Annotated in this window: 54 protein-coding genes and 1 riboswitch (1 of these 55 running past the window's edge); of the genes, 4 read left to right on the top strand and 50 right to left on the bottom strand. The window is 37.1% G+C overall.

Features of this window, described 5'->3' with window-relative positions:
- The 9 genes from OCV53_RS11145 to OCV53_RS11185 form a co-directional block, all read right to left on the bottom strand.
- Nucleotides 1-319 (bottom strand): hypothetical protein (locus OCV53_RS11145; RefSeq protein ID WP_331485947.1); only part of this gene is annotated, 319 nt, incomplete at its 3' end.
- Between the two features lie 65 nt (nucleotides 320-384).
- Entirely contained in the window at nucleotides 385-2,361 is a 1,977-nt protein-coding gene (locus OCV53_RS11150; RefSeq protein ID WP_055198327.1) for a SpaH/EbpB family LPXTG-anchored major pilin, read from the bottom strand.
- Between the two features lie 93 nt (nucleotides 2,362-2,454).
- Nucleotides 2,455-3,723, bottom strand: coding sequence for a C39 family peptidase (locus OCV53_RS11155; RefSeq protein ID WP_055198328.1), 1,269 nt, complete (start codon nucleotides 3,721-3,723; stop codon nucleotides 2,455-2,457).
- Nucleotides 3,724-3,782: 59 nt separating this feature from the next.
- Nucleotides 3,783-4,613 carry a Cof-type HAD-IIB family hydrolase gene (locus tag OCV53_RS11160; RefSeq protein WP_022375024.1) on the bottom strand — a complete coding sequence of 277 codons (831 nt, stop codon included), beginning with the start codon at nucleotides 4,611-4,613 and terminating at the stop codon, nucleotides 3,783-3,785.
- A 1-nt stretch (nucleotide 4,614) separates the two neighbouring features.
- Nucleotides 4,615-6,342: a single-stranded-DNA-specific exonuclease RecJ gene (recJ, locus tag OCV53_RS11165; RefSeq protein ID WP_055198330.1), complete on the bottom strand. Its 1,728-nt coding sequence runs from the start codon at nucleotides 6,340-6,342 to the stop codon at nucleotides 4,615-4,617.
- 63 nt (nucleotides 6,343-6,405) lie between these two features.
- Entirely contained in the window at nucleotides 6,406-8,700 is a 2,295-nt protein-coding gene (locus OCV53_RS11170; RefSeq protein ID WP_055198332.1) for a protein translocase subunit SecDF, read from the bottom strand.
- Entirely contained in the window at nucleotides 8,687-10,063 is a 1,377-nt protein-coding gene (gene scfB / locus OCV53_RS11175; RefSeq protein ID WP_022375021.1) for a thioether cross-link-forming SCIFF peptide maturase, read from the bottom strand. Before scfB ends, OCV53_RS11170 begins: the two co-directional genes overlap by 14 nt.
- 99 nt (nucleotides 10,064-10,162) lie before the next feature.
- Entirely contained in the window at nucleotides 10,163-10,306 is a 144-nt protein-coding gene (scfA, locus tag OCV53_RS11180) for a six-cysteine ranthipeptide SCIFF (RefSeq protein ID WP_009203580.1), read from the bottom strand.
- A 56-nt stretch (nucleotides 10,307-10,362) separates the two neighbouring features.
- Nucleotides 10,363-10,728, bottom strand: coding sequence for a TIGR04086 family membrane protein (locus OCV53_RS11185; protein WP_022375020.1), 366 nt, complete (start codon nucleotides 10,726-10,728; stop codon nucleotides 10,363-10,365).
- Nucleotides 10,729-10,826: 98 nt separating this feature from the next.
- On the opposite strand from OCV53_RS11185, the gene OCV53_RS11190 reads away from it, so the two are divergent.
- Complete coding sequence (locus tag OCV53_RS11190) at nucleotides 10,827-11,654, top strand: PHP domain-containing protein (protein ID WP_055198334.1); 828 nt, start codon at nucleotides 10,827-10,829, stop codon at nucleotides 11,652-11,654.
- A 69-nt stretch (nucleotides 11,655-11,723) separates the two neighbouring features.
- Here OCV53_RS11190 and yajC read toward each other — a convergent pair whose 3' ends face one another.
- From yajC to OCV53_RS11255, 13 genes are all read right to left on the bottom strand, one after another.
- Complete coding sequence (gene yajC / locus OCV53_RS11195; RefSeq protein WP_055198335.1) at nucleotides 11,724-12,017, bottom strand: preprotein translocase subunit YajC; 294 nt, start codon at nucleotides 12,015-12,017, stop codon at nucleotides 11,724-11,726.
- A gap of 26 nt (nucleotides 12,018-12,043) precedes the next feature.
- Nucleotides 12,044-13,171 (bottom strand): tRNA guanosine(34) transglycosylase Tgt, encoded by a 1,128-nt coding sequence (tgt, locus tag OCV53_RS11200; protein ID WP_055198337.1) that lies wholly within the window; start codon nucleotides 13,169-13,171, stop codon nucleotides 12,044-12,046.
- A gap of 2 nt (nucleotides 13,172-13,173) precedes the next feature.
- Nucleotides 13,174-14,274 carry a chorismate synthase gene (aroC, locus tag OCV53_RS11205; RefSeq protein WP_055198339.1) on the bottom strand — a complete coding sequence of 367 codons (1,101 nt, stop codon included), beginning with the start codon at nucleotides 14,272-14,274 and terminating at the stop codon, nucleotides 13,174-13,176.
- A 12-nt stretch (nucleotides 14,275-14,286) separates the two neighbouring features.
- Nucleotides 14,287-14,985 (bottom strand): S1 RNA-binding domain-containing protein, encoded by a 699-nt coding sequence (locus OCV53_RS11210; protein ID WP_022375016.1) that lies wholly within the window; start codon nucleotides 14,983-14,985, stop codon nucleotides 14,287-14,289.
- Between the two features lie 88 nt (nucleotides 14,986-15,073).
- Nucleotides 15,074-17,173, bottom strand: coding sequence for an Ig-like domain repeat protein (locus tag OCV53_RS11215; protein ID WP_055198343.1), 2,100 nt, complete (start codon nucleotides 17,171-17,173; stop codon nucleotides 15,074-15,076).
- Complete coding sequence (locus tag OCV53_RS11220; protein ID WP_081020119.1) at nucleotides 17,170-18,768, bottom strand: protein kinase domain-containing protein; 1,599 nt, start codon at nucleotides 18,766-18,768, stop codon at nucleotides 17,170-17,172. The genes OCV53_RS11215 and OCV53_RS11220 overlap by 4 nt, the downstream gene beginning before the upstream one ends.
- On the bottom strand, nucleotides 18,678-19,439 hold the full coding sequence (locus OCV53_RS11225) for a PP2C family protein-serine/threonine phosphatase (RefSeq protein ID WP_022375013.1): 762 nt from the start codon (nucleotides 19,437-19,439) through the stop codon (nucleotides 18,678-18,680). Before OCV53_RS11225 ends, OCV53_RS11220 begins: the two co-directional genes overlap by 91 nt.
- Nucleotides 19,440-19,526: 87 nt before the next feature.
- Nucleotides 19,527-19,838 (bottom strand): hypothetical protein, encoded by a 312-nt coding sequence (locus OCV53_RS11230; protein ID WP_022375012.1) that lies wholly within the window; start codon nucleotides 19,836-19,838, stop codon nucleotides 19,527-19,529.
- Between the two features lie 79 nt (nucleotides 19,839-19,917).
- The gene (locus tag OCV53_RS11235; protein ID WP_055198347.1) at nucleotides 19,918-23,604 is read right to left on the bottom strand and encodes an LPXTG cell wall anchor domain-containing protein; all 3,687 of its coding nucleotides are present in this window, start codon (nucleotides 23,602-23,604) and stop codon (nucleotides 19,918-19,920) included.
- 448 nt (nucleotides 23,605-24,052) lie between these two features.
- Nucleotides 24,053-25,543 carry a threonine synthase gene (gene thrC, locus OCV53_RS11240; RefSeq protein ID WP_055198349.1) on the bottom strand — a complete coding sequence of 497 codons (1,491 nt, stop codon included), beginning with the start codon at nucleotides 25,541-25,543 and terminating at the stop codon, nucleotides 24,053-24,055.
- 100 nt (nucleotides 25,544-25,643) lie between these two features.
- Nucleotides 25,644-26,780: a M20 metallopeptidase family protein gene (locus OCV53_RS11245; RefSeq protein ID WP_055198351.1), complete on the bottom strand. Its 1,137-nt coding sequence runs from the start codon at nucleotides 26,778-26,780 to the stop codon at nucleotides 25,644-25,646.
- A 21-nt stretch (nucleotides 26,781-26,801) separates the two neighbouring features.
- Nucleotides 26,802-27,257, bottom strand: coding sequence for a DUF1700 domain-containing protein (locus OCV53_RS11250; protein WP_055198418.1), 456 nt, complete (start codon nucleotides 27,255-27,257; stop codon nucleotides 26,802-26,804).
- Between the two features lie 4 nt (nucleotides 27,258-27,261).
- Nucleotides 27,262-27,882: a histidine phosphatase family protein gene (locus tag OCV53_RS11255; protein WP_022374161.1), complete on the bottom strand. Its 621-nt coding sequence runs from the start codon at nucleotides 27,880-27,882 to the stop codon at nucleotides 27,262-27,264.
- A gap of 167 nt (nucleotides 27,883-28,049) precedes the next feature.
- Here OCV53_RS11255 and OCV53_RS11260 point away from each other — a divergent pair, with 167 nt between their 5' ends.
- Nucleotides 28,050-28,442: a thioesterase family protein gene (locus tag OCV53_RS11260; protein WP_055198353.1), complete on the top strand. Its 393-nt coding sequence runs from the start codon at nucleotides 28,050-28,052 to the stop codon at nucleotides 28,440-28,442.
- Nucleotides 28,443-28,509: 67 nt separating this feature from the next.
- Here OCV53_RS11260 and OCV53_RS11265 read toward each other — a convergent pair whose 3' ends face one another.
- The gene (locus OCV53_RS11265; RefSeq protein WP_055198355.1) at nucleotides 28,510-29,127 is read right to left on the bottom strand and encodes an ECF transporter S component; all 618 of its coding nucleotides are present in this window, start codon (nucleotides 29,125-29,127) and stop codon (nucleotides 28,510-28,512) included.
- A gap of 173 nt (nucleotides 29,128-29,300) precedes the next feature.
- Nucleotides 29,301-29,444: riboswitch (FMN riboswitch) on the bottom strand.
- Between the two features lie 197 nt (nucleotides 29,445-29,641).
- Between OCV53_RS11265 and OCV53_RS11270 the strand changes: the two genes are divergently transcribed.
- Nucleotides 29,642-30,670: a 3-deoxy-7-phosphoheptulonate synthase gene (locus tag OCV53_RS11270; RefSeq protein ID WP_055198357.1), complete on the top strand. Its 1,029-nt coding sequence runs from the start codon at nucleotides 29,642-29,644 to the stop codon at nucleotides 30,668-30,670.
- A gap of 24 nt (nucleotides 30,671-30,694) precedes the next feature.
- Here OCV53_RS11270 and OCV53_RS11275 read toward each other — a convergent pair whose 3' ends face one another.
- The 13 genes from OCV53_RS11275 to ybaK form a co-directional block, all read right to left on the bottom strand.
- Entirely contained in the window at nucleotides 30,695-31,258 is a 564-nt protein-coding gene (locus OCV53_RS11275; RefSeq protein ID WP_055198359.1) for a hypothetical protein, read from the bottom strand.
- An 85-nt stretch (nucleotides 31,259-31,343) separates the two neighbouring features.
- Complete coding sequence (locus OCV53_RS11280; protein ID WP_055198361.1) at nucleotides 31,344-31,874, bottom strand: NUDIX hydrolase; 531 nt, start codon at nucleotides 31,872-31,874, stop codon at nucleotides 31,344-31,346.
- Between the two features lie 84 nt (nucleotides 31,875-31,958).
- Complete coding sequence (gene rny / locus OCV53_RS11285) at nucleotides 31,959-33,506, bottom strand: ribonuclease Y (protein ID WP_055198362.1); 1,548 nt, start codon at nucleotides 33,504-33,506, stop codon at nucleotides 31,959-31,961.
- Between the two features lie 69 nt (nucleotides 33,507-33,575).
- Nucleotides 33,576-34,892, bottom strand: a complete 1,317-nt coding sequence (locus tag OCV53_RS11290) for an alpha-amylase family glycosyl hydrolase (RefSeq protein ID WP_055198364.1) — start codon at nucleotides 34,890-34,892, stop codon at nucleotides 33,576-33,578.
- Between the two features lie 18 nt (nucleotides 34,893-34,910).
- The gene (locus OCV53_RS11295; RefSeq protein ID WP_055198366.1) at nucleotides 34,911-38,120 is read right to left on the bottom strand and encodes an ABC transporter permease; all 3,210 of its coding nucleotides are present in this window, start codon (nucleotides 38,118-38,120) and stop codon (nucleotides 34,911-34,913) included.
- Nucleotides 38,121-38,142: 22 nt separating this feature from the next.
- Complete coding sequence (locus tag OCV53_RS11300) at nucleotides 38,143-38,844, bottom strand: ABC transporter ATP-binding protein (RefSeq protein ID WP_022374144.1); 702 nt, start codon at nucleotides 38,842-38,844, stop codon at nucleotides 38,143-38,145.
- Nucleotides 38,845-38,902: 58 nt separating this feature from the next.
- Nucleotides 38,903-39,076 carry a DUF4250 domain-containing protein gene (locus OCV53_RS11305; protein WP_022374143.1) on the bottom strand — a complete coding sequence of 58 codons (174 nt, stop codon included), beginning with the start codon at nucleotides 39,074-39,076 and terminating at the stop codon, nucleotides 38,903-38,905.
- Nucleotides 39,077-39,087: 11 nt separating this feature from the next.
- On the bottom strand, nucleotides 39,088-39,960 hold the full coding sequence (locus tag OCV53_RS11310) for a hypothetical protein (RefSeq protein WP_242852163.1): 873 nt from the start codon (nucleotides 39,958-39,960) through the stop codon (nucleotides 39,088-39,090).
- A gap of 20 nt (nucleotides 39,961-39,980) precedes the next feature.
- Entirely contained in the window at nucleotides 39,981-41,222 is a 1,242-nt protein-coding gene (locus tag OCV53_RS11315) for a zinc-ribbon domain-containing protein (RefSeq protein ID WP_055198368.1), read from the bottom strand.
- Between the two features lie 24 nt (nucleotides 41,223-41,246).
- Nucleotides 41,247-41,813 carry a YARHG domain-containing protein gene (locus OCV53_RS11320; RefSeq protein WP_055198370.1) on the bottom strand — a complete coding sequence of 189 codons (567 nt, stop codon included), beginning with the start codon at nucleotides 41,811-41,813 and terminating at the stop codon, nucleotides 41,247-41,249.
- Nucleotides 41,800-42,666 carry an N-acetylmuramoyl-L-alanine amidase family protein gene (locus tag OCV53_RS11325; RefSeq protein WP_055198372.1) on the bottom strand — a complete coding sequence of 289 codons (867 nt, stop codon included), beginning with the start codon at nucleotides 42,664-42,666 and terminating at the stop codon, nucleotides 41,800-41,802. The genes OCV53_RS11320 and OCV53_RS11325 overlap by 14 nt, the downstream gene beginning before the upstream one ends.
- Before the next feature lie 23 nt (nucleotides 42,667-42,689).
- Nucleotides 42,690-43,235 (bottom strand): beta-class carbonic anhydrase, encoded by a 546-nt coding sequence (locus OCV53_RS11330; protein ID WP_055198374.1) that lies wholly within the window; start codon nucleotides 43,233-43,235, stop codon nucleotides 42,690-42,692.
- Between the two features lie 15 nt (nucleotides 43,236-43,250).
- Complete coding sequence (gene ybaK / locus OCV53_RS11335) at nucleotides 43,251-43,730, bottom strand: Cys-tRNA(Pro) deacylase (protein WP_022374137.1); 480 nt, start codon at nucleotides 43,728-43,730, stop codon at nucleotides 43,251-43,253.
- A gap of 131 nt (nucleotides 43,731-43,861) precedes the next feature.
- Here ybaK and OCV53_RS11340 point away from each other — a divergent pair, with 131 nt between their 5' ends.
- Nucleotides 43,862-45,124 (top strand): peptidoglycan-binding protein, encoded by a 1,263-nt coding sequence (locus tag OCV53_RS11340; RefSeq protein WP_055198375.1) that lies wholly within the window; start codon nucleotides 43,862-43,864, stop codon nucleotides 45,122-45,124.
- Between the two features lie 109 nt (nucleotides 45,125-45,233).
- On the opposite strand, the gene OCV53_RS12575 is transcribed toward OCV53_RS11340, so the two are convergent.
- The 14 genes from OCV53_RS12575 to OCV53_RS11405 all read right to left on the bottom strand — a co-directional run.
- Complete coding sequence (locus OCV53_RS12575; protein ID WP_055198377.1) at nucleotides 45,234-45,731, bottom strand: PD-(D/E)XK nuclease domain-containing protein; 498 nt, start codon at nucleotides 45,729-45,731, stop codon at nucleotides 45,234-45,236.
- Nucleotides 45,719-46,150 carry an AAA family ATPase gene (locus tag OCV53_RS12580; RefSeq protein WP_416781986.1) on the bottom strand — a complete coding sequence of 144 codons (432 nt, stop codon included), beginning with the start codon at nucleotides 46,148-46,150 and terminating at the stop codon, nucleotides 45,719-45,721. The genes OCV53_RS12575 and OCV53_RS12580 overlap by 13 nt, the downstream gene beginning before the upstream one ends.
- A 114-nt stretch (nucleotides 46,151-46,264) precedes the next feature.
- Nucleotides 46,265-46,966 (bottom strand): M15 family metallopeptidase, encoded by a 702-nt coding sequence (locus OCV53_RS11350; protein ID WP_055198381.1) that lies wholly within the window; start codon nucleotides 46,964-46,966, stop codon nucleotides 46,265-46,267.
- A 325-nt stretch (nucleotides 46,967-47,291) separates the two neighbouring features.
- Complete coding sequence (locus OCV53_RS11355) at nucleotides 47,292-47,777, bottom strand: dihydrofolate reductase (RefSeq protein WP_022374132.1); 486 nt, start codon at nucleotides 47,775-47,777, stop codon at nucleotides 47,292-47,294.
- A 14-nt stretch (nucleotides 47,778-47,791) separates the two neighbouring features.
- Nucleotides 47,792-48,640, bottom strand: coding sequence for a thymidylate synthase (gene thyA / locus OCV53_RS11360; RefSeq protein ID WP_022374131.1), 849 nt, complete (start codon nucleotides 48,638-48,640; stop codon nucleotides 47,792-47,794).
- A complete protein-coding gene (locus tag OCV53_RS11365; protein WP_055198383.1) occupies nucleotides 48,637-49,782 on the bottom strand; it encodes an AI-2E family transporter in 1,146 nt (381 codons plus the stop codon). The genes thyA and OCV53_RS11365 overlap by 4 nt, the downstream gene beginning before the upstream one ends.
- Nucleotides 49,783-49,871: 89 nt before the next feature.
- Nucleotides 49,872-50,753, bottom strand: coding sequence for a DUF5688 family protein (locus OCV53_RS11370; RefSeq protein WP_022374129.1), 882 nt, complete (start codon nucleotides 50,751-50,753; stop codon nucleotides 49,872-49,874).
- A gap of 190 nt (nucleotides 50,754-50,943) precedes the next feature.
- Nucleotides 50,944-51,996, bottom strand: a complete 1,053-nt coding sequence (gene hisC, locus OCV53_RS11375) for a histidinol-phosphate transaminase (protein ID WP_055198387.1) — start codon at nucleotides 51,994-51,996, stop codon at nucleotides 50,944-50,946.
- 25 nt (nucleotides 51,997-52,021) lie between these two features.
- Nucleotides 52,022-53,212: a pyridoxal phosphate-dependent aminotransferase gene (locus OCV53_RS11380; RefSeq protein WP_055198389.1), complete on the bottom strand. Its 1,191-nt coding sequence runs from the start codon at nucleotides 53,210-53,212 to the stop codon at nucleotides 52,022-52,024.
- Between the two features lie 113 nt (nucleotides 53,213-53,325).
- Complete coding sequence (trpA, locus tag OCV53_RS11385; protein ID WP_055198391.1) at nucleotides 53,326-54,114, bottom strand: tryptophan synthase subunit alpha; 789 nt, start codon at nucleotides 54,112-54,114, stop codon at nucleotides 53,326-53,328.
- A complete protein-coding gene (gene trpB, locus OCV53_RS11390) occupies nucleotides 54,104-55,294 on the bottom strand; it encodes a tryptophan synthase subunit beta (protein WP_055198393.1) in 1,191 nt (396 codons plus the stop codon). The genes trpA and trpB overlap by 11 nt, the downstream gene beginning before the upstream one ends.
- Nucleotides 55,287-55,916: a phosphoribosylanthranilate isomerase gene (locus OCV53_RS11395; protein WP_055198396.1), complete on the bottom strand. Its 630-nt coding sequence runs from the start codon at nucleotides 55,914-55,916 to the stop codon at nucleotides 55,287-55,289. Before OCV53_RS11395 ends, trpB begins: the two co-directional genes overlap by 8 nt.
- Entirely contained in the window at nucleotides 55,913-56,692 is a 780-nt protein-coding gene (gene trpC / locus OCV53_RS11400; protein ID WP_055198398.1) for an indole-3-glycerol phosphate synthase TrpC, read from the bottom strand. Before trpC ends, OCV53_RS11395 begins: the two co-directional genes overlap by 4 nt.
- Before the next feature lie 12 nt (nucleotides 56,693-56,704).
- Nucleotides 56,705-57,671, bottom strand: partial view of a bifunctional anthranilate synthase component II/anthranilate phosphoribosyltransferase gene (locus tag OCV53_RS11405; RefSeq protein ID WP_055198401.1) — the 3' portion only. Its footprint extends 677 nt past the window's final position; 967 of the gene's 1,644 nt are visible here — the last part of the coding sequence; its start codon lies beyond the right edge, outside the window — the gene reads right to left on this strand; it ends in the stop codon at nucleotides 56,705-56,707.

The raw sequence follows: 57,671 nt of genomic DNA on the forward strand, positions 1-57,671 counted from the left end.
AGGGAATTTCCAGATATCCCATCACTCCTGAATGATCGATATTTAAGATATTATTATAGATCAGTGTCTCTCCATTGCTTTTTTTGACTTTGAACGGGTCCATCAATTGTACCACTGACTTGATCAGGTCTTTGTTATATTCTTCCGCTTTCCGAAATGCCTGTTCTTTTTGCTTCTGATCATAGGTTTTTGCCTGTTTTTCATAGGACTTGATCGTTGAACCAGCACTTTTTTCAAACATGTAGTTACTGATGAACGGATAAGACAACAAGGCAAAACCAAACAATATGATCAGTATTGGAATGATTTTTTGTCTCATATTTTTAAGATCACCCTGCCAGTTGCCTGACAGGGTTTATCAAAACATTTTTAAGTTTCTAACTCTTACTGAACTTCTTTACGTTTCTGGTTCTTTTTAACGATCATAAATCCGCATCCGGCAATAACGACACCTGCGATGATCAGTGCATAGCTTCCTACACCACCTGTCATTGGCAGTAAGAACTGTTTCTGGTTTGTAACTTCCATATCAACAAATGCGTTTACGGATTCTCCATTTGCACTCATTGTTGCTTTTTTGCTGTCAACCGTTGCAGATGCACCTGTTGTCTGGACTGCTACATCATTAGCGAGTTCTGTACCATTTTTTACACCATCGTTTGCTGTGGAATCATTTTCGTTCTTAGACTGGATTCCTGTGATGTTTGCTTGTGTTGGTGTGATATCTGCTTTTGTTGAATTGATCTTTACGATGATCTCTTTTTTCAGTAATGTATATCCAGCATCGGAATGTGTTTCTGTAAATCCATACTCATCACCTTCGATACCATTGATGATCAGTTTTCCATCGGCTGCAGGGCTGAACTGTGTTGCACCCTCTTCTGTTGCAGATTTTCCAGTTACCTGATAAATTCCGTCACTGTCTGCTTTTGCTACTAAATAGTAATTGTCAGATTTGTTCTGGATCACGAATTTAACTTTTGTTGCATCTCCTTTGTTATCAGAGAATTTCTTTGTGAAGTTGTAACCAAAGCTGTATACGATACATTTATCTTTTAAGATATCCCAGTAATCTGTAGATGTTCTCTTCCATGTTAAGGACACATCGTTAGGGTTACCTTTGTCACCAAGAACGACTGTATCATCTGTGTTTACATCTGCTGTATAGTAAACAACGATATATTTGTCAGAGTATTTCTTATTGATCTCGTTTAATCCGGATTTTGTCATTTCTACTTTCATTGTAGAATCATCTCCAGATTTACCATATATTACTGCAAACTTAGGATCTGTATCAGATGATTTCCATACTGCGATCGCACCACTTTTGTCAACGTTGTTAACGTTTGTTGTATCTGCTGCATCTTTGTTGTCATAGATCGCGATCACTGCATTTTTGTTGTATGTCATACCTTTTGCCATCTTATCATCGAACGCGTATGTTGAAAGGTATGTTGTTCCTGATGTGATATGTGGTAATTTTGAGATAAACTGATAATCAAGCTTTTCTGCTTTGGATGCTGTAACTGTGCTCTGGTATTTGTATTCTTCTCTTGCATTTGTGAAATCTGCTAAAGCACTCTGTTCTGCTGTTGTTACATTATCCTGATCTGGATTGTTTCGAACTCTTTTATCAAGGGTTGGGATACCAGTTTCATTTTTTGGATAGCATACAACATCATAGAACCAGTCATCCCCTTCGGAATCAGTGGATGGTAACTGCACGAACCAAGGGTTTGTTGTATAAGTGACATCTTCTGGAACTTTTGTCTCTACAATCAGATAAAGACCAAGTGGCAGCTTGTCTTTCTTTGTCACACCCTGTGCATCTGTAAGATCCATGGCAGTTCCGTTGTTTGTCTTCATGTAATCTTCCAATTTGTCTTTGGATGCAGTGTTATCTTCTAATGCAGAAGCTAACTTGTCATTGATGATCTGGCTTGTAAAGTAATCTTTACTTCCTTCTGTCTTTGCCGCATCTGAATCTGCTAATCCTAAGATCTTCTGTAATGCATCTGGCAGTTCATAGATCATCTGAACTTTACCAGCTTCACTCTGCTGCTCTACATCACCGACACGCAGATAGCTGAATTCAACACCTTTGATCGGATACTTCTTTAAAGCTTCTTCTGCTTTTGCATCCTGTTTTCCAGTAGCAGTAAACTGACTTAAATCAACTCCGCCTTTCTGTGCTGCTGTCATGTCGTATTTGTGGATTGTTAAGGATGCTGTTCTTGATGTATCGATCACATCACTCTGTGCTGCATGTACTGAACTTATTGTCTGTCCAACAGTTGCTGCAAACATTAACATACATAATGCTCCCGCTGTAATTTTTGTTATCATTTTTTTAATATTCATAATGTTTTTCTCCTGAAATTTCCTATGAAGTAAAAAAGCACAGAAAACTTTTACATTCTCTGTGCTTCTTATCTCTTACTATGTAATTTAAAATTATTCTGTTACACTTGTTTTATTAGGTTCAATCGTTACTGTATTCCAAAAAGAACCTTTGACTGCATCTGTCTTAATCTCAGATACTACTTGCTGAAGATCAACATCTGTTGTAAGTTTCTTAGACACATCCATAACTGTAACTTTATCATTGATCGTTAAAGAGCTAACTGTGACAAACTGATCTTTATTGACCAAAGTTCCTTTCTTAAGCGGTACACTCAGATGATAGTTCTTCTGTAAGACTGCTTTGATCTCTGCATACATCTTAGATGTATCTTTAAATTCTTTCTTCGCCTGAATTGTCTTAGTCTTTGTATCGGTTGTCTTCTTTGCTTTCTTATCTTTAGAGTAAATCTCCCAGCAAGGTCCTCCTGCTGAAGCAGCTTTTGTCTGGGCTACTACATCTTTTAATAGATATTTATATTGTGTACGTTCTCTGCTTCCAACATCAGCTACTGTTACCTGATCATTGTTATCAATCGCTACAAGAACAATAAAATGTCCTTTCTTTGTAAAATAACCAGGTCCCATCAGTGCTACTACCGGATGTTTCTTCTTCAAGGCACTGCGTACTTTATTAATATCTGTTCCTAGTCCATTACATGAAAGTTTATACTGCTTTGCCAATGCCGGTACCATCTCATGACTTGCACCCGCACTTGTATAATATCCATGCTTATATGCCCAAACTGTCGTATCTACTGGTGTAACCCATTTACCAGTTAATGAACTGATGCAGACAGCCATTGCTGTTGGTCCGCATCCGCTGCTATGAATCTGGTAACCATTATCATTCCATGCTGCATCTGCCTGATTAAAATAAATAAATCCTTGAATAGATTCTTTCTTTCCTTTCATCTCAATGCTATGGTCATTATAGACTTTTGGAATGATCGCTTTCTTATCTTTTTTGTCTTTCTTTTTATCTTTCTTCTTGTCTTTGGTATCTTTCTTTTTCTTCTTATGTTTCTTTATTGTATTACGCTCTGTCTTATTAGTTGTTGCTTTCTTCTTATGACTTGTATTTGTCTTATCTTTCTTTTCTGTCGTTGGCTTAGCTTCTGTTTTCTTTTCTGTCGTTGCCTCAGTTGTCGAAGCTTCTGTCGTCTGGGCAGAATTATCTTTGCTAGTGTCAGTCTGCTCATTTGTCTGTTCTCTTGCAAATGTCTTATCATTTACCTGATCTGCACTTACTACAGACGCTGAACTAAGCATCAAAACCGCATACAGAGCCAATACAGCCGCTGTTTTTCGCGTTTTTCTCATTCTTATATTTCCCCCCTAACTATTTAAACATACTTATTATATCACTTCAAATAACATCGTCAAGAATTAAGAACTAATTTCTCAATCGCATATGCCACTCCGTCTTCATCATTTGTCTTTGTAACAAAATCAGCAATTGCTTTTAATTCTTCTCGTCCATTTCCCATAACAACACCTGTTCCTGCTGCCTTGATCATCATGGTGTCATTTCCAGCATCTCCACATGCCATAACTTCATCCATTGTTAAGCCAAGACATTTGGCAAGATGTTTTAATCCATCCCCTTTATCACAGCCAAACTGATTAAGCTCAATATTATTATCAAGTGCACTTGATACACTAGCAATATTTTTTTCAGTCAATTCTTTTATTGCTGCTGATCTTTCTTTCATATTATCAAAAAATGCATTGATCTTCTCAATTCCTAATGGATTTTCTTTGAGATGCTTTTTAAGATCATCCACTGGCAGCCTTGTATCATTTACCAGTTTCAGTAAATGTCCTGATACATTATATTCTGAAAGGTGATCCAAATAACGTTTTTCCATATATCCCTGTCCATTTTGATAAATATCATGTGTGGAATGATATTTTTCAAGTATTCTAAATAACTCCAATGTCACATCCACGGATAAATGATTCGTATAAATAATCTTTTCTTCATACTGATCATATACTGTTGCTCCATTACAACAAACTGCATAACGAACACCTTCAATATTTCTCAAAAACTCCGGAATCGCTTTGAAAATACGTCCTGTAGCAGGTACAATATAAACTCCCTGTCTGATCGCCTCTTTTAACACTTCTTTTGTATGTTCTGATATTTGTTTATTACTGTCTAATAATGTATTATCAAGATCCATTGCAACCAGTTTTATCTTACTCATGTTATCCCTCCGCAAAAAAATAATTTTGAATATTGATCTGAAGACTCTTATATCCCTGATATTCATTGATCACAGGATAATAAGTGCATGTAATATACTTGTTTGTCCCCATTTTTTCTCTAAATTCTGTTTCATCCTCAAAAATCATACCATCAATCCGTGTTCCCTGACTACTCTTTAATGCTAATTTAATTACATTTTTATTTTTTCCAAACACATTGACACGTTCAATCTTTAATTTACGGTGTGCAAATAGGGGCTTTTTATTTTCTTTCCCGAAAGGTTCCAGTACTGACAACTGATGAATCAGATCCATTGTGATATAATCAACCGGCATATCGATGTCGATCTGCACCTTCTTTGCGAAATCTTTTTCATCCAATGTACAATTTTCATTGATTTTTTTACGAAATGCTTTAAGGTCCTCCTTCTCAAGAGAACATCCCGCTGCCATCGGATGCCCGCCAAATTTAGTAAACACCTCTTTAACTTTCATCATCTCTTCAAACATGGAATATTCTTCGATAGAACGTCCTGATCCCTTAATTCCATCTTTTGCATCAGTAAGTACAAAGACTGGATGGTTTAGACGATCCTTAATTCTTCCAGCAATAATCCCAGCAATACTTTCATGACAATCTGGTAAATATAAAACAAGTACTTTATCGCCTTTTGCTTCATATTTCATTGCCTGATCTAATGCTGCTTTTACACCATTCTCTGTCATACTTTTTCTAAGATCATTCAGCTCTTTTAATTCTTTTGCTGTCTGCATTGCTTTCTTTTTATCTTCTTCCAGGAACAGATTCAATGCTTTTTCTGCAGATTCCAGCCGGCCACTTGCATTAATGCATGGTCCAATAATAAAGCCAAGAGCATAAGACTGTATCTGTTTCTCCATAAGATCATGAACATCCAATAATGCTCTAAGACCCACATTTCTTGTCTCTTTGATCCTCTTTAATCCTTCTTTCACAAAAATCCTGTTCTCTCCTGTAAGATCTACAACATCACATACAGTCGCAATCGCAAGCATAGATAACAGATCTTCCAGTTTGTTTTCATCCTCGCCCATAGATTTATACAATGCTCTCACAAACTGAAATGCAACTCCTGCTCCACAAAGAAGCGGATATGGATATTTACATTCTTTTTGTTTGGGATTAATGACAACATCAGCTGGTGGAAGAATTTCTTCTTTACTTCCATCTTCATTTAAAATAAATGGTACATCGTGGTGATCTGTAATGATCATTGTAAGACCATGTTCTTTTCCAAATCTGATTGCTTCACTAGCTGCAATTCCATTATCACATGTAAGGATCGTATCAATCTGATCCTCTACTGCCTTCTCAATGATATTTTCATTGATCCCGTAACCATCTTTCATACGGTCTGGAATCTGAAAATCAATCATTCCACCAAGATCATAGATTGCTTTCCATAAAATATAGTTAGAAACAACTCCGTCTACATCATAATCTGAGATAATGCGGATTGTTTTTCTGTCTCTGATCTTCTCTCTTATGATATCCACACCTTCTCTGACTCCCTTCATCAGAAATGGATCTGAAATATCCGAAAGATTTCCATATAAATATTTATGTATTTCTTCATCCCCGATCACATCTCTGTTTCTGATCAGTCTTGCGATCACGGGATCAATCTGAAATTTCTCACCAATCTTTGTAAAATCGGCTTTTTTCTTATACAGATACCACTGTTCCATCATGTTTCTCCATCTTCTAGAAAAAGAGCATTCAGTCTTTACTGAATACTCTTTTTACTTGTCTTATTTTCTTTTCTTTTTCTTCTTTTTCTTGCGGTTTGGATTCGCTGTGATCTTCTCTGGCTGTACAGATGTCTGTCCATTACTTTCTTTTATAGCATCAGAGCCCATACGAGTCTTCATCATATACCATAATGGTCCTGTCAAGAATACAGAAGAGAATGCTCCACCAATAACACCAACGATCAATGCCAGGGCAAATTCTCTTAAAGATGATACTCCGCAGATAAATAACGCCAATACCATAACAAATGTTGTTAAACTTGTATTGATCGTACGAACCAGTGTACTTGAAATACTCTGATTTACAAGTGCTTTGATATCATCTCTTGTACGGATCGTTTGAAGTTTCAGATTCTCACGGATACGGTCAAAGATAACGATCGTTGAGTTGATAGAGTATCCGATGATCGTTAGCATACATGCGATAAATGTTCCACCCACAGATAATCTTCCGATAGAATATGCCGCAAATACAACTAACACATCATTTAACAATGCGATGATCGCACTAGATCCAAACTTAACATCTTTAAATCGGATTGCAATATAGATCAACATACAGATTGCTGAAATGATAACTGAGATAAATGCATCTCTCTGCATTTCATTACTGATCGTTGAACTGATATTCTCTGTTGTAACTGATTTAACTTTATAATCTTTCTTTAATGTCTTTTCAATCTGTTTTCTCTGATTCAGGTTAAGTTCTACACTCTTAACAACCATCTGGTTATTCGCTTTTACTTTCTGACTCTGAACAGATGTTGATTTGCTGACTTTCTCATAGGCTTTCACAATCTGTTTTTCTAAAGAATCATTTACTTTCTGATCATCTTTAAATGTGATCGTAGATGCTGTTCCTCCTGAGAATTCAAGATCATAATTTAAGATCGTACCAATCTTACTTCTGTTCATAGGCAGTGCTGCAAGTCCGACTAAAATGATCACACCTGCGACTGCAACGTATTTCTTACCAGCACAGACAAAATCTCTTGTCTTGATCGTTCTTGGTTTTCCATACCATTTCTTATCACGAAGTCCAAAGTGATATGCTGCATATACAAGGAATCGGCTGATCACAAGTGCTGTAAACATGGAAATTAGTACACTCATTCCTAATGTCTGAGCAAATCCTTTGACCGTTCCAGATCCTTTAAACCACAGTACTAAAACTGCGATCAGTGTTGTAACATTACCATCAATAATAGCTGAAGCTGCTTTTCCAAATCCAGACTTGATCGCAGCTCCTGTACTCTTACCTGCTCCGATTTCTTCCTGAATTCTTGCATAAATGATTACATTGGCATCGACCGCCATACCGATACCGAGGATGATACCCGCAAGTCCCGGCAATGTCAACGTTGCATTAAATCCATTCAGTGCAAGTAACATCATTAGCATATAAATTGCAAGTGCTACACATGCAATGATACCTGGCACTGCATAAAATGCGATCATGATCAAGCATACCAAGGCAAATCCGATGATTCCAGCCTTAATCGTTGTCTGGATCGCATTAACTCCTAACTTAGCAGACACTACGTTAGAACGAAGTTCTTTTAATTTGACTGGTAAGGAACCAATTCGAATAGATGAAGCAAGATTCTCGGCTGCTTCATAACTTTCCATACCATCGATCGTACATTCACCTTTTGTGATCGCTTCCTGTACATTTGGTGCACTGATCACCTGGTTATCATAGATGATATAAATTGGTTTCCCGATGTTTGCTTTTGTAGCTTTGGCAAAAGCTTTTGTTCCTTTGGAGTCAAATTCAAGGGCAACTAAATATTCTTTCTTACCAGTTGTCTGATTCTGATTTGTGACAGCTTTTGCTTTCTTAACATTCTGTCCTGTTAAAATGGTATCTAAAGTAGTCTGTGTTGTTGTTTTTCCATTCTGCTTTACTTTTACCTGTTTCTGAACTGCAAAAGAAAGTGTTCCTGGTTTACCAAGTTCATCTAAGATCTTGTTTGCATCTGTTACTCCGGGGATTTCGATATTGATACGATCTTTTCCTTCCTGATAAACTTCTGCTTCTGTGCTGTAACCTTCCACACGTTTCTGAAGTTTGTATACGGTATCCTTCATATCACTGTCAGATACGTTCTTACCATCAACTTCATATGTGATACTGACTCCACCTGCAAGATCCAATCCAAGTTCAATGTTGCTTGCTCGTCCAATCTTGTTCTTTGTGATTCCTTTTGTTGTAATAAATACTCCAAATACACACAACGCAATCAGTAAAATAAGCCCTGCAATATACTTGCCGCTGCTATTACGCTTCTTCATTCTCCGTCTCCTCTTCTAACGCTAATGCTGCTTTTACCATAAGTGCACATTCAACTCTCTTGCGTTCTAATTTACATCCGATCTCATAAGTTCCATTGATCGTACCATTAAAGTTATAAGAGTTTGCGCTGCATCCACCGCTGCAATAGAATCTTGCAAAACATTTTTTACATTCTTCTTTGGAGTATACATTACATGCTTTGAATTCTTTGACGATCTCATCTTTCTTAATACCTTCGAAGACATTACCCATTAAGAAATCTTCTTCTCCTACAAACTGGTGACATGGATATAAATCTCCCCATGGTGTTACTGCAAGATATTCTGTTCCAGAACCGCATCCAGATAAACGTTTCGCTACACATGGTCCTCCTGTTAAGTCGATCATAAAGTGGAAGAATGTAAATCCTTTTCCTTCTTTCTCTCTCTTGATCATCTCTTTTGCCAGAAGATCATATTCTTCCATGATCTTTGGAAGATCTTCTTCTTTGATCGCATAATCTGCTGTATCTGGTGCCACAACAGGCTCTACGGAAATCTGTTCGAATCCTTCATCTGCTAAATGCATAACATCTTTCGAAAAATCCAGATTATGATGTGTAAAAGTTCCCCTTACATAATATTTCTGCTGATTTCTACTGTCTGCAAATTTCTTAAATTTATCAATAATAAAGTCATAACTTCCTTTTCCATTTCGAAATGGTCTCATAAAATCATGAACTTCTTTTCTACCATCAACACTTAATACAACGTTATCCATCTCTTTATTCGCGAATTCCATGATATCGTCGTTTAATAATACACCATTTGTTGTCAGTGTAAAACGGAACTTCTTATCATGAGTCTTCTCTAAATCACGTCCATAAGCAACGATCTCTTTGACAACATCAAAGTTCATTAAAGGCTCTCCACCAAAGAAATCTACTTCCAGATTTCTACGATTTCCAGAGTTCTCTACAAGAAAATCTAAAGCTTTCTTACCAACTTCAGCACTCATTAAAGCACGTCTTCCTTTGTATTCTCCTTCTTCTGCGAAGCAATATCGACAGGCAAGGTTACAATCATGTGCAATGTGAAGACAAAGTGCCTTTACAACTGTTGGTCTGTCTTTGAATCCGCAAATGTATTCTTCATAACAATCTTCTGTAAATAATACACCTGCATCTTTTAATTCTGTAACTTCCTCATAAGATTCTCTTACATCTTTTTCATCCCAAGATGATAATTCTTTGATGATCTCTTCTAATGTATGGTCTTCATATAAAGCGATCACTTCATAAGTCAGATCATCTACAACATGAACAGATCCACTTGCTACGTCAAGGACCATGTTATATCCATTGTTCTTATACTGATGAACCATTGTTTCTTTCTCCCTTTATCTGTTATTTATTTTCTTTCATGTAAAAAATGAGGCGGCCCACAAGGAACGCCTCAAGCATAGAGTCTTTGTTTTATTTGACTATTTGCTGTGTTCGCAGGTCTGGTTACCTACTGTACAAGATGTTTTACATGCTGACTGGCAAGATGTCTGGCATTCACCACATCCACCTTTTTTTACTGTGTTCTGTAATGTTTTATTTGTCAGAGTTTTAATATGTTTCATCTTATCGTCCTCCTGATTCTCATAAAATAACTTGCTATATTGTATCATATCCTAGGTCAAATAGCAAGCATTCCACCTAAAGTTCCTCCAGCAATACATAAGAACAATGCTGTGATGCGTTCTGTTGAAAAAATAACTGTATTTTCCTGAAACACAACAGATATTAAAGTTAATATTGCGAAATATAATACTCCAACAAAAAATCCCCATAAGAACTTCCGTTTTCCAATCTTTTTTCCAATGATCATTCCTGCAAGGATTGAAGCAAAAATGTATGTAAGTGTAATGCCAAGATTCGCCATCTTCGTCCCTGTATTGCTCTGATAAACAATAAATGCAAGAAGACACAACAATAGTCCGGTAACAATATAAGCAGCAACCAGACTTTGCACAATATATAACACTTTCTTTTCTGGCCCCATAGCAAATACTCCTTTCTTTCATTTAATATATGTCTGTTGTTTTGCTTCTATGTCTTTTTGTGATAAACTAACATTAAATATGTGAAAGGAGTTTTAAAATGATTGATCTTCATATACATTCTACTTGTTCTGATGGGACTTTTACTCCGAAAGAAATTGTCCATAAAGTAATTGAAAAGAATTTATATGGTTTTTCTCTTACTGATCATGATACAGTTGATGGTATTTCAGAAATCTTGGCAATGAATCTTCCTAAAGATTTAAAATTCATTCCTGGAATTGAAATTTCATGTGATACACTTCATCGTGAGATCCATATCTTAGGTTATGGAATTGATTGCAAGAACAAGGATTTAAATACCACATTAAATGATCTGAGAGACAAAAGAATGAAACGTAATCTCGATATGATCGAATTATTCCAAAAAGATGGATTTCCTGTTACTCTTGAGAAATTACAACACGGAGACCCTAATACAGTTATTACACGTGCTCATTTTTCAAGAGTTCTTGTGGAAGAGGGCATCTGCACTTCCAGGGAACAGGCTTTTTCCAAATATCTCGGTGAAAAATGTAAATACTATATTCCAAAACCATTTTTTGATCCGAAAGACTGCCTCAAATTAATTCTTGATGCAGGTGGCATTCCAGTTCTTGCTCATCCTTTTTTATATAAATTTTCTAATAAGGATACAAAACAGCTTATCCATGATCTGAAAGATTATGGTCTTGCTGGAATTGAAATTTACCATTCTTCCCACCATAAGGGACAAATCGCAAAATTAAGAGAATGGCAAAAAGAATATCATCTTTTAGCCTCTGGTGGTTCTGATTTTCACGGAACAAATAAACCTGATATAGATATTGGTACTGGCCGTGGGACACTTTATGTACCAGATCATCTTCTTGATGAACTTCTTAGATAAAAAAAGAATCTGGATGAAATATGAGCTCTATTCTCATATTTTCCAGATTCTTTTTATTCATGAATTATCTTACTCGTCGTCAGATGATCCGTTTGCTTTCTCCATTGCCTGAATCGCTGATTTTTCCATTGGAATACGACAATGTTTGTCGTTACCAAATTCAACAATGATCGTAGTTTCATCAACTTTATCCACAACAACTCCGTAAAATCCACTTGTTGTTAACACACTGTCTCCAACTTCCAGAGCTTCCATCATCTGTCTTAACTCTTCATCTTTCTTCTTCTGTGGTCTGATTGTTAAAAAGTACATTAATGCAAAACAAATAACCAGCATCAGAATTGTCATTGTAACCTGATCCATTTTCTTCCTCCATCTTTCTAATAAGATTACTGATTCATCATGCCATCAATCTTACGTTTCTTATATTCTTTGTAGTTTCCTTCTTCGATTGCCTGACGAATCTCACTCATCATTGTATTATAAAAATACAAGTTATGCAAGACACATAATCTCATTCCAAGCATTTCTTTTGCTTTCAGAAGGTGTCTGATGTAAGCTCTGCTGTAACTTCTGCAAGCTGGACACTGGCATCCTTCTTCGATTGGGCGATGATCAAGTTCATATTTTTTGTTGAACATGTTTAATTTCCCCTGATTAGTATATACATGTCCATGGCGGCCATTTCTTGTTGGATATACACAGTCAAAGAAATCAACTCCACGGTCTACAGCCTCAAGAATATTCACTGGTGTACCAACTCCCATCAGATACGTTGGTTTATCTTCAGGCAGATATGGAACTGTTTCTTCGATGATATGATACATCTCATCATGTGTTTCTCCTACTGCCAGACCGCCAAGAGCATATCCATCAAGATTCAGTTTTGAAATTTCTTTGGCGTGTTCAATACGGATATCTTCAAATGTTCCACCTTGATTGATTCCAAATAACATCTGATGTGGATTGACCGTGTCTTCCAAAGAGTTCAAACGATCCATCTCTTTCTTACATCTTACTAACCATCTTGTTGTACGATCTACAGAATTCTGCATATATTCTCTTGTTGCAGGATGTGGCGGACACTCATCAAATGCCATCGCAATCGTAGACCCAAGATTGGACTGAATCTGCATACTTTCTTCTGGTCCCATAAAGATCTTTCTTCCATCGATATGAGAGGAGAAAGATACTCCTTCTTCTTTGATCTTGCGGAGTTTTGCCAGAGAAAATACCTGAAATCCGCCAGAATCTGTAAGAATTGGGCGATCCCAGTTCATAAATTTATGAAGTCCACCAAATTCTTTGATCAATTTATCACCTGTTCTTACATGCAGATGATATGTGTTTGATAACTCTACCTGAGTTCCGATCTCCCTAAGATCATCTGTGCTGACTGCACCTTTGATCGCTGCGACTGTTCCGACATTCATAAATACCGGTGTCTCAATCACTCCATGGACGGTTGTTAACCTTCCTCTTTTTGCTCTTCCGTCTTTTTTAATTAATTCATACATTCTTACTCACCATAAATCTTTTTAATATTATCCATTGTTGCTCCTAGATTCTTTAACACACCATCAAGAATCGTAACGGCTGCCATTGATTCTACCACAACTACAGCCCTTGGCACAATCATTGGATCATGGCGCCCATGAATTTCAATCTCTACATTGTCAAGATCACGGTTGATCGTCTTCTGTGTTCTCGCAATGGATGGAGTTGGTTTGACCGCTGCACGAAATACGATCGTACTTCCGTCACTCATTCCTCCAAGAACTCCGCCAGAATGATTCGTTTCTTTCACGGCTTTGCCATCCATACTGATAAAATTATCATTATTCTCTGATCCTCTAAGGTTTGCAGCTGCAAATCCATCTCCGATCTCAAACCCTTTAACAGCTCCAATAGACATAATTGCCTTCGAAAGTTCTGCATCCAGCTTATCAAATACAGTTTCTCCAATACCAACTGGCATCCCTGTGATCTGGCATTCTATAATTCCACCGATCGAATCCTGTTCTTTGATCATCTGATCTGCTTTCTTGGCTACAAGATCTGCTGCTTCCTTATCTGGCATATTAAACGGATTGTTATTCATCTCATTAAGATCAAATCTATCCTCTGAAATCTCAATACCTGCAATTGCCTTTGCATATGCCTTTACAGAAATTTCTAGTTCTTCAAGCACTTTCGCTGCAACTGCACCTGCAGCAACACGTCCGATCGTCTCTCGTCCTGATGATCTTCCACCACCACGATAATCTCTGAAACCATATTTCATATCAAATGTAAAATCTGCATGTCCTGGACGGTAAACATCCTTAATATTACTATAATCCTTAGATCTCTGATCCTTATTATATACAACCATGGAAATCGGTGTTCCTGTTGTCTTCCCTTCAAATACTCCAGAAAGAATCTCTACTTGATCTCCTTCCTTTCTCTGTGTTGTATACTTAGACTGTCCCGGTTTCCTGCGATCCAGATATTTCTGAACATCTTCTCTATCTAATGATAGCCCTGCCGGACATCCATCCACAACTACTCCAACACCAGCACCATGTGTCTCTCCCCATGTTGTGATGCGGAAATTTGTACCAAAACCTGATCCTGCCATATGACTTCCTTCCTATAATTTGATATTTGCCAGTAAATCTCCAAGACTCGTTCCTGCAGCATCTTCTGTATACTCTACTCCAGTTTCTTCTGCTTTCTTGGCTGCTTCTTTATCATCTTCTAATGCTTTGATGCTTAAGCTTACTTTACCATTTGCAACTTTTATGATCTTAACTGTTACCTGTTCTCCTTCTTTCACAACATCTTCTGGAGATTTTACTCTCTTCTGGCTTAACTGTGAAATATGAACTAATCCGCTGATTCCATCTCCAATATCAACAAACGCTCCATAAGGCATGATATTTTCTACAGTTCCTTCTACAACTGTTCCAACTTTTAACTCATTGATCTTATTTTCACGTTCTTTTCTTGCTTTCTCCTGCTCTACTGCTTTTGCTGATAAAACAAGTCTCTGCTCCTCTGGTTCCACTGTAATGATCTTTGCTTCTACATCTTTCTGTAACCATACATTTAAATCTTCAACATATTTTGTTGATAATAAAGATGCTGGAATAAATCCACGGATTCCTTCAACATAAACAATAACTCCACCATTAACGACTCCACCAACAGTCAGTGCAAGCACTTCTCCACTTTCTTTAAGCTCTTCTAAATGATTCCATACTGCATCTTCATTTGTTGCTGCTTTATTTAAAGATTCTTCTAACTGAGTTTCGAATTGTTCCATTGTTTCTTTTACTTCTTCTGCCATAATAATCTTCCTCCGCTTTATTTTCTTAAACATTTATTTCATATTATAACATAGAATAAGAAAGATTCAAGAACGCTGATATTCCTTGTTATTTTGAATATTTTCTGTAAAACAGCCATGCTGCTGATATAACACCAGCCATGCCTGCAGCTATCCATAAACCAAGCATCGACTTTTCTCTTTTGTCCTTGACTTTTGTCTCCTTTTTCTGATCTTTTTCTACCATTTGCTTGATCGGATGTGGCAGGATTTTGGTTACCGCAAACTTTATTCTTTTGTTTGTTACATTTCCAGCTGCATCTTTTGCTTGAAGTTTTAGCACATGAATCCCTGGTTCCAGCTTCTTAAAAGATATTTTGTTTGTTAAATTTTTTATTTCTTTTTCATCCAGCTTTACCTTTGTCCAATAATCTTTCTTATTTTCCAGAGATACTGCAACGATTGTTCCATAATCACATTCACTCTTTTCATTAAGACCACTCATCTGGATCACTGGTTTTTTTGTATCATAAAAAAATGTAATCTTTTTACTTGATACCCGTTCTCCATTTGCATCTACCGCATTAAGACTTATCCTATAATTTCCATTCTCTGTAATTGGCTGTTTTATATAAACTTTATCTTTTTCCCATTCATATGAAACCTTCTGCCCATTCATAAGAAATTCTGTTACCTGTACAGGCTCTAAACTTACAACTTGAAATCCCGGTCTAAAACTTTTCTCTGAAATATTCTTTCCTGCAAGTATTTTCTGCAAAAAATAAATATGAACGCCCTTTTTGTTGATCGTAAATTTCTTTGTCACAACATTTTGATTTCCTGCCAGATCTAAAGCTTCCACTCGTAATACATAATACCCATCGTCTTTTATCTTATCCGGTATCCATCTTTTTCCATTCAGATAAATTCTTGTCTGCTTTTCATCCAGATTTTCATCTTTTACATGTAGTTTTACGTTTACAAATGTTTTATAGGACTTATTATTTTTTATCCCACTAATATAAATTTCAGGTTTTTTCATATCAATCTTAAATACTTTTTCCTCACTGATCGACGCATTTCCTGCCATATCTTCCACTTGAACCAAAAGATTATGCTTACCATTCCGGTCAAATACTACTTCACTCTCATAATATTCTCCTTTTTGAACAAAACCTTTCATCTGCTTCCCAGAAGTTATAACTTTTACAGCATTTTTTTGGAGATTTTCATCCTTGATCCTTATCTTTACTTTCTGATATCTGCTGACTTTTTGAAATTCATTTTGAGATCGTATCAATATTTCTGGCTTCTTTGTATCCAAAAAACAAACTGTATGGAAACTATTTTCAGATCTATTTCCTGCTTCATCCTTTGTCCATATTTTCAGCTGATACTTTCCATCTTTTTTAATCTGTGGAATCTGATCTGTTTCTGTCTGTATTTGACCTGTCTGAAGCTGAGTTAATTGTGCATAAACGTGTACCAGAGGTCCTTCCGCCTGTTCTGATTCATATGTAAATTCAGGAATCTTTCCATACCATCCATTTAGAGATCTCTCACTGCACGTTATTTTAAATAACTGCGGCTTCTTTTTCCATAAACGGCACCAGATTTTTTGAATTTCACTATATCTTCCTGCATTAGAAACTGCTCTGATCAAAACAAGATCATCCATATCACGTTTCAACTCTAGTCTGCCATATTTCATTGATCTCCACTCATTATTACCAGTCTTATATTCATAGTGAGAAATTTTCGAAACTGCTTTTGAACCATGTGCTTCAAGTAAAATATCCTGATTGGTCCATTTTCCTGCTGTGTATGATCCACTGTCAACTTTTGGTATCGTTGGATTACTCAGTTCTATCGTGATTTTTCTTGTTTCCTCATATCCATTTCTATGAATCAGATGAATCTCATAATTTCCTTCTTCATAAAATGTCATCTTCAAAGTTTGTTCATAATCCCATTCTCCTTCCCACTTCTGCCGGTTTACAAAAATCATAATATCATCTTTTGTACAGGATCCTTTCAGATCTACTTCCATTACCACGCTGCTTCGAAAAAATGGTTCTTCCCCAGTTCCTTTCCATGTAATATCCCAGACCGCTGTCTCTTCCATTCCTTTGGTATCAGCAGGTATTGCAGATAAAAGGAGAAATAGTATGGCTGTCATGGTCATCAGTATTTTATGTTTTCTCTTCATAATCCAAGTTTCCTCCTCAACGCTTTTGCTCTGTTACTTGTCATTCCTGTCTGTTTTAGTCCCTGCAGATAAACATCCTTTGCCTTCTCTATCTGGTTTTTCTGGCATAGATAAATTCCATATTCAATATAAGCTTCCATGACTTTTGGATAATGTTTTATAAAACGTTCATACTCATTTTCAATATTCACAGATTTTTCTCTAAGATACGATAACTTTCTCTCATATATTTCCCATGCTTCATTTTTCTCTAATTTCTCATGAAACACTCTGTCAGTCTCTTGAAAAAAAAGCTTATCATCTCCTCTTTTTGCCTTAATCTCATACAGATTGATCTTTTGTTTTTCCAGCATCTTTTTTTGTTCTTCCTTAAGTCTGAACTTTTCTGTCTTATAAAGCAGTTTTTCTGCCTTCTTTACAACAAACTCTGGAAGTTTTTCCTGCCACAAAATATAATGATCAATAAAAAAATATGCTGACCAGAAATCATGTACGTCCTTTTGACAAATTTCTAATGCTGACACCAGCTCATCTTGTTTCACCTCCTTTTCAGGATCATTTAATACTTCTATCAGCAGAAGATATGCTTCTGTTTTCTTTTTATTTGTTTCTTCCTTCTTAAAATATTGACCGGCCAGTGTCAGATCTTTCTCTGTCCTTTCGTTTCCATAAAAATAAACCATACCTTTTTTGTAGAAATCCTCGTATGTTTTCACTGACTGTACTTTCAATTTTTCTTCTTTGTGGCTGTCTATAAAACCAAAAATACCGATCATGCCAATGCAGGCTAAAAAAACGACACTTTTTTCTGATCTGCTTTTCCAGACAATTTTTCTAAGATCTCTCTTGATATCTCTAGCGCTCTGATAATTCTTTTTCTCATCCTCACAAAGACATTTCTGTATGATATTCTCTATAGGATACTTTTTATTCTGTTCTGTATTTAGCTGAATGATCTTTCCTATACTGTAGACATCCATAAAAAATTCAGCTCTTTCTCCTGCTTTTGTCTGTCGTTTGGAAGCATAAATCCTCGTTCCATACCCAGTCAGAAAATCTCCTTTCATTGAAGATGCTCCAAAATCGATCAAATACAGACGTCCTGATGGATGAAGTATGATATTCTCTGGTTTAAGATCCATATGTACAACACCTCTCTTATGAACCTGTTCCAACACCTTACAGACCTTATACATAAGTAGTATCAATGTTTTTTCTGAAATTTTTCCATGGACTGTTTTATATGTTTTTAGAGATTGTCCTTTAATATATTCCATAACCAGGCAATGATCTTTGGCGTTTTCTGCAAGGAATAATTTGGGAATACCCTTGATATTTTTTAATTGATTTAATATCTCTTTCTCCCGTTTCCACTGATTTTCATCTTTAAGTATTTTCACTGCAACCTTTTTCCCTGTCTTTAAATCTTTTGCAAGAAATACTTTCCCCATTCCACCTGCACCCAAAAGCTTCTGAGTCTGATAACGGTTATGGTATATTTGAGCTATCTCTCTTTCGGAACTTTGACGATCACACAGGATAGATTGTCTAGTTCTCCACGTTTTTTTACTTTTCGAAAACATCTTTCTACCCATTCTTTCATTTGTTCCCTGGACGCTTCCACCTGATAGATCTCTTCCTCTTCAAGTAATCCATAAAATCCATCTGTACAAAGCAAAAATTCCATTCCCGGATGCAGTCTTCCCTTATAGCAATCTACTCTGACGTCCTTCGTCACACCAACACACTGCAGAAGAATATGTCGTCTCGGATCTTTTCTTGCCTGTTCTTTCGTCAAATGTCCTGCCCGAAGTTCAAGTTCTACCAGCGTATGATCTGTTGTCACAAATTTTCTATTTCTGTCAAACCAGTATGTTCTGGAATCTCCAACATTTAATACAAAAAATTCGTGATCTTCCACAAATAATAATGTTAACGTACTTCCCATTGATTTGACTTCTTCCATTTTTCTGCTCATCAACAAAAGGTTCTGATTGATCTTTCGGATCAAATCGATCAGATTTTGTTCGATCATATTAATTCCCATTTCATATAATCCTTCAAATAAAGTTTCATCAAACCACTGTTTCAATACTTCTACAATATAACGGCTTGCGATCTCTCCTTTCTTCAAACCACCCATTCCATCACACACAACAGCCAGAAGATAAAGCTTTCCATTCTTTTCCTGCTGCCTTAATAAATAAGCATCCTGATTCGACGGTCTTCCGTTTCCAATATCCGTCATTCCAATCGTATCTATCATATGTTCCTCCAAAAAATTCTTCATAATAGAAAAAAGCCTGTAAAGATTATTCTTTACAAGCTTTCTCTGCTGTTCTTGTTTGTTTCATTATTCTTCGATGTCTTCGCCATCCTCGAATTCATCTTCTTCGCCTTCAATCTCCTGTTTGAGAATCTCAATATCTCCTCTAAGTTTCTCGATGAGATTGAACAGATCAATATATTCTGCCTGTGGGTAGTCCATATGTTCTTCAAAATATTTCTCTCCCACCTGACGATACAAATCATTCAAATCTCTTTTCGCCACTCGCAGATCATTATGTCTCTTCGCAGAATCTGCCACTTCCTTCGCCTTCTGTGCAGCTGCTTTTCCTGTTGTTGAAATAGTTTCTTCCAGACGTCCGAAAAAATCTTTTGCCATATACGCTCACTCCCAACGTTTTTCTTTCATTGTACCTTATTCAGCTGCTTTCGTCCAGCCTAAAAGCGCCTTTCGAGACTTAATGTTTCTTCTTACGATATAATAGTAAAATCCCTGAAAATGCTGCAGCTGCCATAGCAAATATCCATCGAAGATCACTTTCGTCTCCTGTTTTTGGTCCAGAAGAAGTAGCTGTATTTTCAAAATCATTTCCCTTGTTTTTCGTATAAGTTATATTTTCAGGTATTTTCTGTTTTCTTACTTTGATCTCACGAACTGCTGTCACTTCTTTTGCGTTATCGGCCTTTGCTTTTGCCGTATTTTTTATCGTTCGATCTTTCATTATTTTGTTATTTAACTTTACCTGATAGATTACTTTTATTTTCTGGTCATTTGTAAGATTTTCTTTTGTTTCAATTCTGAAACTGTTATCTGATACAACAATCCTGCATTTCGAAGTGATATCTGCTTCATCTGGTGAAAAAACATGAACACTTTCCTTTATGATCTTTGCATATTTATGATCGATCTTATCTTCGATCACAATGTTCTTTGCAACTGCATCTTTCACAATCTGTGATACGAAAATCTGATATTCACAAATACCGCCAGCTTTATATACTGTCTTATCACTTCTTTTTGTGATCAAAAGCTGTGGAATATTCTCCTCCATCGTTACAACAATATCATCTCTTACTTTATCTGCATCCTCACTGTACGCAAATGCTGTATTTTTAATATCTCCATCGATCATTGAAAGAAATGCTGTATCATAAATTACAAGAAGCTCATCCTTATCACTTAAATCTCTTCCTGTGGCGATCTTAAACTTTCTACTGGTATCATCTCTGCTGATCTCACACTGATTTGTGATATCTTCCCCATTATATTTTACACGGATCATACCAATATCCATTCCTTTCTTCTCAAATAAATCTTCTATGATAACTTTATGTGCTGTCATCCCTTCATTTTTCTGTGTCACACGAATCTTATATGATCCAGTCTGACCTTCTTTATATATCTTATGATCTGATGTTTTCTCGATTTTTAACATTGGAGGTTTTACAACAACTGTATTTTCATCCTGCGCTGGCTCTGTGTTATCACTTTGTACGATCGCTGTATTTTTTATAGCACCATCAATTCTTTTTTCAAATAATACTTTATATATGATATCAATAGAATCACTGTCTCCAAGATCTTTTCCTGTTTCTACAACAAAATTTCCATCTCTTGCTTCTATTTTACATTCATCTGTAATATCTTGTTTGTTATACATGACTTGAAAATCAGAAATCTTCATTCCTTCTTTTTCAAATTCATCTGTAACTATTATATTTTTTGCTTTTACGCCTTCCTTCCCCTGTGTAATATGAAGTTTATAACTTCCTGTTTCTCCCACACTGTAAATCTTTTTATCGGACTGTTTAAGAATCTGAAGTTTAGGTGCCTTGATCTTGATCATCTCTTCTGCCACACCACCTCCTGAAGGAATATCTGCATCTTCACGGATCAGTTCTTTGTTACTGTTTCTTGTTGCTGGAACTTTCATTACATTTTTTATGTCTTTTCCCTCTAGTCCATCCTGCTCGATCACTGCCTGATAGCTGATCTCAATCTTGTCCGTCATCCACAGATCATTGTAATTTGTATCTTTTTTTCCACATTCAGAAGCGAATACCGGTATTATTCCGTTCTTTAATGCGATCGGAGTCTGTATCGTATAACTTCTTTCGTTATCATCAAATTCAGCCTGACATTTTGATGTTATATTTTTACCATCTGCCATCACTGATAATGTTCCAGGTATAATACGGATCCCTTCTGCTTTGATTTCATCCTCGATTCTTATATCTCTCATAAATGTTCCAGGATTTGGATTCGTTATCACTGCCTTATATGCCACATGATCACCTTTTTTATAAATCTGTGCCGGAGCTGATTTTATAACATCATTTTTAGGAGAATTGATATATATCTGTGCCTGATCTTTTGTCTCCGGAATTCCCGCTGCCCATGCAGATGCTTCATTATCGATCAACTGGCCATTTGCTGCCACTGATGTTTTCATTGTGTATACAATCTGGATTTCATTTTCATACGGAAGAACATAATCACCTTTTGACTTTAAGATCCAGCTATTTCCTTCTTTCTGCATTGTGTAGCAGTCTTCTGGAATTCCTGATACTTTTATATCCTTTAGCGAAACTCTGGAATTATCTGCAAATGATCTATCCTGAATCGTAAAGTATGCTGTTCCTGCTTTTGGATTTTTATTTTTCACAGTAACCTTGTAGGTAACCTCATCTTTTGCCTGATATTCATACTGCTTTGTCTCTTTTGTAAGCAAAAGGCCCGGATTACTCTCATCTTTTTTGGGCAGTTCTATATCAACCCTGACTTCATTCGTCATTGTGTTTTTGCCATCAATGATCGTCTTTGCCTTATTATTTTGTGTAAGAACTGTTTTATTTTCATTATAATGTCCATGCTTTTCCCAAAGATTCCTTAACTCCATAAGCTGCTCTTTCGTTGCATCTTTCATAATGTTCATCTTGATCTTGATCTTTAATACATATATACCGCGCTTATAAAATTCAGGATCATTCGGATCTTTTAATCTGGCTTTTACAAGATTTCCGTTTTGTGAGATATCAAATTCACTACTGACATCTTTATTGTCTCCATATACTTTGATATCAAGAATCTTCTGACATTCTTCTACATTGTCCTCGAATGCAAATCCGCTGAAATAATGGGCTTTCGGAATATCTCCGGCAATTGCCTGGCTTACTTCATAAGTCCATGTCTTTGCAAGATCTGGACAATTGTAATGCTCTGTTGATTCTCCATTCGACGTTATGATCTCTTTTTTTGGAGCTGGTGGATCAAATTTTACCATGTTCTGTCCATATCCAACATATTGTTCCTGATTTGTTGGTCCATCATCCATAATTCTTCCAAACGTATATTCAAACGTATCTGAAGCAAATGTAAATCCCGCACATGTAAAGTCTTCATTGTCATAATTTTCAGAAAAATCAGCATAATAAATACTCTTATTTCCATCTTTGTTATAACTTAATTTTGTGTTTTTAGAAACATATTCTCCATGGATGTCATCTGCTTTTACCCCGATATACTGGTGTGTATCAATATCCTGTAATGTCATATTACTTTTGATCGTTACAGGAATATTCGTTCCAGCTTTAAAAAACTGACTTTTCATTGTCATCTCTTCAATTCCGATATAAGAGCAGCCACTAAGATCACCTCCTACTGCCACATATCCTTCCATGTTCTTATATTTTTCGATTCCCGTGATCGTCATAACCAGATCAAATGTCTGCCATCTACCATGGCTTCCATCCTTGTCACACTGATAAATCTCCATATTCGTTTTCTTGATCTGTATATTTCCAGCTGTGTTTTCTGAAGTATCAAACCATAGATATTGTTTTAAAAATCCAGGCATAGAAATGTCTGGGAGTTTCTTGGTATCTTTTCCTTTGGTAATGATCGTCTTCGTCTGATCCGTTGGATGCATCTTAAATCCATAGGATGCATCCACACTTAATGCTTTCTGATCATCAAATGCTGAAAAAATATGTTTGTCATCTCCCCAACTGCTTGTAATTGGCTTTGCTTTGCTACAATTAAGCTGAGCCAGTACGGATTTTTCCTTTATTTTTGCTGTCAGTGCTGCTGATAATGAAAATACTACAACACCCAATGCCATAAGAGTTCTTCTTGCTTTCTTCATGAATACTACCCTCCTTATTATTGCCTTTTCTTTCCCTCATTCTCCAGCAGACAGAATTGTCTCATAGCATCTCAGCTCCCCTCATTCTTATGACAGGCTGCACTCACCTCCATGACCATGCAGAAGTCTCATTATCATATCCTTGTTCGCTCCCTGTCTCCAGATCATGGCGGGATATGTCCTCTTCGGACTGTACTAGAAAATGGTCTTATTCAGTTGTCAAAACTTCCCTTGGATTCATCATTTGATCGTCTTGTCGTGAATGGATTATCTGATTTGATTGATCAATCATCATTTTGATTTGTTTTTAGAATTTTCTGATATTGTATTCTCTTCCATTTATTCCCTATCTTGGTTCATCATAACATTTTCACATAAAAAAAGCAACCCATATTTTTATGAATTGCTTTTTTACTTTTATTTATTCTATTATACAAGAATGTATTCCTTAGATTCCAAGAATCTTTTTCACTTCATCTTCCATTGCTACTGTTTCGCACACTGTGTCATGAAGTACTGGTGCTGTTCTGATCTCTTCGATCGCTTTTGGAATTTCTGTCTTTGATACTTTGTTAAGTTCATCAACTAATTCAAAATCATCTTCTGCATCGTATGCTGGATCAATCGCATCCATAACACTTCTTGTAAATTTGTATGGACTGGCTGTTGAAGCAATGATTGTTGGAGTTTTGTCATCTCCAGTTGCTGCTTTGTATTTGTCATATGCAACGGCTGCTACTGCTGTATGTGTATCCATTACATATCCTTCTTTGTCATATACTTCTTTGATCTTCACTGCTGTTTCTTCTTCACTTCCAAAAGCTCCAAAGAACTCAGATAATTCTGCTTTCATTGCATCTGTGATCACATATTCTCCGTCTTTTGTAAGTGCTGCCATAAATTCTGCACACTGTTTTGGATCATTTCCTGCGATTCTGTAGATCATACGCTCTAAGTTGCTTGAGATCAGGATATCCATAGATGGAGATGTTGTAACATAGAATTCTCTGTTACGATCATATTTCCCTGTCTCAAAGAAATCAAATAATACTTTGTTCTTATTAGATGCACAGACAAACTTATTGATTGGAATACCCATCTGTTTTGCATAGTAAGAAGCTAAGATGTTACCAAAGTTTCCTGTTGGAACTACAACATTCATAGGTTCTCCTGCTTTCAGGGCACCCTGTTTTAATAAATCTGCATAAGCTTTTACATAATATACGACCTGTGGCACTAAACGTCCGATATTGATAGAGTTCGCAGATGAGAACTGGAATCCATTATCATTCATAACTTTCGCTAACTCTTTGTTAGAGAACATTTTTTTAACACCTGTCTGGGCATCGTCAAAGTTTCCTTTGATTCCGATCACATATGTATTGTTACCCTTCTGTGTTACCATCTGTTTTTCCTGAATTGGACTAACTCCAGACTTAGGATAAAAGACAATGATCTTGGTTCCTGGTACATCAGCAAATCCTGCCAGAGCTGCCTTTCCTGTATCTCCAGATGTTGCAGTTAAGATTACGATTTCATTCTTAACGTTATTCTTTCTTGCAGATGTTACGAGTAAATGTGGAAGAATAGATAATGCCATATCTTTAAATGCAATTGTTGCCCCGTGGAACAATTCCAGATAATATGCTCCGTCTACTTTCTTTGTTACTGCAATTTCTTCTGTGTCAAACTTGCTGTCGTATGCATTATTAATACAAGTCTTTAATTCTTCTTCTGTAAAGTCTGTAAGGAATTCTTTCATGACTGCATAAGCAATTTCCTGATAGGACATCTTTGTCAGATCTTCCAATGCTACGTTTAACTTTGGAATACTGTCTGGTACGAATAATCCTCCATCGCTTGTTAATCCTTTTAAAATAGCTTCAGAGGCGGTTGCTGTTTCTTCACTGTTTCTTGTGCTGTGGTATACTAAATTCATATTTCCCTACCTTTTCTTCTATCAAATATGCGTGTTTCTGTTGGTTTCTGATTATAACATATGTTGTATCCATCTACAACAGATTTTCATGAACTATATCTTATACAATTACAAATGTCAGCATGAGACGGACACCGCTGATCAAAGCTTTCTCATCAAAATCGAACTTTCCATGATGATTTGCAGGGTGGTCTCCACCTCCGATAAACGCAAAACATCCATCGATTTCCTCTAAGTAATTAGCAAAATCCTCTCCTAACATCATCGCAGGAACATGCGTAAATTCTGACGGATCGAACACTTCTCCTGCCTTCTCCATTACATTTTCTACAATCTCTGGATCATTGATCAGTGCTCCATGACTTGATGGCTGAAAATCAACTGTGACATCGATCCCATACATCTGTTCATGGGCTTTTGCAATATCTTTGACTCTCTCTTCGATCATTTCCTGTGCCTGCTTTGAAAATGTTCTTGCTGTTCCTTCGATCTTAGCTTCTCCCGCGATCACATTTCTTGCTGTTCCTGCTTCAATCTTCCCGATCGTTAATACTGCGGGATCTAATGGATTTAGATTTCTACTTACGATGGTTTGCATATTCATTACCATCGATGATACTGCCACCGCGGTATCAATTCCTTCATGTGGCTTTCCTGCATGACCAGACTTTCCATATAAATGAACTGCCAGCCAGTTTGTCGCCGCCATTCTTGGTCCTGCCTCCAGAGAAATCTTTCCGGATGGAATTCCATTGAAAATGTGAACTCCATAAATTCGCTTTACACTGTCCAGGATTCCTGTTTTTAACATAAACCTGGCACCTTCCGCAGTTTCTTCTGCTGGCTGAAACACAAGATAAACTCTACGATTTAATTCTGCCTCATGCATCTTTAAAATCTTCGCTGTTGCCATAAGAATCGCTGTGTGCCCATCATGTCCACACGCATGCATACAACCATGATTTAATGATGCAAAATCAAGTCCTGTTTCTTCTTCCACTTCAAGAGCATCCATATCTGCTCTAAGTGCAATACTGTCTTTCCTTCCATTACCAACAACTGCAATAATTCCTGAGGGATCAAAAATCTTATACGAGATCTCCCATTCTTCCAGATGTTCTCTGATATATTCCATCGTCATAGTCTCATGAAATGCTGTTTCCGGACATCGATGCAGTGCCCGGCGAAATTCTACGACTTCTTGTTCAATTGCATATGCTTCCTGGTTTATGTCCATATTGCTTCCTTTCTTTGCTGACTACCTTCCTGTAAGATTCATGATTAAGGCAACGATCAACCCAACAATGATCACTGGTCCCAGCACGATCATCATTGCATTAAATATATGAAACAGTAAGTAAATAATGAAAATAAAAATGATCACGGATAAAAGACATCCGAGTTTAAATTTTGTAGAATTCATCGTGAAAATATGTGTATTTCCACCAAACATATCCTCTGGAGTTTCCTCCTGTTCATCCTCATAATATTCTGTCTGTGCATAACTATCGTCCACACCTGCTGCGTCAATGATCGACCTTGCGATCAGTCTTGGACTACCTAATTCGTTTAAAATTTCTGCTTCTGTCTTTCCACTTCTGATCTGTTCATTGATATAATTCTCATAATAGTCAATATTTTGTTGTACTACCATCGGCGATACTATTCCCTCTAGTGAAGATCTTAACTCCCCCATAAATTGTTTTCTTGTCATAAATTTATTCTCCATCCTTATTATAGAAAATCTCTGACTCCTTTAATACGTGACAGGTTCCGTCTTTTACTTCGATCGTTGTCACTCCACAATTCTCCTGTCTTGGTGCATGCCAGAATTCCTCGATATCTCTTCCGTATATATGAGTCAGCAAACTATGTATCCAGGCTCCATGGGAAAAAACAGCAACGTGCTGATATTTTCTCTCATTCGGCAGAATCATATCTTCCAAAAATTCTACTGCCCTTCCTATAACTTCTCTATGTGTCTCACAACCATTAGTCGTTTCAAAATGTACTGGATCATTAAAAAAATCAAGAAATGGATCATTCCTGTCTTCCAATTCTTTTAATGTCATTCCTTCAAACATTCCAAAACAAGCTTCTTTCACCCTTTCGTCCTCATATAACGGAACATTTCTTCCACCTAAAATGATCTCCCCTGTTTCTTTTGCTCTCTTTAATGGACTGGTATATCCTATATCAAATGGTACATGACGAAGTCCTTCTCTTGTCATAAATGCAAGTTCTCTTCCATATTCATTCAACTCTATATCTGAACTTCCCTGAATTCTATGTACTTTATTCCAGTCAGTTTCTCCATGCCGGATCAAATATAACTTCAAAACATTTTACCTCCAATTTAACAATAGCATACCTTATTTTTTTGATTGAGTCTAGTCCCTCTTCATTGTGCATTTTTTCACTAAAATATAAAAAACTATGGATTTTTTATCGAACTTTGCTATACTAAGATTATACATATAAACTGAAATTTTAGGAGAGAAAAATTATGAACATTCATGTTGGAGACGAGATTGAATTAACAGAACAAGTAGTTCCAGAAAACACTGCAAAGGAATGGGGAAGTGGAAGCCTTCCTGTTTATGCAACACCTGCTATGATCTTATTAATTGAGAAAGCCGCTGTTAAATTATTAGATGGCAAACTTGAAGAAGGTCAGACAAGTGTTGGAACAAATTTAAACATTGCACATGTTTCCGCAACACCAGTCAATGGAACGATCAAATGTCACTGCTCATTATCTGAGATTGACCGCAAACGTCTGGTATTCCATATCGAAGTAACTGATAACAAAGGACGTGTTGGAATCGGTACTCATGAAAGATTCATCGTTGCTGATGAACCATTTATGGAAAAAGCTGCTAAGAAATTAGAAGATTAATTTTTAACTCTATGTACAAAAAAAAATGGTGTCAGGATTTAATCCCGACACCATTTTTATTATATTTTTATCTGCTTGTTCCCTTTAAGATTGGGGAAATCTTCTTATAAATAAAGAATGTAATCACTACACTGCACATTCCTTTGATAAATGTGAATGGCATATTAAACCAGATCAGTGCATCCCATAATGTCTTCACGTTCTTGTTGATCGCCTGATATGCACCAAGAATCGCCTGCATTGGCATGAAGTTTGTGTATACTGGATATACAACAAAGTAGTTTGAAAATACGCTGACGACTGACATAAGGACTGCCCCTGCTAATGCTCCGATCATTGCACTCTTCTGTGTTTTCTTTTTCTTATAAATAAGTCCTGCTGGTAATACAAAGCATACGCCTAAGATAAAGTTAGAAAGCTCTCCAACTCCACCTGTCTGTGTATGAAGAAGGTTGATCGCATTCTTGATAAAGCATACTGCAATTCCAGATACCGGTCCCATCGCATATGCTGCTAATAATGCTGGAAGTTCTGAAAAATCAAACTTGATAAATGGTGGTATTAACATAGGAATTGGAAATTCCAAAAACATCAGCACTGTTGCCAATGCTCCCAACATACCTGTTACTGCGATCGTTCTGATATTGAACTTTGTTCTTTTCATTGTCATTGTGTCTCCTGACATGATAATTCTCCCTTTCTTATCAAAAGATTTTAAATTTGTCCGCCAGAAGTTCTTGCAAAATTTTATAATTGTTTTATACAAGAAAAAATCCTGTCCATTTATCTACATAAACGACAGGGCTTCTGACTTGATCACATATCTTATATCTTCGTAATATCTTAAGACATGTCATCCAACTACTTCTTTCATCCAGACTATACTGTTGGTTCAGGATTCTAACCTGATCGGCTTTACGCTCGTGGACTTATCTCTCTTAGAGTATCACCACCAGTCGAGAATTGATATCTTCGATATCTCACTCTGCCCTGAAGTTGGAGAATCAATCTTCTCTACTTCAATATTCAATTACCAGAAAATGAAAGTGTTTTCTGTTCACATTTTTTATTATAATAACTTCTGTTTTATTTGTAAAGTATCATTTCATATTTCCTTATCTTTACACAAAGATTATTATTTGTTAAAATATACACAAGCAAAATGCTTTATTGTATGAATTGTTAAGGAGAAAACAACTATGGGAATGCACAAAATTGCGAAGATGCCTTCTCCAGAGGAATTAAAAGAAGAGATGCCTCTGAGTGAAGAAGCAAAACAAATCAAAGCTGCAAGAGACAAAGAGATCCGTGATGTATTTACAGGTAAATCTGATAAATTCTTAGTCATCATCGGGCCTTGTTCTGCAGATAATGAAACTGCTGTTATGGATTATCTTGGACGTCTGGCAAGAGTTCAGAAAGATCTTGCTGACAAGTTACTGATCATCCCTCGTATCTACACTAACAAGCCTCGTACAACAGGTGATGGATACAAAGGCATGGTTCATCAGCCAGACCCAGAGAAAGCACCAGATATGGCAAGTGGTCTTCGTTCTGTTCGTAAACTTCATATGGAAGCATTAGAAGAATTTCATATGCCTGCCGCAGACGAGATGCTCTATCCAGGAAACTGGCCATATATGGATGACCTTTTATCCTACGTTGCCGTTGGAGCCCGTTCTGTAGAGAACCAGCAGCACCGCCTGACAGTCAGCGGATTTGATATCCCTGCTGGAATGAAGAACCCTACTGGTGGAGACCTGACAGTTATGATGAACTCTATCACTGCTGGACAGCACCAGCATGATTTCATTGCCAATGGATACGAGGTCAAAACAGATGGTAACCCTCTGACACATGCCATTTTACGTGGTTCCGTGAATCGTCATGGAAATAATATTCCAAACTATCATTATGAAGATCTGACTCGTGTTGCTTATATGTACGAGAAATTCCAGCTTAAGAACCCTGCAGTTATCGTTGATGCAAATCACTCTAATTCAGGTAAACAGTGGGATCAGCAGCCTCGTATCGTACAGGAAGTTCTCCACAGCAGAAGTTTCTTACCTGAGATCAAAAATCTTGTCAAAGGTATCATGATCGAAAGTTACATCGAAGATGGTAACCAGTCTATCGGTAATGGTGTTTATGGACAGTCTATCACTGACCCTTGTCTTGGATGGGACAAATCTGCTGCCCTGCTTTATCGTATGGCAGATTATGTATAGAATAAATACAAGATTCTAGGTACATTACTTCCAAAGTTTCAGCATTCCTGACATTATCGATGGATTTATGAAACTTTCCAGAATGCATCCCAGTATTATAAATATTATTTCAAACAGAATACTATAACGTAGAAGGAAGGAACTGCTTGTTTCATAAAGCATTTCTTCCTTTTTTTCTTCTTGAAAATTTCGTTTTATGAGCAAAATAAGGCTCATTCCATATAAAATAAACTGCGGAAACAAACTCAAAAGCACAAGAAATAATCCTCTCATTCCCATCTGTATGATCTGAAGTGATAACATCGAACCTAGAAAAAATGCCATACTAAACGTAAATCCGTACAAAAAAATCCATGGTTTTAATAAATATCCTGCCAGATAGATCATTGCATACTGTTTCACACGTTTAAATAGAATATAAAAAAATAAGCTCATGCTTGCACTATATAATTTCTGATTATGAAATACCAGATATTGCACCTGCCCTCCATATGCAAGATAATCCTGATATATAAAATTCGTAAACAAACTTCCTAGGATCAGACCTGCTATGATCCATAATCCTGAAAAAAATTTCTCTTTATCCACACATTTCCCTCCCTGCCTCATTATATCATATGCAGTGCCTGTCTTTTATATTCTATTTTATTAGATGCTTCTCTGATGTATAAATTTACTTCTCCATATTAAGATATCCAAGAACTCCTGATATCGTCTTTGCATCGATGATCTTTCCTGAAAAGATCATATCTTTGATCTCATCTGTTGTATATTCTTCTACGTCAATAAACTCATCTTCATCAAGATGCTGCTTCGATGGCTTTAGATCCGTTGCAACATAAATTGGTATCTTTTCATCACAAAAACCTATCGCTGTGATCACAGTCATCAGATGTTGCATATGTCCTGCAATGTATCCTGTTTCCTCTTCAATCTCTCTTGTGACACATTCAAGTGGTGTCTCCCCTGGTTCAATTCCTCCAGCTGGAATTTCAAGTGTTTCCTGATCAAGTGCATTGCGGTATTGTCTTACAAGTAGGATCGTTCCTTTGTCGGTGACTGGAACAACTGCTGCCGCACCTTTATGTTTTACAAGATCCCATGTGACTACTTTTCCACTTGGAAGTTTCACAATATCTTCGTAAAATCCAACAACTTTTCCTTGATGCATCAGGCGCTGTTCTAATTTCTCGTATCCTTTCATGATTCTATCTCCTTTTCTATCCATTCTCTACTGTTAATATTCCTATTAATTGGAAAAAGCGATAGATTTCTCTATCGCTTCTTGTTATTTCGCATAGTCAACAACTCGTGACTCTCTGATCACATTAACCTTGATCTGTCCTGGATAATCCAGATTCTCTTCGATCTGATTTGAAATATCTCTCGCCAGTAAGATCATATCATCGTCACTGATTTGTTCAGGAACTACCATAACTCGAATTTCTCGACCTGCCTGAATTGCAAAAGTTTTATCAACACCCTGGAAGGAGTCTGCAATCTCTTCCAGCTGTTTTAATCTTGTTGTATAACTTTCCAGTGTCTCGCTTCTTGCACCTGGACGTGCTGCTGAGATTGCATCAGCTGCCTGTACCAGACATGCGATCAATGATTCTGGCTCCTCATCACCATGATGAGATGCCACTGCATTGATGACAATTGGATTCTCCTTATACTTCTTACACAGATTCACACCGAGTTCTACGTGAGAACCTTCTACTTCGTGATCGATTGATTTACCGATGTCATGAAGCAGACCTGCTCTCTTGGCCATTCTTACATCGACACCGATCTCTGCTGCTAAAAGTCCGGATAACTGTGCAACTTCCATGGAATGTTTTAATGCATTCTGTCCATAGCTTGTACGGAACTTCATTCTTCCAAGAAGTCTTACAAGCTCTGGATGGATTCCATGAACCCCAAGTTCTAATGTTGCTGCTTCTCCTTCTTCGCGCATCATAGTTTCGACTTCTTTTGTCGCTTTCTCAACCATCTCCTCGATGCGTGCTGGATGAATTCTTCCATCCACGATCAGTTTCTCTAAGGCGATTCTTGCAATCTCTCGTCGAACCGGATTAAAGCTTGACAGTACAACTGCTTCCGGTGTATCATCGATAATCAATTCAACCCCAGTAGCGTTCTCAATGGAACGGATATTACGTCCTTCACGACCGATGATTCTTCCCTTCATCTCATCGTTTGGAAGCTGTACCAACGAAATCGTTGTCTCAGCCACATGATCAACTGCACACTTCTGAATCGCAGTTACCACATATTCTTTGGCTTTCTTTCTGGCATCTTCTTTCGCTCTTGTCTCCATCTCTTTGACATACATTGCTGTCTCGTGTTTCACATCTTCTTTTACTGCTGATAATAATTGCTCTTTTGCCTGATCAGAGGTCAATCCGGAAATTCTTTCCAGTTCCTGTAGATGTTTTGCCTGCAGTTCCTGCAACTGAGCTTTCTCTGTTTCAATGTTCTTCTCTTTCGATGCTAATGACTGTTCTTTGCGCTCTAATGTTGTAGCTTTCTTCTCTACAGTCTCTTCTTTAGAGAGAACTCTCTGCTCATACTTCTGCAGTTCTGCCCTGCGTTCTTTTGTCTCTTTTTCAAAGTCATGTCTCGCTTTTATAGTTTCTTCTTTTACTTCCAAAGAAGCTTCACGTTTCTTCGCATCCGCTGCTTTGATTGCTTCATCTATAATCTCTCTTGCTTTATCTTCTGCATTACCGATTGTGATCTCCATCGCCTTCTTGCTTCTTGTATTAGCAATATAGACAGATACCGGTACAGCGATAACCAGAGTTGCGATAATGGCTATAATAATACCAACCACAGGTTTCCTCCTTATTCAATTTTTTGTGTATTCACACTTATCTAATTCTATATGTTTTCAACATAAAAGTCAAGGAAGGGATACCTCTTCTGTTCGAATTATCATTGCTGTTTTTCCTTTGATCACAAGTCCTCCTCCAAAATCTACAGATTCTCCTATAATCAGATCTGTTCCGCATCCGGCCTGTGCATCAAAATGTGCTGTAAATTCATTATCTCCACAGTTCATTGCAAATATGATACGGTCTTCATTTGTTCTTCTCTGGAAAACAAGAACATCTGGTGCGATCGCTAACTGTAAATAATCTCCGTATTTTAATGCTGGTGACCCCTCTCTTACCTTTGCAAGCTTTGCAATATAATCTGTCAGTTCATTTTCCACTAAGTCTTCTTTGTGGATTCTTGGACGAAGGCTGTCATCGCTTCCTTGCTCTTTCTTTCCTTCCATTCCCCATTCACTTCCATAATACACTCCGGGAACCCCTGGCATTGCAAACTCCATTGCATAGATCAATGGTAAATGTTCTTTGTCCTCTAACTGACTTGCAATTCTTTCTACATCATGATTATCGACAAAGTTATATAACGGAAGTCCTTTATATAATGTCCATTCCTCTGGTCCAAACTGACGATTTAAAGAATATCCGATCTCATGCATATTGTGTGTGTTAAAACTTGAATAAAGTCCTTTGTAACATTCATAATTTGTTACAGAATCAAGTAAATCCGGATTCACAAGCTGTGTGTAATCTCCATGAAGCATTTCCCCGATCATTATAAATTCTGGATTCTTGCTGTGAACAAAATCTACTAATGCTTTCATAAAGTTTCTATTTAACATATAAGCAACATCAAGTCTTAATCCATCAATTCCAAGTTCATCCATCCATTTCCCAACGGATTCTAATAAATAATTTCGAACCTGCTCATTATCAAGATTTAATTTAACAAGTTCAAAATGTCCTTCCCATCCTTCATACCAGAATCCATCATCATAACAGCTGTTTCCGTCAAAATTGATATAAAACCAGTCTTTGTATGGAGAGTCCCATTTCTTTTCTTTCACATCCTCAAATGCAAAGAACTCTCTTCCCACATGGTTAAATACTCCATCTAAGATCACTTGAATTCCTTCTTTGTGCATCGCATTACACATTGTCTTAAAGTCTTCATTTGTTCCAAGTCTTTCATCGATCAGCTGATAATCTTTCGTATCATATCCGTGGTCACTTGATGAAAATACCGGTGAAAAGTAAACAGCATTCATTCCTAATTTCTTAATGTGTGGAATCCAGTCGATCATCTCTAAAATTCCATGGGAAGGTTGCCCATCTGTTAATGCTCGTAGTGGAAACACCTGATAAATCATTAATTCGTTCATTTTCATAGTCTCTTTTCCTTTCTGTCACTCTGTGCTTTTCAATGATTCTACCATATCAATCTTCTTTAGTTGGAAATACATAAAGAAGTTTACGAGAATCGAAAAAGCAATTGTTAGTAAAATACTGTAAACATAGCTTGGAAGATAAATCTGTCTTCCAAACATGATCAAGTCAACTTCCGTTGTGAAGATTACATATTTGTGTAAAAGAATCCCCAAAATAATTCCTGCGATCGTTCCTAAGATCGTCAACAAAATATTCTCACGATAAACATAAGCGCCGACTTCTCCATCATAAAATCCTAACACTTTGATCGTTGCGAGTTCCATTCTTCGCTCTGAAATATTGATATTATTCAAGTTATATAATACCACAAATGCAAGTAATCCTGCTGATACGATTAATACAACAACAACAATATTTAGATTATTTACCATATCTTCCATCGTCTTTGCGTCATCAGATGAAAAATGAAGTGCTGAAGCCTCATCTTTTGTAAGAATCTTCTTTCCATTTTCCTGCATCTTTTTCTTAGATATATTCTTTTCGATACAATATATACCTGTTGGATCTGCTTTTTTGTGATACAATCTGGCATATAATTTCGGTGTCATGTATACTTTGTGTTGCAGATAATTTTCTGTGATCTGACTGATTTTTGCCTTAATGCTTCGATCACCTGATTTCTTGATCGTTATCGTATCTCCTTTGCTCACACCGAGTAGTGATGCTGCTTTCTCTGTCAGAATGATTCCTTCATCATCTAACTTATATTTGGTCTTACTCTTTCTATCCTGTAATGTAATATATCCGTTAAAATCGTCTTTTGACATTGGGAGGATCATCGTTGCATCTTGTTTTTCACCATTTGCACGGATCGTTACCGCAGATTCACTAACTTCCATTAAATCTGTCATGTGATCTTGTTTTTTCGTCCAGTTTACAAATTCTTCTTTCTTAGCTTTTTTTATTCCATCTTTGTATGTGATAGAAAAATCATAGGTGATGATCTCTCCGTACTGATTCTTTGAAATTGCTGAAATCGAATCTTTAATTCCAAATCCCAATAGCAACAACGCCATACAGCCGCCAATTCCAAAGATCGTCATAAAGAATCGTTTCTTATAACGGAACAGATTTCGCATCGTTGCTTTCCAGATAAAGCTTAACCGTTTCCATACAAATGGAATCCGTTCTAACAGGATTCGTTTTCCTTCTTTCGGTGCCACAGGACGCATCAGCTGAGCTGGCTTCTCTTTTAATTCTTTGTAACATGCAGATAGCACTGCGAATACAACAACCCCGACAGCAAGTCCTGTTGCCATAACTGAATATTCTGTTTCCAATGGTGTATACACATCTCCAAGCCCCGTATACATCATCTTATAGGCATTGATAATGATCCACGGAAGAAGCTTTTCACCGATCACTGCCCCAAGAATACTTCCTGTAAGTGTTGCTGCCAACGCATAACTGACATATTTCATTGCAATATGAAATCCACTGTACCCGAGAGCTTTCATCATTCCGATCTGTGTTCTTTGTTCCTCAACCATACGTGTCATTGCCGTTAAACTTACCAACGCTGCCACTAAGAAAAAAATAACTGGAACAACCTGTCCAAGTGCTGCAATTCTGTCTGCTTCCTGTCCGTATTCAACATAAGACTGCATCTTTTCACGATTCAAAATATACCATTTGCCTTGTTTGATATTCTTTACATCTTCTTTAGCATCTTTGATCTTATTCTCGGCATCTTTTAATTTCTTCTCGGCTTTCTTTCTTGACTTCTTTAACTTCTTCTCTCCATCATCAAGCTTTCTTTCTGCTTCTTTGATCTTGGTTGCTCCTGAATCAATCTGCTTTTGTGCTGTTACTAATTTTGCTTCATTTGACTCTATTGTCTGTTTAGCTGTCTTTAACTGACTGCTTTTCTGATTCAGTGTTCTTTCTGCATTTACAATCTTTGTCTGTGCTGCTTTTAACTGTTTTTTTCCAGAAGTGATCTGTGCCTTTGCTGTCTTTATCTGTTGCTTTCCTGCATTGATCTGTATCATAGAAGCCTGTGCTTCCTGCTCTGTGATCGCTCCTGCCTGTAGCGCCTGATTGATCTGTTGTTCTTTTTTCTCTAACTGCTGCTCCTGTTCTTTTATTTTAGCTTCCTGTGTGTCAAGCTGGCTGCTTTTTGTTTTGATTGTCTGTTTCTGTGTCTTTAACTGTTTTCTTGCACTGCTGATCTGTTTGATTCCTGACTGATACTGTGCTTTCGCTGTCTGAATCTGTGATTTTGCACTTGCAAGTTTTTTCTTGCTTTGTTCTAATTCAGATTTGGAATCATTGATCTTTTGTCTTGAATCTTTCAGCTCCTTATCTGCCTTATCTAGTTTATTTAAGACTTTTTTACGTTCTTTTTTAAATGTCTTTTCTTTCTTGGAAATCTTATCAGAGGCTTCTTTCCAAACAGAACTTAAACGCTTCTTATTCTCGTCCTTGGAAATGTCTTTCAGCTGATCTTCTAACTCTTTTACTTTATCCTTATATGCATCGCTGTATGCTCTTTCTGATTTGGCACCCTTTGCTGTAAGATAAACTTCTGTATAAATGTCAGAGGAAAATTCTGATTGCTTAACAATGATAAATCCAGATAATGTTCCAGTTTCAATTGTTGTGCTTCCTCTTGATCTTGACAGATATTCTGCTGATCTTCCAATAGCTGTGATCTTATATGTCGTATCATTTAAGGTATCTTTAAGATCATCCTCTGTTCCTGAAGATAACTCCAAAATATCTCCAATTTTTAATCCATTCTGAGTCGCATACCATTCATCCACAAGGCATTCCCCTGACTTCTTCGGGAGCTTTCCTTGTACGATCGTAATCTGGTTTAATTTCTTCGTCTCTGCCACGACTTTCACTGCGTGTTCGTCGTCACTTCCCTGCTTCTTTGATATAACATCTGTAGAATGACCGCCTTCGATATCCGCTGTTTTCGAAAGCTTCTTCATCGATTCCAGATTCTCCTTAGATATTCCCAAAGTTCCCATCACTTTCACGTCCATAAGTTTCGAATCATCAAACTGATGGTCTGCTGTGATATGCATATCTTTCTGTGTTACACGGATACCTGCATAAAATGCAACCCCAAGTACCACAATAAAAAAGATGGACAGAAATCTTGGAAGCGTACCTGTGATCGTTCTGTATATATCTTTGTGTAATGCTGTCTTTTTCATACGCACTTCCCTGCCATTCTTTCTACCATTCAATCGTTTCCACCAGCTGTGGATTGTCATTTATCGTAATGTTACTGATCTTTCCATTTTTCATCTCGATCACACGGTCTGCCATTGGTGCAATTGCAAGGTTATGTGTAATAACCACAACTGTTTTACCTTTCTTATGACAAGTATCCTGAAGTAATTTTAAAATGGATTTTCCTGTCTGATAATCAAGTGCTCCTGTCGGCTCATCACAAAGTAGTATCTTGGGATTCTTAGCAAGCGCACGCGCAATGGATACTCTCTGCTGTTCTCCTCCAGATAACTGTGCCGGAAAGTTATTCAGTCTGTGTCCAAGTCCTACATCTTTCAGTACTTCTTCTGCATCCAGTGGATCTTTGCTGATCTGAAGTGCTAATTCCACATTCTCTGTTGCAGTCAGATTCGGAACCAGATTATAAAACTGAAAAACGAATCCGATATCGTCTCTACGATACCCTGTCAGCTGTTTTTTATTCCATTTGGAGATATCTTTTCCATCTACAAAAACAGCGCCACTGGTTGCAGTATCCATACCACCTAAAATATTCAATACGGTAGTCTTTCCTGCACCACTGGCGCCAATGATCAAGGCAAACTCACCCTTATTCACCGTAAAATCAATCCCGTCTACGGCTTTGGTGATCACCTCTCCTGTCTTATATATTTTCTTTACATTTTCTAACCGAATCAATTCCATAAATATGCTTCTCCTTTATAAAGAATTTTACCATATTTTGATTGATTCAGCCAGTCTCTTACTTAAACTGATTTAATGAATCATTATACTCATATCCAATGGATGAAAGTTTCTGTTTTATCTCATTTTCATCAAGATCAAGTGCTTTACACAGGTCCTCAAAGGAATCATAAAAATCCCTTAACTGGGTGTTAATATAACTTAGTAACATAACTGGGTCTTTTGGTATCATCTTTGTGTCTCCTATAAGATATTACTTAAGAAATTAGTTGCTGACCCTGCTGCACTTCCTAATGCAGAGAATACAAATTCTTTCATAATGAAATATGCTACAATTGCTCCTACGATCTCAACGATCAATGCGATGTAAGCAACTGCATTCTTATTTACACCAGGATAACTCATCATTGCCACCATACTATAAATGAATGTCAGTACGCTTCCAACCAGCACGATCAAAACTGCAAACTGGTACATTCCAAGCAGTAATCCTAAAATTGCAAGAATCAATGCTAAAATTGATCCTAGAGATCTCATTCCAACAATCTGGCATGCCTGAAACCAGTTGATCTTTGCATGACCCATTGCATTCATAAGTCCGAGAATAACACCTGAAATAATCAGAGATACGACAATTGACAAAATAACTCCATATCCAAAAAACTGTCCAAAAGATGGTGTCTGTCCCACATATCTTGACACTCCTAAAAAAGAGCTTACACCATTCAACGCTGTTGAAACGATTTTCTGAACAAATACATACAAATATAATCCTGCTAAAAGTGCCTGAATTCCCATAAGAATCAGCCCGTTTTTACTGTTTTCATCTGCGACAGAAGATGCAAAACCTGTGCTTGGATGTTTGATCATCTCTAATGCTTGTGTAAAGAAATTCTTTGTCATGGCTGCTACATCACTCTGATTTTGTTCAGATGCTGGGCCTTCATAATTGATTTCTTCATAGTTTGTATACTGCTGCTGTGTCTGCTGGCTTTCTGCCTGTGCAGTTTCTGACTGATATGCATTTTCCTGTGTATCTTCTGCATTCTGCTGTGTACAGATACAAGGCTGTCCGTTAATTAATTTTCTTCCACATTTTGTACAAAAGTTTGCCATAATATTCTCCTCTCTTCTCTTTAGTAATATGAAGCCGTATCGATCAGCCATTTTCCATTTTTCCTGATCATTCTAGCTACACCACTGATCTTCAATGTCTGTGTCTCATATCTATCCCATATTTTATATTTATAATCTCTTGAACCACTGACTGCAACAAATACACCATCTGCAACCGTGTTATAAGATGAATCCGAACTTGTTGCCTGACATTTTGTTAATTTTACACTTCCAAGTGATTTTGCATCACTTCCATAATACCAAATAGAATCACATAATCTGACTCCATAATTTTCTGCGGCTTCTGTTGATGTAAAATAAGATGTAATACCTGCATTTCCTTTGTCTTTGATCTTAGCTTCTGTAATCTCCGGCATATAACTCTTTAACGCTTTTGCAGCTTCCGTTTTTGCTGTTCCTGAATACTGCACGACATTCAATGGATTGTCATCATTTGTATTGAACGTATAGCTGTCCTGATCAAATAGACCATCCGCTCCTGAAAATGTAAGCTTATGTTTTCCTGCAAACATTGTTACGTTATATGTATTTTCTGATGTATCTTCTGGAACCTTTGCTGCAATTCCATCGATTTTTAAAGTAACACCTGGCATTGTAAATAATTTTACGCTTTCTGTTGCCAATCCTGTATCTGTAGCACTTGTTACTTCATATTTATCAAAAAACAGGAAATTCTTCTTTGCTGATTTTGCGATATGAATCTCAACTTCATCAGAACCTTTCTTTGCCTGATATACATATTGTCCGGCATAAGTTCCATAATTCACATAACCACCAGTTGGTGTTGATAAAGTCTTTGTCTCATTCTGATCCATTGTCTTTTCAAATGCTTCTTCATTGATAAATGTATCTTCTGACAAATTAAACTTATCATAGATATTGGACCATTTCTTATTATTATAATCTTTTACAAACTGATTCGCTGCTGCCTCTGGACTGCTTTTGCTGTTTCCGATATAAAAAAACGCTGCGATCAGAACGACTAATACTGCAACTTCAGCAATGACGATCTTCTTGGCTTTGCTGCTAAATCCTTTAAATAATCCTCCACTCTTTGCCGGTGCTTTATTTGGTGCTTGATTCGGCTGTACTGGTCTTGATTTTTGTGTTTCATTCTGGTCTGCTGTCTTCTGGCTTTCTGTCTGCTGATTTTCTGACTCCAACGGTTCCATTCTCATTCCACATTCTCCGCAGAACATATCTCCGTCTTTTACTTCACTTCCACACTTTGGGCAAAACATATTTTCTCTTCTCCCTTCTCTTTTTTATCTAAGTCCACGTTTCTTCAATTCTGCTGCCATTGTATCTACATTTTTCTTCTCGTATTTATTCAAAGAAATACTGTCCTGATCATCCACAGTACCGTTATACCATGCTTTCTTTTCAAAACGTTCTTTATTAACCTTTTTCGTAAATTTTAATCCATGTCTTGCATAGATTTCATTCACTGCATATTGAAGTTCGCTGTCAGATAATTTCTTTATGTCAGATTTGCTGATATATTCTGTATCGGCATCTGGAAAAACATATCCATCATCGGCATCCATGATCTCACTTGCTGACTTTGTATCACTATCAGATGCTTCCGTTGTTGTTTGTGCTTCTGTTGTGTTGTCGTCTGTTGAATCAGCCACGTTCCCATCCCCAACATCTTTTCCTTCATTATTTTTCTTGTTATTTGTTTCTTCCTGTACGGCATTTTTCAATGATGTACTGGCGCTTTCATTGTCTGTTGTGTCTCTGCTTGTGACCAACATGGCAATTAGAATAAACGCTACGACTGCGATAGCTGCAGCAAGTACTGCAATTACCTGTTTTTCATTTTTCTGCATTTTTCTCTCCTTCTCTTTGGTAATATCTGTCAACTCCATCTGCAATTCCTTCTGCAAGCATTGTCTGATAATGACGATCTGATAACTTCTGATCTTCGTCTGGATTTGACATAAATCCCATCTCTACGATTGTTACAGGAATCTTACTCCAGTTGATCCCTGTCATCTCATCTGTCTGTGTTACCCCACGATTTTTAGCACCTGTTCTGCGGCACAAAGTACTAACTACACATTCAGATAATCTCTGACTGTCTGCTGCAATTACCTTGCAATAAGGATTGGATGAAGTAGGACTCATTGTTAAAGCTCCATTTGCTGACTGTGAATCTGCACTATTGCAATGGATCCTAAGTAAAATACCAGCACCACTTTCATTTGCCATCAAAGCTCTTTTTTTGTTGCTTAATGATACATCATTAGTCTCTCTGATCATATAAACATCATATCCTCTGGCGATCAATTCACTCTTAAGCTTTAATGACACTTCTAAATTTACCTGATATTCTGTTCTCTTCGTAACGACTCCTTCCGTTCCTGAAGATACCATTGGCTTTGTCTTGTCAGCACCTGGTCCGATCGCTTCCTGTTCACTCATCTGTTTCTTTTGATGTCCTGCGTCAATTGCGATCTTTATACGTTTTTCCTCTTTGGGCAGTGTTGTTGTCTCTTTCTTATTTTGTGTCGTCTTCTGAGACGCTTTCTGTGTTGTCTTCTGCTTAATGATCTCTGTCCGCTTCTCTGTTGTCTTCTCTCCTGCTTTCTTATCCTGTGTGATCACTTCATCATCTTTGCAGCCCACACAAAAAATACTAAGCATCACACAAAGGATCAGAACTTTCCATATCTTTTTCATACTTATCCCTCTTTCGTTTCGATTTATGGTTCGACTACTTTTAATTCACCTGTTACTGAATCCATAACGTATCCTGAAATCTTTATATCTTTTGGAATCAGTGGGTGTTTTCGAAGCATTTCCACAGAATCTTTTACAGAACTTTCTACACAGTCAAAACCTTCTAACCATGTATCAAAATCAACTCCACAGTGACGGATCAGCTCAATCTTCTCCTCATCGATTCCGCGCTCCATCATATGTCCGATCATCATCTCACTGTTGATATGCTGTACTCCACAGTCTGTATGTCCGATCACCATGACTTCCTCAATGCCTAGCTCAAATATACCGACTAAAATACTTCGTACCACACTTCCGAATGCATGACTTACAACTCCTCCTGCATTCTTAATGATCTTGACATCACCATTTTTAATTCCAAGTGCTGCTGGTAAAAGTTCAGTAAGTCTTGTATCCATACAAGTAAGAATCGCAATCTTCTTATCAGGGTACTTACTTGTCTTATACTGTTCATATTTTTTCTCTTTTACAAATTCCTGATTGTATTTTAAAATCTCATCAATCATCTTATACTCTCCCTTCTATAAAGTAATATCAGCAGTCTTTCCTTTACATGCCTTAAGATAATCCTGTGTCGTAAGCTCAATCTGAATTCCATTCTTTCCACCACTTACAATGATCTTCTCCTGATCATTTGCACTTGCATCAAGAACTGTTGGATAATCTTTCTTCATGCCAATTGCTGTACAGCCTCCACGAATATATCCTGTGATCTTATTGATATCTTTTACATGGATCATCTCAACAGATTTCTCCCCCGCTGCCTTTGCAGCTTTCTTAAGATCAAGTTCCTTATCGATTGGAACTACAAATACAAAATATCCTCCGCTTTTTCCTTCTGTTACCAGAGTTTTAAACACTCTTTCATATGGTTCATTTAACATATCAGCGATCGTAATTCCATCGATAAATTCTTTGCACTCATAACGATGTACTTCAAATGGAATCTTCGCTCTCTCAAGCATTCTCATTGCGTTTGTTTTTGGTTCTTTCTTTGCCATTCTCCTGCTGCCTCCTTGCTGATTTATTTATCTAGCAAACATATGTTATGGTGTTCATTTTACACCACCTTTGCACATTATATCATATTTTTTCATATATTGAGAGTAAAAGATATTCCGAGGATATTTTTATGCCAGAAATACAAAATAAAAATCTTGTCGATCAAGGCCATTTAAAAATACAGGTAACTTCAAGCATCGGATCAGTTCCCATTCCTGATGCTTCGATTGAAATTTCTTACACTGGCGATCCTGACTCTGTTCTTGAAACAATAAATACAGATGAAAATGGCCAGACTCCTGTTATTGATCTTCCGGCACCACCAGTCGAATACAGTATGTCACCAGGAGAAAACCAGCCTTATTCTGAATATAATTTAAGAATCCGTTCCAAGGATTATGAATCCGTCACGATCTCTGGTGCACAGATTCTCTCTGGTGTCCAAGGTCTTCAATCTGTTTCCTTGATTCCTGAAGAAACCAGTATTTCTACAGAAGAAAATCCTATTGTGATCGGTCCTCACACTCTGTGGGGCAATTATCCACCGAAAATTGCGGAATCTGAAATTAAGCCTGTTAATGAAACTGGTGAGATCGTCTTAAGCCGAGTTGTAATTCCAGAATACATTATTGTTCATGATGGTTCTGTTGGTGATAAGACTGCACAGAATTATTATGTGCGTTATAAAGATTACATCAAAAATGTTGCTGCCTGCGAAATTTATTCTACCTGGCCTCGTGCAACTCTTGAAGCAAATATTCTTGCGATCATGTCATTTACTTTGAATAGAGTATATACTGAATGGTATAGAAATAAAGGGCATGACTTTACGATTACATCTTCTACAGCTTATGACCACAAGTTTATTCCTGGAAAGACAACTTATGATTCTATTAATACGATCGTTGATGAGATTTTTGCAGATTATCTGTCCAGACCGAATGTAAGACAGCCGATCCTTACGCAGTATTGTGATGGAAAGAAGGTTTCTTGTCCCGAATGGATGACGCAGTGGGGTTCTAAATACTTAGGTGATCAGGGTTATGCACCGATTGAGATTTTGAGATATTATTATGGAGAAAGTATGTATATCAATACCGCCGAACAGATTTCTGGGATTCCATCTTCCTGGCCGGGATATGATTTGATGATTGGGAGCAGCGGAGATAAAGTTCGTCAGATGCAGCAGCAATTAAATCGGATTGCGCGGGATTATCCTTCTCTTCCTACGATTGCTGCGGATGGTGTATTTGGAGAATCTACAGCTAATGCGGTTCGAAAATTTCAAAATGTCTTTGGGCTGCCTCAGACTGGAATTGTGGATTATCCTACTTGGTATAAGATTAGTGAGATATATGTTGGAGTCAGTCGGATCGCAGAGTTGAATTCTTAGGTAACTTATTTTAAGCCCCACTAGGTCATCCATGTGGGGTTCAAAATTTTAGTCAATACATTTACAAAAAAGCCTGTGCATTTATATTTTGCACAGACTTTTTATCATCTTATTTACATCTCACAAGACACCTTTTTTTATAAAATGAAATTCCATAACACAAAACCTCATCATAAGTATCTTCAAATTCTTTCGCATACATCTTTGTATCAATCTGATCCAATGCTTTTTGACAATCTCTTTCCAGATCATCTAATTTTCTAGAATATTTTGCTTCAAATACTGCAACCTGTCCCGTCACATCATTGTAGATTACAATATCACTTCGTCCTTCTCCATGTTCCCTGTTAGACTCCACACTATAACCAGCTCCTGCAAAGATTCCTGCAAGAAATGCATGGTAGAAATCTTCTCTGTAATCATAATAACTGATCGTCATTCGAAGCAAGGTACTGATCTCTTTTGTCAACTTGTCCGTATCTTTATTCCACACAGCATCGAACAAAGCCTTTCGATTCATCACCCTTGTGCTGTCTTCAAACCATTTTCTTACCGTTGATTCAAAAATCTCTTTGATTTCTTTGTTTGGAATTCTTAGCTCAACCAATCCCTCTGCATCACATTCCCCTGCTTTTGTAAGATATCCGGTAAGATAAAGAATGCTCCACAGATTTTATCTACATCATCACTATCCAGCAAATACATATGCTGCTTGCATACCTCTGCCACAATATATTTAAGAAAATTAAATGCATTCTCAAATGTACTACCATACACATCTTTAAATGACAAAAACAAAGTCGGATACTGATTCATCCATCTTTCACAAATTGCTGTCTCCTTAGATATTTCAAGCCCCTCAAACAACTCCCTGCTATCCTTCCTAATATCCAAGAAACTATTCAACATGCTCATTGCCATCGTCTTCCCAAAACGCCTAGGACGAGTAATCAACGTCACCTGATCCATCTCACCCCGCAGCAACGTCTTAATCAAACCAGTCTTATCCACATAGTAATAATCCAACTCCCGAATCCTCTCAAAATCCGAAATCCCAACAGGAATATTTATCATCGCTGTCGAATTTAGTGTCCGCTACGTGCGAATCCGAGCGAGAGCGGGTTTGGGATGGTCAACTATTTATTTACATTCAAAATGCTGATAATCCTTAGAACTTCTCCAATTTCCACCCCAGCTAAATCCATATTTCTTAAAGATCTTATAAGCCGTATCATTCTTATGAATCATATAACGTTTATATTTTCCCTTGCACTTTGATGTCTTTCTCTGTTTATAAACCTTTCCATTCGAAGGAGAAACCTTATTTCCCTTTACCCATGGATTGATCCTTGGATTGATATCAATTGCTAATCCATAAGAATGATTAGACAATTTCTTCGTTCCACTGATCACACGATAATTAAACGCAGAAGTATTATTCGCAGACATAGACTTATTATCATTCGCATTATAATCATCGATCAGACGCATTCTCTGTATTCTGTATTTCTTCTGATATAATTCGTAAAATACCTTCACTGTTTTCTTTGCGATCTTCTTATTAACGATCAATTCACCATGCTTCACTTTTCCATCAAACCCATAATGAAGCACCTGAACATATCGAAGATCAGATAACTTAACATTCTTATTCTTACGATAAGACTTCCCCGTAATCCTCTTTTCAATCTTTGGAGAAATTGTCTCATAAGTAAAACCCTTTTTATATGTATATTTTGAAGCCGCATTTGCTGACTTCTTCTGTAAACAAACTGGTACCGCAACCACAGTAAGTGCCGTCAATGCAATCAAAGTCTTTAATTTCCATTTTGAATTATTCATATCCATTCTTCCTTTCCAAATTTTGATTTCATTATAACATAGTTTTCCCCATCTGTAGAAAAAGAAACACACACAAAATTCCTCAGCAATCACTATCCATTTCTATGTATCACCATATATTCATATTCATCTATCCATATTCCCAATAACCTACAGCCAAGAATATTTTAAATAATAACTGCCCCGTGACCGTATGAGCTCGTCGGTGCTTAATGAGCAGTGATGATTTATCATCGATGTCGAATTTAGCATCCGCTACGTGCGAATCCGAATGCAAATGGGTCACGGGGCAGTTATTATTTAAAATATTCATTGAAAGACTAAATTATTTACCATACACAACAAATTGATACTCAATATCAAAGTACGTCTCTTCTTCACTTTCTTTCACAAGTTTCCACTCTGGCATCTCATCCAGATTTGGAAAATAAGTATCAGCATCATAAGCAAAGTCTGTTCTTGTAACATACGCTTTATCACAGTATGGAAGCATCATACGATAAATACTCTCTCCACCGATAATAAAAATATCTTCATCTTTATATTCTTCAAGTTCATCTAATAATTCTTCCTTGCTTCCAACAACGATCGCTCCTTTGGCATCGTAGTCTTTATCGTGTGTTAAAACAATATTAGTTCTCTTTGGAAGCGGCATTCCATTTGGAAAGCTTTCTAAGGTTTTACGTCCCATAACAACAACTTTTCCTGTTGTCATCTGACGGAACATCTTCATATCATTGGGGATATGAACTAAGAGTTCATTATTCTTTCCGATTCCCCAGTTCTTATCTGCATTTACAATAAGGTTCATTTGTTTTCTCCTTCTTATATCGCAATTGGAATATCTTTGATCTGTTCTCCTGCCTGATAATCTTCGATCTTGAAATCATCTGTTGTAAATTCATAGAAATCTTTGACTTCTGGATTCAGTGTTACTTTTGGTGCAGGATATGTCTCTCGTTTGATCATTTCTTTAATAATCGGAATATGACGATCATAAATATGGGCATCTGCGATCACATGTACTAATTCTCCTGCTTCCATATCACATACCTGAGCCATCATATAAACTAAAGCTGCATACTGTACAACATTCCAGTTATTTGCTGCTAAAATATCCTGTGAACGCTGATTTAAGATTGCATTTAATGTCAGTTTATCATGTCCTGGCTTCTTTGTTACGTTAAATGTCACGCTGTATGCACATGGATAAAGATTCATCTCATGTAGATCCTGATGAACATAAATATTGGTCATGATCCTTCGGCTGTATGGGTTATTCTTAAGATCGTAGATCACACGATCTACCTGATCCATCATTCCCTCCTTGTATTGATGTTTGATTCCCATCTGGTATCCATAAGCTTTTCCAATGGAACCGTCTTCATCTGCCCATTCATCCCATACGTGACTCTTAAGATCATGAACATTATTTGATTTTTTCTGCCAGATCCATAATAATTCATCGATTGCTGACTTGATATATGTCTTTCTTAATGTCAGAGCTGGAAATTCTTTTGACAGATCATATCGGTTTACAACGCCAAACTGTTTGATCGTATACGCAGACTCTCCATCCGGCCAGTGAGGGCGGACTTTCTCGCCTTCTGTACTTGTTCCATTCTCTAAAATATCTTCGCACATAGATATAAATACCTGATCTGCATAACTCATTCTTTCTTATTCTCCTTTTCTTCTTCCTCACTATTTGTTGTAAGCATCTCAAATCTTCGTTTGAAAAATGCGATCTTACGGTCAAATACACCTAATCTGTATAAGTTGATCACAAACATTCCAAGGATCAGTGCCAGTAACATTCCGCCTAATCCTCCAAATTTCAGACCAACATAGATCAAAAAGATTGTTGTCAGCGCAGAAATTCCCATGCTGTCTCCCATCATCTTTGGCTGCAGAACCTGTTTTAACACTAAACAGATTGCGTACACGATCAGTAAGAGGATTGCTGTCTTGATATCGCCTGTGATCATCTTAAATATTGCCCATGGTATAATGACTGTACCTGTTCCAAGAATTGGAAATATATCGACAATTCCTACTAAAACAGCATAAATGAATGAATGTCCAATGCCTGCAACAAAAAATCCAATCCACAAAATTGCTATGATCACAACCATGATCTTTAACTGTGCAAAACAGTAGCTCACTAAAACTCCTACAGAATTCTTCATAAATACATCTATTTTATGTTTTACAAATCCTGGAATACATTTTTCATACCATGCAATGATCTTTTCTCGTTCTAGCGAGAACATATAAGCTGAAAATAACATAACGACAAGTCCCAAAAGTCCACTTGTCACACCTTTGGCAACTCCTCCTGCATGAGCTACCCCATAGTCTCCTGCAGATGTTGCTGCTTTCTTCAACAATTCTCCGATTGAACCACTCCACTGTTCAAACTGTTTTCCAAAGGAAGGTGGTAAAATACTTAAAAAATGTTCTATCTTCTTCTGGAAAATAATTCCCTGTCTCATAATTTCCTGTCTGATATCCGGCATATCTTGTACAAATCCGATGACCTGCAGTGCAATTCCTCTCACTGCAAAATACAAAACTGCAATGATTGCTGTTATAACAACTGCAATTAGTATCGCAGAACCAAATTTCTTTGGCAATTTTACTTTCTTCTCCAGATATTCAATCACTGGGTGTGCTATCATTGATATGATCCAACCAGCCACAAATGGCCACAAAAATGCCAGTGTCTTAGGCAATACAAAGATCAAAAGCAATGCTCCCGCGAGTATTACCAGTAATTCCATGATAATATCCAGATAAATCTCCCAACGTTTCATAATCGTATCACTCCTTGATGTAATTAGTATATCATTGAATTTTCATACCATTTTCCATCTCTTAAAGAACCATTATACGTTACAATCTCTTACTTGGCAATTCTAATCTCATCTTTCTCTCTGTCATAATAATATACATGATCTGATAAGATTTCTTCCCTATCCACAACGATACGATTTGTCTCTCTTACCATCCTGGCAAGTTCTTCTGGGGCTTTTGCATATTCATTATCTAATAAAATGATAACCTCATGAATACTGCTTGGCAGAATATAAAGATCATATTCCATATATTTTGCAAAATCCCTCAAAACATCTTTGTAAAGGATCACGGATGCTCCGTTCATATAATCTCCATTCGACATAACAAACAATGGAATCTCTTCTTCAATGATGTGAATTGGAAGTACAGACTGAATCTTTCTCATCACTGGTGGAAAAATCTTCTCTGTGTTCTCTCTAGCATCCTTCATCATCTGATCTTTTGAAATGCCCCACATCAAAAGTTCCTTGTTTCGGACTAATGCACTTGCCATTCCATCATGATTCCGGTACGCTGCCCATCTATAAGTTACTGCAAGATCTAAAAAGCGTTCATGTGGTGTATATTTGAGCAATTCCTTATTCTTCTCATAGTTAATGACCCTGTAGAACAGATTCTTTTTAATATACTCATAATCTGAAACTTTATCCTCATCAAGGTAAAATCCCACCTGGTGTCCCTGATAAACACTTGCGATCTCTCTCATCGTCTCTTCAATCGTCTGTCCTCTTAAATGATTACGATAAAATGGTTCAAGATATAATACTGGAAGCAGATAATTCTTCTGCTCTCCGATCGATAATCCCATCATAGAAACCTGATTGTTTTTCTTAACCCTCTGTACCATAACCTTCTGATCTTCCATCTCTGGAAGATACTTTAAAATATTCTTCTCTACATACAAATAAAATTCTTTCTCGCTTAACATGGCTTTCTCCTTCCTGTTGGCCGAAAACTCATGCCATAACCCCTTAATTTCTTATTTTCCTCACTTGTTCTCGTATGTAAATATTTTCCATATAATCATACAATATTTTCCAGTTAATTGCAAGAAAAAAAGAAATTTATTTTTCAAAATTCCTTTTTCCCCACAATGTCGCATTCTGCTTATAATAATTTTATTGTGCTGTAAATTCTTTTAGAAAATCAAGCAATGTTTCCATTTCTTTTCTTGTACCGATCGTGATTCTTAAATAATTATCGATTCTTGGCTGATCGAAATAACGAACATAAATCTTTGCTTTCTTCGCTGCTTCAAAAATCTCTTTAGCAGGAACACGCTCATGCGTAGCAAAGATAAAGTTTGCCTTAGAATCTGCAAAATTAAATCCGATCTTTCTCATTTCTATCTGGAACCATTCTCTTGTCTCAATAATTTTCTTTCTTGTCTCCTGAAAATATTCTTCATCTTCTAAGACAGCTGTTCCAAGAACGATCGATGGTTCATTCATTGTATAAGAATTGTAAGAATATTTGACATCGTTCATTGCTTTAATCAGTTCTTTGTTACCGATCGCATATCCGATTCGAAGTCCCGCTAACGATCTTGATTTAGAATATGTCTGAACGACTAATACATTGTCATATTTTCTTGTCAGTTCTTTTGCTGTGTCACCACCGAAATCAATATATGCTTCATCAACGATCACGACAACATTCTGGTTATGTTTGATGATATCTTCTACAACATCTAAGGATAAAAATGCTCCTGTTGGCGCATTTGGATTTGGGAACACAACTCCGCCATTTTCCGCATAATAATCTTCTTTCTGAATCTCAAATGCAGCATTGACTACTTTCTTCTCATATGGAATTCCAAATAATTCTGCCCATACAGGATAGAAAGAATATGTGATATCTGGGAAGAAGATTGGTTTCTTGCCGTTGAAAAATGTCATAAATGCAACAGCAAGCACATCATCAGATCCAACTCCTACAAACACTTCTTCTTTATCAAATCCATGATAAGATGCAATTGCTTCTACCAGTTTGGTTGCTGCAGGATCTGGATATTTGCGAAGATTTTTGATCTCGCTCATCGCTTCCTTGATCTTCTCTGATGGTGGATAAGGGTTTTCATTTGTATTTAACTTGATCACACCTTCTTCTTTTGGTTGTTCCCCTGGTGTATAAGGCTCTACTTTTCGTACATTATCTCTCCAGCTTTTCATGAAGGTCTCCTTTATCTGTATTGGCTTATTTGCGGTAATCGTCGATCAGTTTCTTAAATAATGGAAGGGCTTTTTCAATACGTTCTGTTGGTACGCAGTATGAAATACGCACATAACCTGGGCATCCAAAGCTGTCTCCAGGCACGATCAGAAGATCGTATTCTTTTGCCTTTTCACAAAATGCATTGGCATCTTCTTCTAATGCTTTCGGGAATAAATAGAATGCTCCACCTGGTTCTACGCATTCATATCCCATGTCAACTAATGCATTGTAGAATAAGTCTTTGTTCTTCTGATAAATAGAAAGATCAGAAGTTAAATCTACACATTCTCCAACAACTTTCTGATACAGTGTTGGCACACAGACATAAGAAAGTAAACGTGCGGATGCAATAAATGCTGGCAGTAAATTATCAAAATCTTCTGCTTCATTTGGTGCTACAATATAACCTACTCGTTCTCCTGGCAGTGATAATGATTTACTGAAAGAATATGCAACTAATGTATTATCATAAAAATGTGGAACATATGGCACTTCAAATCCATCATATGCGATCTCTCTGTATGGTTCATCAGAAATGATATAAATACTGTGTCCGTATTCTTTTTGTTTCTTCTCTAATAATGCAGCTAATTTCTCAATTGTTTCTCTGGAATAAACAACTCCAGATGGATTGTTTGGAGAGTTAATGAGGATTGCTTTGGTATGCTCGCTGATCGTTTCTTCTAATTCTTCAAAATTGATCTGGAATGCTTTGGTATCTGCAGAAATAACTCTTAATTTACATCCTGCTCCCTGTGCATAGACTGCGTATTCCGGAAAATGTGGTGCAAATGTAATAATATCGTCTTCTGGTCCATCAACTAATGTCTTAAAACAGATTCCAAGGGCTGCTGCTGCTCCGATCGTCATAAAGATATTTGCTGCTGTATAATTTGTATCAAATCTTCGATTTAAAGATTTGGCAATATTTTCTCTTACTTCTAACACTCCGGCATTGCTTGTATATCCGTGGATATCCACTGGATCAGATGTCTTTAACAGACGAAGTGCTGTCTTATCAATTTCTTTTGGTGCTGGAACACTTGGATTTCCGATACTGAAATCAAATACATTCTCTGCTCCAACTTCTTTTGCTCTTTTCATTCCATATTCGAAAATATCACGGATAACGGAATGCTGTTTGGATAATTCTACTACTTCTTTTGATAACATGATCTGTTTCTTCCTTTCTTTGCCATTAGTTTTATTTTACAAAAAAATGCAGAAAATTACAACAATCCTCGCTGATTGCTGTAATTTTCACTTCATTTTATTTGCAGATCATTTTATTCATCTAAAGCATCTCTTAAGCTCTTTGTAAATTCATAAACTTTTTCAGGACTTTCTTCGCCATATTGGCTGATCAGTTTCACGATCGCACTTCCAACAATAACACCGTCACAGTAAGTACTCATTTTCTTCGCCTGTTCTGGGCCTGAAATACCGAATCCTACAGCACAAGGAATCGTTGCATTTTTCTTGATGATTCCAAAGAATTCGTCAAAATCTGTTGTAAATTCATTTCTTGTTCCAGTCACCCCAATAGATGAAACACAGTATAGGAATCCTTCCGCATCTTTTGCGATCTTAGCGATTCGATCATGTGAAGTTGGTGTTACCAGGCTGATATTATCAACGCCATGAGCTGTCGCAATTGGCTGAATCTCGTCCTTTTCTTCGTATGGCATATCTGGAACGATCACTCCCTGAACCCCGCATTCATTACAAAGCTCAAAGAATCTCTCTGTTCCAAAACGATAAATTGTATTGATATACATCATCATGACAAATGGTGTTTCTTTAATCTCTTCTCTTAATTCTTTCACCATCTGAAAAATACCTTTTAATGTTGTGCCACCTGCAAGAGAATGCTGGCTGGCTTCCTGAATGACAACACCTTCTGCGATTGGATCTGAGAATGGAATTCCGATCTCGATCACGTCAGCGCCTGCTTTTACCATCGCTCTGATATTTTCTTTTGTTGTCTCATATCCATAATCTCCAGATACAATGTAAGTTACTAATGCCTTTTGTCCATTCTTTTTTCGATTCTCAAATGTTTCTCTAATTTTCATCTAACTGCACTCCTCTGTATCTTGCTACCTGATAAACGTCTTTGTCTCCACGACCGGACAGACAGATCACGACTGACTGGTCTTTGCTCATTGTTGGAACGATATCCATGGCTGCTGCCACTGCATGAGATGATTCGATCGCTGGAATCACTCCTTCTGTTTTAGATAAATATTCAAAGGCTTTGACTGCCTGTTCATCTGTAATACTTACATACTCCGCTCTTCCGATTTCATGAAGATGTGCATGTTCTGGCCCGATTCCTGGATAATCAAGTCCCGCAGAAATAGAGTATACAGGATCGATCTGCCCTTCTTCGTTCTGTAAGAATAAACTCTTCATTCCATGGAAAATACCTTTGCTTCCTTTGGCGATCGTTGCTGCATGATCTAAGGTATCAATTCCACGCCCAGCTGCTTCTGCACCGATCAGTCTGACACTTTCATCTGGGATAAAATCATAGAACATTCCCATCGCATTGGATCCACCACCAACGCAGGCAAAAACTGCATCTGGAAGTTTTCCTTCGACTTCTTTCATCTGTGCTTTTGTCTCTTCTCCGATGATCTTCTGGAAGTCACGCACCATGGTTGGATATGGATGAGGACCCATTACAGAACCGATGCAATAAAATGTTGTCTCAATATTTGTAGCCCAGTCTCTCATGGCCTCATTGATCGCATCTTTTAAGGTTCTTGTTCCGCTTTCTACCGCATGAACTTTCGCTCCAAGGAGTTCCATACGATAGGCATTTAAACTCTGGCGTTCCACATCTTCTGCTCCCATATATACAACACATTCCATATCAAATAATGCTGCAACCGTTGCTGTGGCAACTCCGTGCTGTCCTGCACCTGTCTCTGCGATGATCCTTTTTTTGCCCATTCTCTTTGCTAGTAAGATCTGTCCTAATACGTTGTTGATCTTATGAGCACCTGTATGGTTTAAATCTTCTCGTTTTAAATATACTTTTGCCCCGCCAAGATCTTTCGTCATCTTCTCTGCGTAATATAAAAGAGATGGACGGTTTGCGTAATCTCTGTATAACTGACGTAATTCAGATAAAAATTCTGGGTCATTTTTATATTTTTCATAAGCCTCATTTAACTCATTTACTGCATTCATTACGATTTCTGGTACATACTGTCCACCATACTCTCCAAATCTTCCTATTTTACTCATGTCTTCCTCCTGTTATCTGCATGATTTCTTTCATTTTTTTCAAATCTTTGTATCCATCCGTTTCGATCCCACTGGAAATGTCGATCCCATATGGATGAACTTTTTTTATGATTTCTTTTATATTGTTGCTGTGAAGCCCTCCTGCAATGAAAAATGGTTTGCTGATTTCTTCTTTTGGAATCAAGTTATAATTCATTACTTTTCCAGTACCTCCATACATATCTTTTTCTTCTGTAAATGTATCCAGTAACAATTTATCGACTGGAAGCTTTTCAGCTTCTTTGATATCGTTGGTATCCTTTACTCTGACAACTTTCCAGATTTCTTTATCTGTCTGTTGTTTTAACTGTTCAACGTAAGTATGATCTTCATCTCCATGTAACTGGATCACATCTAATGGAACTTGGTTTGCGATCTCTATGACTTTCTCAATTGTTTCGTTTACAAAAACTCCAACACTTAAGATATCCTGATCTAAATCTTGGTCAAATTCTTTTGCCTGCTGTCCTGTCACATATCGTTTGCTTTTCGGAAAGAAGATATAGCCGACTGCATCTGGTTTTACTTCATTTGCATATGCGATATCTTCTTTTCTTCTCATTCCACACATTTTTACTTTCATAAGCAACTCCGTAACTGTTCCATGGTTTCTTTGATATTGTCAGATCTCATAAATGTCTCACCGATCAGTACAGCATCGGCTCCCTGTTCTTTGACATTTTTCATATCATTTTCATCTTTCATTCCACTTTCAGAAACTAAGACGGCTTCATATGGAATGAGTGGTGCAAGTTTGCTTGTTGTATTGAGATCAACATCAAATGTCTTTAAGTTACGGTTGTTGATTCCAATGATGTCACATCCACATGCGATAACTTTCTTTAATTCTTCTTCGTTATGAACTTCTACCAGACAATCAAGGTCTAAGCTTTTTGCCAGATCATAAAATTCTTTGATCTTTTCTTCGGAAAGAATAGCTGCGATCAAAAGAATCGCATCAGCTCCGAGCACCTTTGCTTCGTAAATCTGGTATTCATCAAAAATAAAATCTTTTCTTAACATTGGGATATTTACTTTTGCTCTGATATCTGCAAAATATTTGCTGCCACCTTTGAAATAATGTTCCTCAGTTAAACAAGAAATCGCTGCTGCACCTGCCTCTTCATAGGCGATCGCTGTTTCCACCGGCCGAAAATCTTCTGTGATCACACCTTTGGATGGGGATGCTTTTTTGACTTCTGAGATCACGGATAATCCAGATTCCTTTAAGGCTTCTTTAAATCCATGATTTTTATTCTTGGAATTTAACGCCATTTCCTTCATATCTTGTGGCTCAATATTATCTTTTTCTCTCTGTAATTGTTCTTTTCGCTTTTCTACGATATCATCTAAGATCATATTTCACCTCATCTATCTTGCATTTGTATATGCAATAAACTGTTCTAATTTCTCATTTGCTTTTCCAGAATCGATCATCTTAGCTGCTAATTTCACCCCGTCTTTGATCGTTTCTGCTTTCCCGATCGTGTAAAGAGCTGCTCCTGCATTTAATAAAACGATGTCTCGTTTTGCTCCCTGTTCCTTTCCAGTTAAGATATCTTTTGTGATCACTGCATTTTCATCGGCTGTACCACCGACGATATCTTCTTTCTTCGCAAGTGTGAATCCTAATTTTTCTGGATCGATCGTGTATTCTTTGATCTCATCTCCATTGATCTCGCACACACTTGTTGTGGATGAGATTGAGATTTCATCTAATCCGTCGTCTCCGTATACGATCAACGCTCTCTTCACTCCAAGATTCTTCATAACATCTGCCATTGGACGAACTAAAGCTTTTTCATAAACACCTAAAACAATGTAGTTTGTCATTGCTGGGTTTGCTAAAGGTCCTAAGATATTAAATACAGATCTTACTCCAAGCTGTGCTCTGACTGGTCCAGCGTATTTCATGGAACCGTGATGTGTCTGTGCAAATAAGAACGCTGCTCCAACTTCATCCAAACATTCCTTACTTTCTTCTGATGTTAATCCGATCTTTGCTCCCAAAGCTTCTAAGACATCGGCTGCACCGCTCTTTGAAGATACGCTTCGATTTCCATGTTTTGCAACTTTAGCTCCTGCTGCTGCGATCACAAAGGATGATGTGGTGGAAATATTAAAGCTGTTTGCAAGGTCCCCACCAGTTCCTACGATATCGATCGCTTCTGTTTCTTCTGGAATGATCGCTGCTTTAGCTCTCATAACTTTCGCAAATCCTGTGATCTCTTCTGGTGTTTCATGATTCATCCGAAGACCTGTTAGGAAACTTCCCATCTGTGCGTCAGTCGCATTTCCTGACATGATGCAGTCCATCGCTTTATAAGCTTCTTCTTCT

Origin of the sequence: Anaerostipes amylophilus (genome assembly GCF_025567365.1) — a bacterium.
In the GTDB taxonomy this organism is placed as follows: domain Bacteria; phylum Bacillota; class Clostridia; order Lachnospirales; family Lachnospiraceae; genus Anaerostipes; species Anaerostipes amylophilus.

What these genes read in the sequence shown, in the direction of transcription:
- OCV53_RS11150 (WP_055198327.1), bottom strand. Translation starts at nt 2,361, where the DNA reads ATGAATATTAAAAAAATGATAACAAAAATTACAGCGGGAGCATTATGT.
- OCV53_RS11155 (WP_055198328.1), bottom strand. Translation starts at nt 3,723, where the DNA reads ATGAGAAAAACGCGAAAAACAGCGGCTGTATTGGCTCTGTATGCGGTT.
- OCV53_RS11160 (WP_022375024.1), bottom strand. Translation starts at nt 4,613, where the DNA reads ATGAGTAAGATAAAACTGGTTGCAATGGATCTTGATAATACATTATTA.
- recJ (WP_055198330.1), bottom strand. Translation starts at nt 6,342, where the DNA reads ATGGAACAGTGGTATCTGTATAAGAAAAAAGCCGATTTTACAAAGATT.
- OCV53_RS11170 (WP_055198332.1), bottom strand. Translation starts at nt 8,700, where the DNA reads ATGAAGAAGCGTAATAGCAGCGGCAAGTATATTGCAGGGCTTATTTTA.
- scfB (WP_022375021.1), bottom strand. Translation starts at nt 10,063, where the DNA reads ATGGTTCATCAGTATAAGAACAATGGATATAACATGGTCCTTGACGTA.
- scfA (WP_009203580.1), bottom strand. Translation starts at nt 10,306, where the DNA reads ATGAAACATATTAAAACTCTGACAAATAAAACATTACAGAACACAGTA.
- OCV53_RS11185 (WP_022375020.1), bottom strand. Translation starts at nt 10,728, where the DNA reads ATGGGGCCAGAAAAGAAAGTGTTATATATTGTGCAAAGTCTGGTTGCT.
- OCV53_RS11190 (WP_055198334.1), top strand. Translation starts at nt 10,827, where the DNA reads ATGATTGATCTTCATATACATTCTACTTGTTCTGATGGGACTTTTACT.
- yajC (WP_055198335.1), bottom strand. Translation starts at nt 12,017, where the DNA reads ATGGATCAGGTTACAATGACAATTCTGATGCTGGTTATTTGTTTTGCA.
- tgt (WP_055198337.1), bottom strand. Translation starts at nt 13,171, where the DNA reads ATGTATGAATTAATTAAAAAAGACGGAAGAGCAAAAAGAGGAAGGTTA.
- aroC (WP_055198339.1), bottom strand. Translation starts at nt 14,274, where the DNA reads ATGGCAGGATCAGGTTTTGGTACAAATTTCCGCATCACAACATGGGGA.
- OCV53_RS11210 (WP_022375016.1), bottom strand. Translation starts at nt 14,985, where the DNA reads ATGGCAGAAGAAGTAAAAGAAACAATGGAACAATTCGAAACTCAGTTA.
- OCV53_RS11215 (WP_055198343.1), bottom strand. Translation starts at nt 17,173, where the DNA reads ATGAAGAGAAAACATAAAATACTGATGACCATGACAGCCATACTATTT.
- OCV53_RS11220 (WP_081020119.1), bottom strand. Translation starts at nt 18,768, where the DNA reads ATGGGTAGAAAGATGTTTTCGAAAAGTAAAAAAACGTGGAGAACTAGA.
- OCV53_RS11225 (WP_022375013.1), bottom strand. Translation starts at nt 19,439, where the DNA reads ATGATAGATACGATTGGAATGACGGATATTGGAAACGGAAGACCGTCG.
- OCV53_RS11230 (WP_022375012.1), bottom strand. Translation starts at nt 19,838, where the DNA reads ATGGCAAAAGATTTTTTCGGACGTCTGGAAGAAACTATTTCAACAACA.
- OCV53_RS11235 (WP_055198347.1), bottom strand. Translation starts at nt 23,604, where the DNA reads ATGAAGAAAGCAAGAAGAACTCTTATGGCATTGGGTGTTGTAGTATTT.
- thrC (WP_055198349.1), bottom strand. Translation starts at nt 25,543, where the DNA reads ATGAATTTAGTATACCACAGCACAAGAAACAGTGAAGAAACAGCAACC.
- OCV53_RS11245 (WP_055198351.1), bottom strand. Translation starts at nt 26,780, where the DNA reads ATGGACATAAACCAGGAAGCATATGCAATTGAACAAGAAGTCGTAGAA.
- OCV53_RS11250 (WP_055198418.1), bottom strand. Translation starts at nt 27,257, where the DNA reads ATGACAAGAAAACAATTTATGGGGGAGTTAAGATCTTCACTAGAGGGA.
- OCV53_RS11260 (WP_055198353.1), top strand. Translation starts at nt 28,050, where the DNA reads ATGAACATTCATGTTGGAGACGAGATTGAATTAACAGAACAAGTAGTT.
- OCV53_RS11265 (WP_055198355.1), bottom strand. Translation starts at nt 29,127, where the DNA reads ATGTCAGGAGACACAATGACAATGAAAAGAACAAAGTTCAATATCAGA.
- OCV53_RS11270 (WP_055198357.1), top strand. Translation starts at nt 29,642, where the DNA reads ATGGGAATGCACAAAATTGCGAAGATGCCTTCTCCAGAGGAATTAAAA.
- OCV53_RS11280 (WP_055198361.1), bottom strand. Translation starts at nt 31,874, where the DNA reads ATGAAAGGATACGAGAAATTAGAACAGCGCCTGATGCATCAAGGAAAA.
- OCV53_RS11290 (WP_055198364.1), bottom strand. Translation starts at nt 34,892, where the DNA reads ATGAAAATGAACGAATTAATGATTTATCAGGTGTTTCCACTACGAGCA.
- OCV53_RS11295 (WP_055198366.1), bottom strand. Translation starts at nt 38,120, where the DNA reads ATGAAAAAGACAGCATTACACAAAGATATATACAGAACGATCACAGGT.
- OCV53_RS11300 (WP_022374144.1), bottom strand. Translation starts at nt 38,844, where the DNA reads ATGGAATTGATTCGGTTAGAAAATGTAAAGAAAATATATAAGACAGGA.
- OCV53_RS11305 (WP_022374143.1), bottom strand. Translation starts at nt 39,076, where the DNA reads ATGATACCAAAAGACCCAGTTATGTTACTAAGTTATATTAACACCCAG.
- OCV53_RS11310 (WP_242852163.1), bottom strand. Translation starts at nt 39,960, where the DNA reads ATGGCAAACTTTTGTACAAAATGTGGAAGAAAATTAATTAACGGACAG.
- OCV53_RS11315 (WP_055198368.1), bottom strand. Translation starts at nt 41,222, where the DNA reads ATGTTTTGCCCAAAGTGTGGAAGTGAAGTAAAAGACGGAGATATGTTC.
- OCV53_RS11320 (WP_055198370.1), bottom strand. Translation starts at nt 41,813, where the DNA reads ATGCAGAAAAATGAAAAACAGGTAATTGCAGTACTTGCTGCAGCTATC.
- OCV53_RS11325 (WP_055198372.1), bottom strand. Translation starts at nt 42,666, where the DNA reads ATGAAAAAGATATGGAAAGTTCTGATCCTTTGTGTGATGCTTAGTATT.
- OCV53_RS11330 (WP_055198374.1), bottom strand. Translation starts at nt 43,235, where the DNA reads ATGATTGATGAGATTTTAAAATACAATCAGGAATTTGTAAAAGAGAAA.
- ybaK (WP_022374137.1), bottom strand. Translation starts at nt 43,730, where the DNA reads ATGGCAAAGAAAGAACCAAAAACAAACGCAATGAGAATGCTTGAGAGA.
- OCV53_RS11340 (WP_055198375.1), top strand. Translation starts at nt 43,862, where the DNA reads ATGCCAGAAATACAAAATAAAAATCTTGTCGATCAAGGCCATTTAAAA.
- OCV53_RS11350 (WP_055198381.1), bottom strand. Translation starts at nt 46,966, where the DNA reads ATGAATAATTCAAAATGGAAATTAAAGACTTTGATTGCATTGACGGCA.
- OCV53_RS11355 (WP_022374132.1), bottom strand. Translation starts at nt 47,777, where the DNA reads ATGAACCTTATTGTAAATGCAGATAAGAACTGGGGAATCGGAAAGAAT.
- thyA (WP_022374131.1), bottom strand. Translation starts at nt 48,640, where the DNA reads ATGAGTTATGCAGATCAGGTATTTATATCTATGTGCGAAGATATTTTA.
- OCV53_RS11365 (WP_055198383.1), bottom strand. Translation starts at nt 49,782, where the DNA reads ATGAAACGTTGGGAGATTTATCTGGATATTATCATGGAATTACTGGTA.
- OCV53_RS11370 (WP_022374129.1), bottom strand. Translation starts at nt 50,753, where the DNA reads ATGTTAAGCGAGAAAGAATTTTATTTGTATGTAGAGAAGAATATTTTA.
- hisC (WP_055198387.1), bottom strand. Translation starts at nt 51,996, where the DNA reads ATGAAAAGCTGGAGAGATAATGTACGAAAAGTAGAGCCTTATACACCA.
- OCV53_RS11380 (WP_055198389.1), bottom strand. Translation starts at nt 53,212, where the DNA reads ATGTTATCAAAAGAAGTAGTAGAATTATCCAAACAGCATTCCGTTATC.
- trpA (WP_055198391.1), bottom strand. Translation starts at nt 54,114, where the DNA reads ATGAAAATTAGAGAAACATTTGAGAATCGAAAAAAGAATGGACAAAAG.
- trpB (WP_055198393.1), bottom strand. Translation starts at nt 55,294, where the DNA reads ATGAGTAAAATAGGAAGATTTGGAGAGTATGGTGGACAGTATGTACCA.
- OCV53_RS11395 (WP_055198396.1), bottom strand. Translation starts at nt 55,916, where the DNA reads ATGAAAGTAAAAATGTGTGGAATGAGAAGAAAAGAAGATATCGCATAT.
- trpC (WP_055198398.1), bottom strand. Translation starts at nt 56,692, where the DNA reads ATGATCTTAGATGATATCGTAGAAAAGCGAAAAGAACAATTACAGAGA.